The organism is Ilyomonas limi, from assembly GCF_005233845.1.
Taxonomy (GTDB): Bacteria; Bacteroidota; Bacteroidia; order Chitinophagales; family Chitinophagaceae; genus Ilyomonas; species Ilyomonas limi.
The window spans coordinates 1-57,671 of the sequence record NZ_SZQL01000011.1; the positions used below are offsets into that span (position 1 = coordinate 1).

Genomic DNA, 57,671 nt, shown 5'->3' on the forward strand with positions numbered 1-57,671 from the left:
TGTCTGCCGGCTGTCCTGATTACAATTCCTGCTGCATTGGATGGTTGCCTGCTCTCTGCCGGCTGTCGCCTGAGGCAAAACGTCCCGCAATCTATTACCCTGTTGCCAAAAATTACGCATAACACAAATATTACGCGAACTTTCAATTCCTCCAAAATATTTTACACTATTGATAATCAATTCGCTTCCATTCGCTTTTTTTATTTTCATGGTTCGGCAATGCCATTTACCAGTCCAGTTCTTCTTTTTCCCACAGATCATCCAGCGGGCTGATGATGTTTACCAGTTTCTCCTTTTTCACATGCAGATACCGCTCGGTAGTATGAATATTAAAATGTCCCAGAATATCTTTGATGTAGCGGATATCTATGCCCTTTTCCAGCAAATGGGTGGCAAAGGAGTGACGCAGGCTGTGAAATCCAACTTCTTTATGGATACCAGCATTCTCCTTAGCTATTTGAAATACCTTTTGCGCACTCCGCACCTGGTACCTGGTACCCTGTTGCTGTCCCTCAAATAAATAAATCACAGGCTTTGGCTGCACATCTTCATAGTACTTTTCAAGTATATCCAACAGCACCGGACTGAGACCCACATAACGGTCCTTTTTGCCCTTACTCCTCTCTATGAACAACTGCATACGGCTGCGGTCTATATGTTTTAACTGCAGGTTGATGACTTCGCTTACACGCAATCCCGCACTGTAGGCAGTAAACAGAATGGCTTTGTGCTTTTTGTAAGTGATGGCATTGAAAAGCCTGCGCAGTTCATCTTCTCCCAAAACTTTCGGCAGCACCAGTTGCTTTTTGGGGCGTGGTATTTCCCAAAAGAAACGTTCGCGTTTGAGCACCTGTTCATAATAAAACTTCAGGGCATTGATGCGGCTGTGCAGGGTATTTTCGCTCAGTCCTAAGGCTGTATAGCAGTATTGCAGGTAATCTTTGATGCGTTGGGTGGTAAATTCACTTGCTTTACACCCTTTTATCGTTTGCAAAAAAACGCTCATCTCCTTTAAGTATGTACTGATAGTACTTTGGCTGTATGCTTTTAACTCCAGCTGCTGGCGCATAGTAGTAAGTACCTGTGCATTGATGGGGTATATATTGCTTGTATGTAGCTTAACGCTACCGGCAGGTAAAATGATCTTACTCCTGCTGAGTGGTAAAGCATTAGTGTTTTTTAGCAATGTATGAGTGGTAGTGTTTGACTGCACAACTGCTGTAGTTGTGGTAGTAGATAACTGCTCACTGTTTTTGAAACATTGCTGCATGGCAGTGGTTCGCAGCTGGCAATGTGGGCGTAGCGCATAAAAAAGGATAGAATAGTTTTCTTTAGAAAGTGGTAAATACCAGCATTTATTTGTTCGGCTCCAGCGGGCACCATGGAGCTTTCTCACTATGGAAGCTACTTTCACATTTCGTTCAAATAGAACAGCTATCTGCATCATGCCACGGTGCTGCAGTGGTTGCAAGGTAACGTCGATCATTATGTAAACTAATGTAGGTTTAGGTTGATGGTTTTTTATTTCGTTGCTAAGCTTTGGTGCAGCAAAATACGTTTTTATTGTAAACAACACAATTATATAAGGCAGGTTGTGTTTCCCAATGTTGAAAACCGCGATTCACGGTGCCTATCTTCCACCCCACATTACCTCTTTGCGTTCGTTAACAAAGATTAAAAAGTGATACAATCAATAACAAATATTCATTATACAAAAACGATCGTATTTGTATAATAAGTTTGTTCCTCTCTTTTTTATCACTTTTACACCAGATTACTTTTCATGAAACTTATTTACAAAATCAGGTTATAATTTACTTGTAAATTATCGATCCTTGTTTAATGTCACCATGTAGGCCTGTAAGTGCCCAAATTTTGAGATAAAATCTAACTTTTGAGTTATCCGCATTGTAGTCAAAGGTAGGTTGTAATACTGACTGGGAAAGCCTTAGCAGCATTTTGCTTTAAAAGATGAATGTAAAAGCAACAGTAGATAATTTTCTACTTAAGAGTATCGGGTCCAATAAAAAGCCTCTTGGATGGACATAAATCCTCACAATGGTTAAAACAATACTTTCCCTTGTTTTACAAATTACATTACACATATTCCAAAATTATGGTACTGTCTTAATTTGAACTTTCATCATTTTACTTATAAATTTTTTAAACCCTTTTTCATAGAGTTGACCTTTTGATATACCTGTATCATCCACCACTTTTTGGTTATTGAGCTCTCTGATCCAAAACAATTTATTGTTCTGTGTTTTTATTTTGAGTAGCACTAAAACCAGACTACGAAGTTCTTGTCCTGATGCATGCTCAGGATAGCGTGTAAGCCACAGCAGGCACATTCTTTGGATATGTATCAGCATTCTTTGAACATTTACATCCGGTAAGGATCTTTTGATGACTTTGAGTATGCTTTTAAGTCCGTCGGCTGTGATACTTTCCAAATGCACGCCTAAGCGAATAAGATTATCCGGATCTTCTTTAATCTCCTTATGATGCTTTTCATCCGAAACCCTGATGAGTTGGGTGTGCCCGTCTAAACCATCCTGGTATGCCAGTAAACAGCTTTTACACTTAAATCTTTGCTTTCCCTGATGTTCTCCCCATCTCATTACTTCCAAATGATCACAAGCCCGGTATTGTTTTCTTTGAAGAATTCGTAAAAAGAAAAAATCTGATCAAACTCCTCTCATCAAACTTCCTTCAAATCCTTTACTGTATTATATCTCAACAAATTTTACCAACCATTCTCAGTAGTATGCCTGCATAGTTATTTTTTATATAAGAGCAACACGAAAATTTATATAATTTCTTTTATAAAACAACGCCGCGTAAATGCTTCTACCTCCTGTTCTCCGCGGTGAAAAAAACTAAAACAAACCGAACAACATTCCATCAACCTTACTAATTACTTCACCAAGGTCTTCGTCGTTTTCAGGAAATTTATTCTTATCCACATCTATCACCAGCAGCTTGCCTTCGTTATAACCTTCAATCCATTTCTCGTATAAAATGTTCAGCTTTTTCAAATAATCGAGGCGAATATTTTCCTCGTATTCGCGACCGCGCTTTTGTATTTGCCCTACAAGAGTTGGCACAGATGCTTTTAGATAAATGAGTAGATCGGGGGGTTGCACCATGCTTTTCAGTGTTTGAAAAAAGTGGTAATAATTATCAAAATCACGCTGACTCATTAAACCCATATCGTGGAGGTTGGGCGCAAAAATATTGGCATCTTCGTAGATGGTTCTGTCCTGAATTACTGTTTCGGTGCCGTTTTGTATTTCCAGCAATTGCTTCAAACGGCTATTTAAAAAATAAATCTGCAGGTTGAAGCTCCAACGTGGCATATCATCATAAAAATCCATGAGATATGGATTGTTGTCCACATCTTCAAACTGCGGAATCCAGCGATAATGCTTGCTCAACAATTCAGTAAGTGTTGTTTTGCCGGCACCAATATTTCCGGCAACTGCTATATGTTTTGGCTTTTGTTGTTTAGGCATGTGTCAATCATTGTTAGCCGGTGGCTTTTGGCTTCCGGTAATTAGTTGTATGTATAATTTCCGAATTAAAATATGATTCTTTTACGTACAGATTCCGCGCAATGCTGCCGCTAATTTGATTATGATTCTATCTGCCTATTGGCAGCTCTGCGGAATGACGGTAGTATTTTCTTATGCTGTTTATAAGAATGCTTGTAATTTATAAATGTATTTACTTATGAAACACTCCTGCAGGTATGTGAATGAAAATATTTTCTTACACATAATGTACACCTACTGCCTTGCGCACCAGTTGCAATGTTTCATTAGCACTTGTTCTTGCCTTATCTGCACCCTGGCGAATAATTGTTGATAAGTAATTATTATCGTTCTGTATGGCTTGTGCTTTTTCGCGGATAGGTTTCATAAAAACAGCCATGTCTTCGGCCAATTGCTTTTTCATATCGCCATAACGGATGTTGCAATTATTAAAGTCTGCTTCAAACTTTTCTACAACAGCAGGCTCGCTTACCAGTTGCATTAAAGTAAATAGGTTTTGAATATAATCGGGCTTTGCACTGTTTGGTTCGGTTGGTCCACTATCGGTTTTAGCCTTCATTATTTTCTTGCGAATGGCTTCATCTTCGTCGGCTAAATACAAGGTAGCATTAGCGTTTTCACTTTTGCTCATTTTGCCCATACCATCCAGTCCCATGATTTTCACTAGTTCATTACCAAAGTTAAATGCTTGAGGCAACACCAATACTTCGCCATAACGGTTGTTGAAACGGGTGGCAAAATTGCGCGCCATTTCCAGGTGTTGCTCCTGGTCTTTGCCTACAGGCACTTTTACAGCACGGTGTATTAAAATATCTGCTGCCATCAATACCGGATAAGTAAGCAAACCAGCGTTTACATTATCTGGCTGCATACGTACTTTATCTTTAAACGTGGGCGTTTTTTCCAGTTCACCTTTGTATGCCAGCATGTTTAAATAAAGATATAATTCTGCTATTTCGGGTACATCGCTTTGCACAAACAGGGCTACTTTATCGGGGTCCAATCCACAGGCAATGTTCTCTGCCAGCACACGATACACCGAAGCTTGCAGCCCGCTGGTATCCAAATGCGTAGTAAGGCTGTGCCAGTCGGCTACAAAAAAATAACAGTTGTATTGTTCCTGCATACGCACATAATTGCGCAGCGCACCAAAATAATTACCTAAATGTAAAAAACCGGTTGGACGAATGCCACTTACAACTATCTCTTTCATAAGGTGGCGAAGATAATAAATACGATGCGAAGGAACAGGCAAAAGAACCAATTAAGGTTATCTGTGAGAGTGGTTTATCAGGTTCAATTTACCCCCAAACCACTTCTTTAATTGCAGTATCTGCCTGCCAGTCTTTTATTAGTTGTACCAGTTCGGTTTTATTTATTTTTTTGAATTTGAAAGAAATCACAAATTCATCCTCTGTTTTATCCAGCAAAAAAGCAGTTATATCCGCATTATTAAGTCGAAAAATGCTGTTGACTATTTCCACCGATTTGTCTTTATTTACTGTTATAATTTTTATACTTTTTTGCTTGAAGCGGCTCGAAAATTTTCTTTCAATCGGTTGTAATATCCAAAGAATAATAATCGCCAGTATGGTTGTCATAGCTGCCGCAAAGTACAAGCCACCACCTGTTGCCAAACCAATAGCAGCAACCGTCCACAGCCCCGATGCAGTGGTTAAGCCGCGAATGGTTCCCTGCCGTAAAAATAATATGGTTCCTGCCCCAATAAAGCCGATGCCGCTAATTACCTGTGCTGCTACCCTGGATGGGTCGAGGCCAATACCTTCCTTTCCCAACACATCATTAAAACCATAAGTAGATACGATCATGGATAGGGCTGCACCCAAGCATACCATCATGTGTGTTCTTAAGCCGGCTGCCCAGTCTTTTCGTTCCCTTTCCAAACCTATAACAGCACCAAAGAATGCTGCCAACAACAAGCGAATTATTACTTCTTTCCAGTCAATCATTCATCAAAAATACTTCGCAACTTTGAATGAATGCATTGCCTTTTTGCTGCCGCATGACTTTGCCAATGCTTATCAATCAGCATGTTCTTTGCAGTAGAATGCTGCTGTATGGCTTTACCTTCTTCTTTGCGCGCATTAAGGTATTATAATTTCAGGCTGTATTTTGTGGGGCAGGCAGTATCGCTCATTGGCACCTGGATGCAGCGCCTTGCGGTAAGCTGGCTCGTTTATACTATTACCCACTCGGCATTCTGGCTGGGTGTAGTGGCGTTTGCAGGACAAATTCCAATCCTGTTGCTCTCACCATATGCCGGCGCGTATGTGGACCGGCATAGCCGTTACCGCACCCTGCTGAAAACACAGATCGCTTCAATGGTACAAGCGGGACTGCTGGCGCTTATTGTGTTTATAAATTTTTATAACATAGCAGCCATTATTTTCTTGAGTGTTGCACTGGGTATCATTAATGCATTTGACACACCGGCACGGCAGTCCATGATGATTGTGTTGGTAAGAGAAAAAACAGACTTGCCCAATGCCATTGCATTGAACTCTTCGATGGTAACACTGGCAAGACTTATTGGCCCCGCAGCAGGCGGTATATTGCTGAGCAGTTATGGTGAAGATGTATGTTTTTTTCTCAATTTTATAAGCTTTGTTGCGGTTATTGGTTCGCTGCTGATGATGAAAATAAAAGTGCCGGAGCGCACTAAACCCAAAGAGCACATTTGGCAAAATCTGCATGCAGGCTATCAATACCTGAAGCATCACAACGGACTGCGTTCGGCAATACTGCATATTGCACTAATCAGTTTGCTGGCAATGCCATATTCTACCTTGTTGCCGCTGTATGCAAAAACAGTGTTTAAAGGCGATGTAACTACGTTTAGCTGGCTCAATAGTATATCAGGATTGGGTGCATTACTTGGCGCGATATTCATGGCGAACCTGAAAACCGGCAGAAATTTATTGCGCATTATTATTTATGCAACACTGTTATTTTGCATATGCTTATCTATTTTTTCTTTTAATAAAGATTTTGATATAGCGCTCTTGTTTATTATGCTGGCAGAAGCCGGTATGCTGGCGATGATTGCAGCCACCAATACGTTTATCCAAACGAATGTGGATGAAAAGATGCGAGGGCGTGTAATTAGTTATTATGTAATGGCGTTTCAGGGTATGCAGCCGATTGGCAGCCTGCTCGTTGGTGCTTCGGCGCACTACTTCACCGGTCCGCATACAGTATTGATAGAAGGTATCGCGGGCACTGTTGTTACGTTGTGTTTTATTCCATATTTCAAACGTGCGAGAAAGGAACAGCCAAAACCAATTGTGGTGTTGGAGGAAAGATGAGCTGCAGGGAGATAATTAACTGTATTGAATACGAAAGCTAGAACATTTTGTTGAAATTATTTATACTTCTTCAGTAGAAAAATTACCCGGCCTTACTATAATCTCTTGCACCAAACAAAAGGCTTCCAATCCGTACCATAGTGCTACCTTCTTCCAACGCAATAATATAATCGCTGCTCATACCCATAGAAAGTATGGATAGCCGAAAATTGCTGGTTGACAGAGCAGCATATTTATCAAATAAACCTTTTAAATGGCGAAACTCAGCCCCTGTTTTATGCTCATCATCGGTGTTGGAGGCCATACCCATCAGGCCTTTGATGCAGATGTTGTTTAAAGCAGAAGGATTGCTTATTACTTCATTAATTATTTGTTTCAATTCTTCATCGCTTAAACCAAATTTTGTCTCTTCCTGTGCGATGTGTACCTGCAATAAACAATCAATAACACGTTTGTGTTTTGCAGCTTGTTTGTTGATTTCTCTCAAAAGTTTATAATCATCCACACCATGAATAAGGTGCACAAAAGGAGCAATGTATTTTACTTTATTGCTTTGCAAATGACCAATAAAATGCCAGCGAATATCGTTAGGTAATTGGGATTGTTTATCCGTTAATTCCTGTACATAATTTTCACCAAAGTCACGCTGGCCAAACGCATACAATGCCTGAATATCTTCGATAGGTTTGGTTTTGCTTACTGCAACCAGTGTAGCATCATAATTATTCAATTTATTTTTTATCTCCTTATACTGCTGCTCATTAATAGCCATGCGGTTTTGCTTTTATGCAAAAGTAATTTGATTAACCTTTTTAAACCGCAAAGGCGCAAAGACGTTAAGATTGATAAAATAAAAGATAAATAAAACTTCTTTATGCTGGCAGCTACGGGCAAAACAGCGTAAAAGGAGGAAAAGAAAACCGGGAATCTATACTTTACCCAGTACATACATTTCAGATACGGTAGGCGAAGATACACCACCGGCTTTTTCAAGCGTAATACCAAAAGCTTCGGCCTGGTTGAAAGTTTTCATTTGTTCAACCGTACCGGTCTTTTCGTCGAACAATCCGGCACTCACCGGCTTGCCGTTTACAAAAGCCCATAGTTGGTATTGCTTACCTTCAGGTGCTTTTGGCAGTGATATATTAGTAGCATAAACAGCCTTTGTCCGGGTATCCCAAAATACTTGTGCTAATATATCTTTAGGGCGGTTGGGCATAGGCTTCAGGTTAATCATTTTATAGCCCGTATCGCGGTAAAAGCGCATATCGCTGGCATACTGCGCAAGCTGCTGCTGCTGTGCAGCAGCATAATTTTGCAGGCTGTCCATCTGTTGCTGCATAGCCGCCATTTGCACGCGCTGCCGATTATTGTTTATAAATGTATAAGCGATTGATCCGATAGCTAATAATACTCCTATTACAGCAGCCGCAATCAAACCACTATTGCTACGATTAGGCTGGTACATAGGAATTATTTTAGCTGTTGTATGACCATCAGAAAGCGGTATCGCACCGGGTAATGAGGTAGTTGCATCGTTGCCTACAGGCAGGCTCTTCAACCTGTTGAAAAGCTGGTCTTTTACAGCAGCGGAGGGCGACTCTTCTACCTCGTTGGCTGCGTTAAGTAATGCATCTTCTATTGCATAAAGCTCGGCCTGCACCTCAGGAAACAGCTTTGCAAGCTGCTCTATCTTATAGGCATCTTCGCTTGAGAGCATTCCCAATACATACAACTCAAGGTCACCGGACGATATGATACAACTCAGATCCAATTAAACATTTGGTTTTATTAATTTTCTTAAACTGGCAATAGCCGATCGCATGCGGGTTTTAACCGTGCCAACCGGTATCACCAAAATTTTTGCTATTTCTTCCTGCGTATAACCTTTAAAATATGCCAAATCTATCAATCTTGCATTTTCTTCAGGTATAGAGTTTAATACTTTTTTTAATCCTACATCAGTTACACGGGATTCTTCGGTAGGGGCTGATGTATATACGTTTTCCTGCAATGCACCAGTTTTGCTTTGCTTGTTAAATTCTTTAGACCTTGTACGGTCAATGGAAAGATTACGCGCAATACTCAGCATCCAGGTATATAAACGGCCACGCGAACCATCATAGGTGTGAATGTTCTGCCAGACTTTTACAAATGTTTCCTGCAATATGTCTTCAGCTATTTCCTGCTGTGGTATGATTTGCTTTATTACTATAAATAAAGCTTTGGAATAATGATCGTACAAAAAGCGGTAAGCCTGCTCCTCATATAGCTTCAGGCGCCTTAACAGTTCGTCTTCATTATGGAGGAGGTCGGTCAAAAGTAGTTAGTGTATTGTATTAAAGGGTAAAATAAAGTGATTTTCATTACATAATCACATATTCCCCTTTTTTATTTACGGCAATAAAAGGGAGTTTTTTGTTTTCTTCAAAATAATCGTACACCTCTCTTAATTTCGATTCAAACTTTTGCAGTTCGCCGTCATCTTTGGTCACACGCTGCAAATAATCCATACTTTTTTGCCGGTTGAAGCGTACCGGAAAAATATGAACCGGTATAAAATCTTCGCCTTCACTTTTGGCAATTGCTGCCAGCAGATACACTTCTTCTATAGGTCCATCCATCAGCGGAATGCAACCTACGGTAATGCAACTGCCATGTATATAAATACCGCTGCCGGGACGAAGCGAATCGCTTAATACTTTGTCCGATTCATTAGGATAATTAATGCCTAATGCCAGGTGATAATTGCTGTTGGGGTTGAATTGATTGATATAATAAAAACCTTCCGGAACCTGGTAATCATCTTGCATACGCTTGGGGCCAATTGCACCTGCCATTGCACACACCTTATACGTTTTAAACAACTTAAACGCTTCGTTGCTGTTGTTGCGCACCCACACTTCCAACTGGCTGTCGTACTTAAAAGAGCGCAGGTAAATTTCTTTAGCTGGCCAGGTAAGTCCCTCGGCCGCAAACTGCTTGCGCAGCGTATCTTCATTTGCTCTTAAAGCATACGCCACACGCATAAAACTTTTTTGAAAATCTACGAAAGAACTTTGTGCAGTAGCTGCATTAAAAATAAAAATAGAAAAAATTGCAACAAGAAGTAACCGGCTCATAGTAGTCAAAAATATTTCAATACTTATAAAAATTGGCTTAAACAAGCGTTAAATGGAATACAAACTATTTAAATTTATTTGATGCTATAATCTATCAACTCCTGCGTTGCAGTTATACCATCGCCAGTGCCCAATACATCCGATATAGCAACTTTTGACCTTACAACGCCTATACCTTTAGCAAAATAAAAATCGTAGGTAGCAAAGTCGGTGTAAGTACCCAGAAAGTTGAAAGCCAGTACATATTGGGTATGTATTACCTCTGCATACGTTTTACCCTGCACGGTAAAAGTAGCAAGTTTTTCTACTGTTGTGCCGGTGCCCCTCGTGGGTACACCATTAATAGCACCCATATCATACTCCCAGCTACTACCCACACTTGCAGTATCGTTGAGTACCAGCATGGTTACCGGAATACTGTCTTCTTCAATACTGAAATAATACTTATGGTCTTTAATGGCATAATAGGCGTCATTATCCCCGATAGCACTTACGGTATGCACTTTTGTGAAAGTAATTGTATTAATAATAGTATCCTCGTCCAGTACGGTAGAAGTATCGTAAGCGTTGGAAAATCCGGAATCTTTATACACCCAATAAGTGCCCGCGGTGAGTGGCATATAACCTTCGCCCGCAGCCGTGGTATCTGTTACCGGTATATCTGTATGGGACTCAACTTCTTTTTGGCAGCTACACAAAATAGCGAGACAATATAACGCAGCTACAATTCCTAATGTCTTCATCATATAACAAACTTTTTCAGTTGCGAAATTAAGGGTAAAAGGGAATGATGAAAGGGCAATACTCCATTTTCAAGCGAATATTAAGAACAGAAGATGGAATGTTATAAAATGTTTTTATATCAAAATTTTATACTCATTCACCAGCAAGCTCTTTTGCAAAAGCTTCCACAGGCAAACCATCATAGTTGCCACTGCTCATCAGCAGTACGCAACTTTGTTCATATTGTTGTTGTTGCATCCATTGCCAAAGAGTATCTTTATCATTAAACACCAATAAGCCTTCCTTAGTAAAACCTTGCAGCACACTTTCGGGCGTCAGCGGCGGCATGCGTTTAAGCTCCAGCGCATGTCTCGAATAAAATACTACTGCCACATCGGCTTTATCCATCGCACCGGCATATTCCTGCATAAAAGCAGCATTCAAACTGCTGTAGGTATGCAACTCCAAAATAGCAAATAGCCTACGTTGCGGAAACTGTTCTTTTACTGCCCGGATGGTAGCTTTTACCTTGCTGGGCGCATGGGCAAAATCGCGATATACATTTATGGAATCACTGGCGGCAATCAATTGCAAACGCTTGGCAGCGCCGCTGAAAGTGGCTATCGCATGTAAGAAAGTATCGGTTGCAATGCGGTATTCTTTACATACATAATAAGCAGCATGCAGGTTTAATAAATTGTGGTTGCCAAATACTTGCAAGATGGCGGGTTGGTTATCAATCGTCACTGTTGTTTTTCCGTAAACGATAGCGTGCGCGGGAACGTTGTATGGCTGATAACGAATGTCGGCGCGCTTATTAGCTTCTACCAATTTTTTCAATACTTCATCCGTTTCATTATAAATCAATATACCGCCAGGCTCTATTTTATTAATGAAAATAATAAACTGCTCCAGATAAAAATCAAACGTTGGAAACACATTGATATGATCCCACGCGATGCCTGTAATAACTGCAATATGTGGATAGAGAAAATGAAACTTAGGGCGCCTCTCCAACGTGCTTGCCGGGTATTCATCGCCTTCGCAAATAATTACCGGCGCATCGGTTATGCTTACACTCTGGCTAAAGCCTTCGAGCTTGGCTCCTACCAGATAATCAAACGGTTTACCAGCCTCTTTAAACACGTGCATTACCATGCTGGTAGTCGTTGTTTTGCCATGGCTGCCACCAATCACAATACGGGTTTTATTGTAGCTTTCCTGGTAGATATATTCCGGAAAAGAATATATTTTTAAACCCAATTGCTGCGCCTTTGCCAGTTCAGGATTATCGGCTTTTGCGTGCATACCGAGTATTACCGCGTCTATATCTGGTGTAATATTTTCCTCGTTCCAGCCCATTTGTCTGGGCAATAGACCGGCTTGCTCCAGATTAGCTTTTGCAGGTTCAAATATTTCATCATCGCTGCCGGTTACCATATAGCCTTTTTGGTGCAACGCAATTGCCAACTGGTGCATTACACTGCCACCAATAGCAATTAAGTGAATCTTAAGTGGATTATAAGTTTTATTAAACTCCATACGAATATGAAATGAGTAATTTAGCTCTTTAATTATTTAGTACAACCCTTCATAAAACAAAGAAAATGTTTATGAAACAAATAGTGACTTCTTTATTGCTCATTATAGTGCTGGCAGCGTTTTTTAGCTCCTGCATAGCTTCCCGTAACAATTGGTCAGATTGTCCGTCGCATGACAAAAATTATTTTAAAGTCAGAAACAGCAGGTAAGGGCATACATTTTGTTTTTTTGTCGGTATGAAATGGATTCATTTGACAAATATAGACCAGCTCACGGAGATTGACCAGCAATCTTTCAACCGCCCGCAATTTATATTCAAGCACAGCACGCGCTGCAGCATTAGCAGCATGATATTAACCCGGCTTGAGCGCAGCAAGGTGCCCGAAGAAGTGGACTGTTATATCCTCGACTTAATAAGGCACCGCGATATATCCAACAAAATTGCGCAGGAATATGATGTGTACCACGAGTCGCCGCAAGTGTTGCTCATTAAAAATGGCGAATGTGTGTACGATGAAAGCCATTATGGCATTACAATGGATGCCATAATAGAGCAAGTGTAGATAGCTTTTGATTTCTTTCAATAAAGCAAAACGTAATAGTTTGAGGTAGCATTACACACTCAAACTATTACGTTTTTTATTTATGAATTTTTACATCGTACATCAAGTCATTTACAGATATTCTCCACTATACAATCGATATTAGCTTCATATTTGTTTATATTCATTCTAAAAACAAGCAAATATGAAGCTATTTACTGCCTGGCAAATGCAGCATTGGGATGCTTACACCATCAAGCATCAGCAAATATCTTCACTTGAACTGATGGAGCGGGCATCGCAGGCTTGCACCGACTGGATAATTCAACAAAATTTTGCTAACCGCAACATTAAAATATTTTGTGGCAAAGGCAATAATGGCGGTGATGGTCTGGCAATTGCAAGACAGCTATTAACCAACGGTACCGGCGCTGTTGTTTACATTGCAGCATTTGGTGCTACCGGCACACCCGATTTTCAACAAAATCTTGCCCGTTTACGATCGCTCACCACAGACATTCATTACCTGCAATCAGCAGAGCAGTTTCCTGCCATAAATGAAGAAGATATAGTTATTGATGCCTTATTTGGCTTTGGATTAAACCGGCCATTAACCGGCTTGTACCAGCAGTTGGTTGAGCATATAAATAACTATGCAAAACAAGTGATAGCTATTGATGTGCCCAGTGGTTTATTTACCGATGAAACATCCAACAATAACACGATTATCAAAGCAACTTATACCCTTACTTTTCAATCGTTGAAGTTGTGTTTTGTTGCTGCCGAAAATGCTGCATACTTTGGTGAAGTAATAGTGCTGCCTATTGGTTTAGAAAATAAATATGAAGACGATGAAACAGCCATTTATGAAATGGTGAGCGAAGAGATGATTGTCAACCTGTATAAGCCGCGCAAAGCTTTTTCGCACAAAGGCACGTATGGTCATGCCTTGTTGATAGCAGGTAATACAGGTAAAATGGGTGCAGCCGTGATGTGTGCAAAAGCCTGCCTGCGCAGTGGCGTGGGATTGCTTACCTGCGCTATACCCCGGGAGGAATTTGCAGTGCTGCAAACCACCACCGCCGAAGCAATGGTGATTAATAGAAAAGAAATACCGGATATAAGTAAATATGATGCAATTGGCATAGGTCCTGGCTTGGGAACTGCCGATGAAATGATTACGCTGTTACTAAATGTTGTAGAGCGATATAAACAACCGATGCTTTTAGATGCCGATGCTTTGAACATTATAGCCAGGCATACAGACTTACTTCAACTTCTTCCGAAACATGCAATTATTACACCACATCCCAAAGAGTTTGACCGCTTATTTGGTGAAAGCAGCAACGACTTTGAGCGCATGCAAAAAGCAATTGACGCATCTGTACAATACAATATCATTATTGTATTAAAAGGACATTATACATTAATAGCCAACGAAGGCAAAGGGTACTTTAATACCACTGGCAATGCAGGTATGGCTACCGGCGGTTCTGGCGATATCTTATCAGGTATCATTACTGCATTATTAGCACAACAGTATTCACCTTTTGGGGCTGCTATACTGGGTGTATATGTACACGGTTTAGCTGGTGATTGGTGCCTCGAAGAGCAATCGTATGAAAGTTTGCTGCCTACTGATATGGTTGAAAAATTAGGAAAAGCTTTTAAACAAATAAGCAACAAGAAAGAGGCTTGAAATTGGCCTGCGTAAGAAGCATAAATTCAATTCATTTATCATAATTTATACATAATTGCGGAGGATAGCCTTGTAGGCGATTGTAGGTTATTAAAGAAGCATATATTAAAACAAGCTAAGCTTTTACAGCATTTTACTTCATTCTCCAGCATGTTGATAGCATTAATTAAGATATATAACTGGTAACAGTCTGTGATGTTAAGATAATCTAGGCTCCTGTAAGAATATATGCTTTCGCAGTTGTTGTTTGCAGCCAAATGTTTTTGTAACTGTACATATAATTATTTACGCCAATTACAAAATAAAAAGGAGTTCAAGACTGAACCCCTTTGTACCCTTCATAAACAATCCATACCCCTATGGATAGTATTTTGAAATATGTTGAATAACTTTTTTCCTGATTGGTACTGCAAAGCTAAACGCTTATGCTTCCACTGACCTATTTTTTAGACAGAATGGATTTTTTTTTAGGTAAACAGGATTTAGCAGCTTATGTTTTTAAATAATTATATTCATTAACCCCTATTTTTGCTGCCCATAAATTTTATAATCTTCCTAACAAAATTTGCTTATGCAGAGTTTGCTTTTTTATGCAGTGCCCGTTTTTGGTATCATTGGGCTGTTGTACACCTTTGTTAAATTCAATTGGGTATCTAAGCAGGAGGCTGGTAATGAACGCATGCGTGAAATCAGCAACCATATTGCCGAAGGTGCCATGGCATTCTTACGTGCAGAATGGAGAATACTCACCTACTTTGTAATTATTGTTGCCATACTGCTGGGTGTAATGGCAATGAGCAACGAAAATTCTCACTGGTCTATAGCCATTGCCTTTATTATAGGTGCAGTAAGCAGTGCGGTGGCAGGTTTTATTGGTATGAAGGTAGCCACTAAAGCTAATGTGCGTACAGCCAACGCAGCCCGTACCAGTCTTGCAAAAGCATTAAATGTTTCTTTTACCGGCGGCTCGGTAATGGGGTTAGGTGTAGCTGGCTTAGCAGTATTGGGTTTAAGCAGTTTGTTTTTGGTGTTAAAGCACATTTTTGCACCCGAAGCAGATGCTAACTCGGCTGATATGGTACGTACGATAGAAGTACTCACCGGCTTTTCGCTGGGCGCAGAATCTATTGCCTTGTTTGCCCGCGTAGGTGGTGGTATTTATACCAAAGCAGCCGATGTAGGCGCCGATTTGGTAGGTAAAGTAGAAGCCGGAATTCCTGAAGATGACCCCCGCAACCCCGCTACCATTGCAGATAATGTAGGTGACAACGTGGGTGATGTGGCAGGCATGGGTGCCGACTTGTTTGGTTCTTATGTTGCAACGGTACTTGCTACTATGGTGCTTGGACAGGAAGCTGTATCGCACGACAATTTTGGCGGCTACGCTCCTATCCTGCTGCCAATGACGATTGCTGGTGTAGGTATTGTGTTTTCCATAATCGGTACTTTGTTTGTAAAAGTGAGTGATAATGCGGGCATCAATACCTCCAATGTGCAAAAAGCGTTAAATATGGGCAACTGGGGCTCTATTATTCTCACGGCCATTGCGAGTGCATTTTTAGTATATTATATTTTACCCGAAACACCCGTTTACCTGCAGCGCGATTTTGTAGCCGATAATCCTGCACAGGTAGTAACCGGTGCTATTGCTATTACCCGCGGAGGCGTGTTGGGCGCTATCATTGTTGGTCTTGCAGTAGGTACGCTAATGAGTATCATTACTGAATATTATACTGCTATGGGCAAACGTCCCGTAATGAGCATTATCCGCCAGTCGGGTACCGGTCATGCTACTAATGTGATTGGTGGTTTGGCAGTGGGTATGGAATCTACGTTATTACCTATTATCGTTTTGGCTGCCGGCATTTATGGTTCGTATGCCTGTGCCGGTTTGTATGGCGTGGCTATTGCCGCCGCCGGTATGATGGCAACCACGGCTATGCAATTGGCAATTGATGCCTTTGGACCAATCGCCGATAATGCAGGTGGTATTGCCGAAATGAGCGAGCTGCCAAAAGAAGTGCGCGAAAAAACAGACGTACTGGATGCGGTGGGTAATACTACGGCTGCTACTGGTAAAGGTTTTGCTATCGCTTCTGCCGCATTAACAGCGCTTGCTTTGTTTGCAGCGTATGTAGGCGTAGTCAATCACAATGGCTACGAAATGGCAGGTATTGATATTTATAAGGCGAAAGTACTGGCTTCCTTATTTGTTGGAGGAATGATACCGTTCATCTTTTCTTCGTTAGCTATCCGTGCGGTTGGTCAGGCCGCTATGGCAATGGTGGAAGAAGTACGCCGCCAGTTCCGTACTATTCCGGGTATAATGGAAGGTACAGGCAAGCCGGAATACGACAAGTGTGTAGCTATCTCTACCGAAGCTTCTATCAAAAAAATGATGCTGCCAGGTGCTATTGCTATCGTTTCTCCACTGCTGATTGGCTTCCTGTTAGGACCAGAAGCATTGGGCGGATTTTTAGCGGGTGCTACAGTGAGCGGGGTACTGATGGGTATGTTCCAGAATAATGCCGGTGGTGCCTGGGATAATGCCAAAAAAAGCTTTGAAAAAGGGGTAGAAATTAATGGTCAGATGTACTACAAAAAGTCTGAGCCGCATAAAGCATCTGTAACAGGTGATACGGTTGGTGATCCGTTCAAGGACACTTCCGGCCCATCTATGAACATTTTAATCAAGCTGATGTCTATTGTATCATTGGTAATTGCGCCAACGCTGGCCAGTTTATATGCCAATAATACAAACACGATTGATGCGCCGGGCGTTTCTAAAAATAAAACAGAAATCAAACAGGAAGTGCCTGCCATTAGTAAAACAACGGATCATAAAACAATCGTACTTAAATAATTGGTTTGTTTTTTATTGACAAAGCCCTTGTGCATTTGCACAAGGGCTTTTTGTTTTAATTACAACATGCGAGGCAGCATATTTATAGGATTGTTCCTCTTTCCTTCAATCTATTCTTTTAAGAAGGGCTGCTGATACATAAGGGTAAAAGCAACCTGAATTGTTATACAATAAACTCTTTAAAAAATGAAACAGTTAAAACACTTGTTTGTTATTGTGCTGGCGGCCACAATTTTTTCATCGTGCGATAAAGTAGTAGGCGAAGGACCTGTTACTACTACCGACAGAACAGTAGCCAATTTCTCGGCAATTGATGTAAGCGTGCCTGCCGAAGTATATTATTACACCGGTGCAGAATATACAGTACAGATACAGGCACAGCAAAACATTACCGATCTGATTGAAACCAATGTAAGCGGCAATACCTTGCAGATACGATTTGACCGTAATAATGTAAATATCAAGTCGAAAGGTGTACGCATTAATATTACAGCTCCCAACGTCAGCAGCATACGTATGAGTGGATCCGGCAGTATTTATGCACCGGTACGCATTGAGACTGATCATTTTCAGCTAAGCCTCAGTGGCTCATGCAATGCGACAATAGATACTTTGGTTGTCCATAGCTTTCGTAGTTCTATCAGTGGCAGCGGCAATATAATAGTGCAGCATGGCAGTGCCGAAGAGGTGCAGGTGGAAATAAGCGGCAGCGGCGATGTAGATATGCTTGGTGTAACCGCGGCGAATGTAACTACGCGCTCCAGCGGCTCGGGCACAATCAAAGTAACTGCAACCGAAACGCTGGATGCGCATATCTCGGGTAGTGGCAAGGTGTATTATAAAGGTTCGCCGGATGTTTCAACTGAAGTTTCAGGCTCTGGTGGAATAAATAAGATGGAGTAATGACTTTTGGATAATGATTGTACCGATGTGGTGCTGATAAGGCTGCTGTATCTTCCCCCTAAATAAAAACGCTGACAGAGTTCCGCGCCCTGTCAGCATTATACAAAAAACAGGCACTTTACACATTAAACCTGAAGTGCATTACATCGCCATCTTTTACAATATATTCTTTGCCTTCGATGCGCAGCTTACCGGCATCGCGGCAGGCTGCTTCGGAGCCATAGGTAATGTAATCTTCGTAACTGATGACTTCAGCCTTAATAAATCCCTTTTCAAAGTCGGTATGGATGACACCCGCAGCCTGTGGTGCTTTCCAGCCTTTGCCAATCGTCCATGCACGCACTTCCTGCACGCCGGCAGTAAAATACGTGTTTAAATTGAGTAAATGATACGCCATGCGGATGAGCCGGTTGAGTGCCGGTTCTGTCATGCCATATTCTTCCATAAACATCTGCTGGTCTTCTTTGTTTTCCATTTCGGCTATCTGCGCCTCTATGGAGTTGTTCATGATAATCACTTCTGCATTTTCACCAGTTACAGAAGCAACTAAAGCCTCCGAATATTTGTTGCCGGTGTGCATCGAAGCTTCATCCACATTGGCTACATAAAGTACAGGCTTTTCGGTTAATAAGAACAAATCAGCAATGGCATTGCGCTCTTCTTTGCTTAAATCCAGAGAGCGAATGCTTTTGCCCTGCTCCAGGTGTGTTTTGCAACGCAGCAACACTTCCAGCTCTGCTTTCATTTTCGGGTCAGCTTTTGCCATCTTTTCGGTGCGCTGCAATTTCTTTTCCACGCTTTCCAGGTCTTTCAACTGTAGTTCAGTATCAATAATCTCTTTATCGCTTACCGGGTTAATGGCGCCTTCTTCGCGCAATATATTTTCATCTTCAAAACAACGGATCACGTGTATAATGGCATCCACCTCGCGGATGTTGCCTAAAAACTTGTTGCCCAGCCCCTCTCCTTTGCTGGCACCGCGTACCAGTCCGGCAATATCCACAATTTCAATTTGGGTTGGCACTATCCGGTCTGGATGCACCAGTTCGGCCAGCTTCTGCAGACGCTCATCCGGCACATCCACCAAGCCTACATTCGGCTCGATAGTACAAAAACGGTAGTTGCTTGCCTGTGCTTTGGCGCTGCTGCTCACGGCATTAAACAAGGTGGATTTGCCTACGTTGGGCAATCCTACGATTCCAGCCTGTAAAGACATATTTATTTTTTATTTGTAATTATTCAATTGTTTTTATTATCTAATAAACTAAAGCTGTAAGGATGATTTTATAATTACTGTTTGTTACTTTTTCCTCCCGATATTATCGGGACAGGCATTGATGCAAAAAGTAACCAAAAAGATCAAGGACAACCCGATCCGCTCCGCGCGTTTGTCCGGCTAACGCCTCCACTTACTCTAAGATGGATTATAGTATTAAGTTTGCGGATTGGCTAATAAATTCCTATAGATGTCTATTTCAAGAACGCTCACCAAAGCTTTTTACTATGCGATATTTTACCGGCTAAAACTGAGTATTTTATTCTAAATATTTTTAGCCAGCACTCACTGTACTCTATTTTCCAACCGTTGCCTTTTTATGTGATTTTTCAATGGGCAATCCCATACACCTGCCACTAACGCTCCACCCAATTAATCAATTAATAATGCCCAATCATCAACATTTTACGGGCGCGCAAAAGTAGCAAACGAAATTTATTTGTTTAATTACAATTTTGGTTTTAAAGTTGTTTACGCTTATGAGAAAAACAATATTGATAATAGACGATGATACCCGCAACATCTTCGCACTATCGGCGGTATTGAGGGCTAAACACTTTGACTGTATCACTGCAACATCGGCACCCGAAGGCATTGCTCTATTGCGCAGCAACCAGCAGATAACAGCGGTGCTGATGGATATAATGATGCCGGACATGGATGGCTATGAAGCTATTAAGATTATCAAAAACGATGTAGCTATTGCTTCTGTTCCGGTAATTGCAGTAACAGCCAAGGCTATGCAGGGCGATGAGACAAAAATACTGGACGAAGGCGCCGATGCATATATCTCCAAGCCGGTAGATGTAGATAAGTTGCTAAAGGTATTGTCGCAATTTTAAAACGGAAGCGTGTGGAAGCAACGATGATAAGCGACGAGCAGATTGAATTATTGTTAAATGATGTGCTGGAGTTGTATGGATATGATTTTACCAATTACACCAAAGCTTCTATTAAACGACGCATCAACCGCATACTGGCGGTGGACCGTTTTCCGAGCTTTGCGGAGCTGCGCTACCGGCTGCGCAACGATAAAACCTACCTCAACCGTTTTGTGGAAGCGATTAGCGTAAACGTTACCGAAATGTTTCGGGACCCGCAGTTTTTCAGGATACTGAAGGAAAAGGTATTGCCGCATTTAGCCACCTATCCTTATATCCGCATCTGGCATGCCGGCTGCTCTACCGGTGAAGAAGTGTACTCTATGGCCATATTGCTTAAAGAAGCTAACCTGCTACATAAGTCGCTGCTGTATGCTACCGATATCAACCAGGAAGTACTGGAAAAAGCAAGACAGGGCGTATTCTCTCTGAGTAATATGAAGCAATATTCCGAAAACTATATTCTCAGCGGCGGCATAAAAGCTTTTTCCGATTATTACATCACTACCAACGGTCATGTAAAGTTTAATGAGGAACTGCGCCGCAAAATTATATTTGCCATGCACAACCTTGTATCTGACAGGTCATTCAATGAGTTTCAACTGATATTATGCCGCAATGTGCTTATTTATTTTGATAAACACCTGCAAGACCGGGCGATCGGTTTGTTTGATGAAAGCCTTGAAACACTGGGTTATTTAGCGTTGGGCGCCAAAGAAACACTACGGTTTGCACCGATAGAAAAGAATTATAAACAAATTGACGGGAAGGAAAAAATATGGCGCAAGATGAAATAAAAAAGGTGTTTGTTATAGGCGGCTCGTCGGGTAGTTTTGATGTACTGCTGTACCTGTTGGCACGCCTGCAACCACTGGATGCTGCAGCTATCGTCATTGTGCTGCACCGGAAAAGCGGGTACGATACAGCGCTCATAGAAGTATTTTCCTATCGTACGGGTATCACGGTAAAAGAAGTGGATGAAAAAGAACCGATGCTGCCTGGTTTCATTTATGTGGCGCCCGCCAATTATCATTTGCTGATAGAAAAAGATTATACATTTTCGCTCGATGTTTCGGAAAGAATCAATTACAGCCGACCGAGCATAGATGTGTGTTTTGAAACAGCCGCCGAAGCTTTTGGGCAAAAGTTATTTGGTATTTTATTATCAGGTTCCAATATTGATGGCACGCATGGACTGGAGACCATCCGGCAGTTTGGCGGAACTACCATTGTACAAAATCCACAAACGGCTGAGTCGCCTTTTATGCCGCAGCAAGCCATTAATAATGGCGCAGCAGATTACGTCCTGGAGCCGGAAGGGATTGCCAGGTTTATCAATGGTGAGTAGTGAATAATGTCTTTTCTGTTCACCGGGTGTGGAAAAGGAGTAAATGGAGGTTTCGCTGAGTTTAGTCTATCTCCGCGTAAACGCTGCGTTCTCTGCTCTCTGCACTGGAACAGCTCCGGATGAAATAACAATAGAATCATTTTATAAAATAATCCACCATGATGCGTTTAGTTATAGGTTGTATTCTCTCCTTTTTCTTTTTAGAAGCCAGTTCGCAAGGTCTGTATATGCCGCGTAATATCAAACAGGCTTACCTCCGTGAAACCAGATCAGTTACAGGCAGGCCGGGTGATAAATACTGGCAAAATTATGGACGGTACAATATCAGCATTACGGCGCAGCCACCCAGCCGTACTATCCGGGGCACAGAGCAGATTGTGTATTTCAACCGCAGCACCGATACACTGCAATATTTAGTGATACGCATTATCCCCAATATACACCGGCCGGGAGCAGTGCGGTATACCCCCGCCGATTCGAACTATCTTACTTCGGGCGTGCATATAGATTCGTTTGCCATTAATGGCGCACTGCAAACCTGGGAAGAAGATTATTACCATAATACCGTTTATCCGGTAAAGCTGCCCGCCGCATTGCATCCCGGCGACTCAGTACATCTGGATGTTGCCTGGCATTACGATGTATCGCTTAAAAGCGGCCGCGAAGGCATGCTGGATTCTACTACTTTTTATATTGCCTATTTCTATCCGCGCGTATCGGTGTATGATGATTATAACGGTTGGGATGATGTGGAATTTGTGGATTACCAGGAATTTTATAACGATTTTAATGATTATACCCTTAGTGTAACGGTGCCTAAAAACTACATCGTATGGGCTACAGGCACCTTGCAAAATGCCGATGCCGTACTGCAACCGCTTTATAACAAACGCCTGCAGGCATCCATGACCTCTGATTCTGTTATTCATATTGCCACACTGCAGGAGCTTCTCAGTAAAAAGGTGACTGCACAGAATAAGCTGAACACCTGGCGCTGGACTGCCGACAACATTACCGATGTAACCGTTGCCATCAGCGATCATTATGTGTGGGATGCTTCGAGCGTGGTGGTGGACGATGCCACCCACCGCCGTGCCAGTATGCAGGCTGCGTACAACGATACAGCGCAGGATTTTCGTCACATGGTGGAATTTGGCAAACATGCGCTTAGCTGGTTCTCGCACCACTGGCCGGGCGTGCCGTATCCTTATCCCAAAATGACTGCCGTGCAAGGCTATGCCGACATGGAATACCCGATGATGATTAACGACAGCCATACGCCTAACCCTGATTTTACTCGCTTTGTGGCAGAGCACGAGATTGCGCATACCTATTTTCCATTTTACATGGGCATCAACGAAACGCGGTACCCGTTTATGGATGAAGGCTGGGCAACCACTTTGGAGTATTTAATAGGCATAGCTGATGTGGGGAAAGACCGTGCAGATGACCTGTACAAAAACTTCCGTATTGTAAACTGGATATACGATCTTTCGGATGAGGAAGACCTGCCCATTATTACACCAGCTAATGTTTTGCGTGGCAGTGGTTATGGCAATAATGCTTATGGCAAGCCGTCGCTGGCTTATTTAGCTCTAAAAGATATGCTGGGCGATGATGTCTTCCGCAAATGCCTGCACGAATATATGGACCGCTGGCATGGCAAGCACCCTATCCCCTGGGATTTCTTTTTTACATTTAATGATGTATCGGGTAATAACTTAAACTGGTTTTGGAACAATTGGTTCTTTAGCAATGGCTATATTGATATTGCAGTGCAAAATGTAGTGCACAACGCAAACGATAATACCATTTTCGTACAAAATACCGGCGGCTTTCCCGTACCGTTTGATGTGCGGATCCGCTATACCGATGGTTCGACCGACAGCCTGCACCAGACTGCGACTACCTGGAGTGCCAACCAAAAAGCGGCTGCCGTTATCGTGCCTGGCAATAAAACCATCCAGGCCATCCGGCTGGACAACGGTATTTTTATGGATGCGGATGAACGGAATAATACCTGGAAGAGCAAATAGGAGAATGCCATCAGGTTCAGATAACGTTTTGCCTGCGTGCGGATTAACAGGCGTCTCAGGTGGTAATAGTCAGCCCTTTATAACAGCTTTAGCAATAAAATGGAAATGACCTGTTATTCCCGTACTTCTTTATAATGCATTATAATGCATTCATTCAAGTTATTATGGAGATGACAGATGGCCATTGACAGCAAGAGGAAGGGCTTACAGGAGTGTATAATCTGTATCTGTAATTTTACGGTATGTGCACTGTCTTGTAATGAACATCCACAGCTTAATAACCAGTTGGTATAAACTCTTGTTATAGCAAAAAGGTCTGGTAAGTACCAGACCTTTTTGGGTAACTACGCTACCTTTTCTTAAGCCATTGCTGCAGATAAAACGATATGATACAGCTTACCGCAGCACTGATTGCCGTGAGTAAAACCGTATGCAAGATACTGCTACCTGCATTCATAGCCTTGTAAAAACCGGTGAGCGTACCTGCGATTGCGGATATAAGCGTTATACTGCCTGGGCTTGCTTGTGTTTGCATGATATTGGATTTTATATTGAACCATGAACCGTTAAAACCGCCACTCTTAAGTACAAAACACCGGGCTGCACCAACCTGCCTGCCGGCAAACAGGAAATAACACAACCCTGGTGTTCCTTTCTTTTCCCGGCGATTTAGCTGTTTGTATCTTAATCCATTTACATATACTGCCAGCTAAAATGTTTACGCCCCGGCAGATGGTGCTTATGCACAATATCCGTTATACCAACCAGTGAGGCGCTACCGGGTTGGGCAGTAGTTTAACGATATTAGCTGACAGTGTACTAAACAGGCTCCTTACGGGGCTTAGCGCAGGCTGTTAAACCGGCGCATCTACTTTTATCAGGCTGCAGGCATTGTACGTACCGTTGTTAAGCGGATACATCTTGCCATTGACCTGTTGTAAAAATTCGATACCAAACACAAGGAATAAGGGATACGTGCTGTTGCCGGGCAATGCGCAAGTGAGCGACATATCAGCGATTGCCGTATTGCCATACACCATTTCTGCGGTTACGGCAGTATCCACTTCATAGCTTTCGTTTTCGAAATCAATTGCTGCCGCGCCCGAGAACAATCTGAAATGCGTAGTGCCAGTTGGAGCAGTTACCATATTGAGCGGGACAAAGCCGGGAACAGTGACCGTTGCCGCGCCCGAAGACCGCACTAATGATGCCGTGAAAGGTGCATACAGCGTTGCAGACAGGCGTGCGTTGCGGTTGAACTCAAATCCTTCGAGCAACAGCGCTTCGCCATCAATCACATTGCGCAGTCCACGATCGTTTACGTCATCTGCCTGCACTACTTTCAGCATTTGCGTTGTCAGCCGGCTAACAATCAATTGATCTTTTGATTTGATGAGTGCCGCACGAAAAGCGGTCCGGAGCAATTTCGCTCCTTTACCAGCCCTGGAAAACTCGGCCATGTTTTCGCGAGTCCGTTGAAAGGCAGGATCGGTAGCTATTTTGTCTGCCGCAATGCCACCTTTACTTCTTACCAGAAAGCCCTCTTTTGATTTGAAAAAAGTGAGGTTACCAATTGTTCCTTCGATGGGCAGTATGCCCGTTTGTTTTGCCATGATGATTCTTTTTTTGGATTTTAAAAATGTTTATTCCGTGTCGCTCACACGATCCACGCGTATGATGTGTGATTGACAGGACAAACTTAATAAGCGACAACAGGCAAGAACAGTTGCAGCGGTTACAGTACCCCTGCAACATGGTTGAAAGATAAGCTGTTATAATACATATTTGAATAAAATACAGTTGATATGGGTGTTGAATGACAATAACCCGCGGCTGCGTTTCGGGGACAGGTAGTCCAGATGGATCTGGCACTGTAAAGGCAATGTGTTAATAGTAAAATAGGGTTGGACGGATAGGTTGGTGTAGGTATTACAGCCGTATTGCAGGCGTGAGGCTGCTGCTAAGGAGCTTATCTTATTGGCAGAGTGAATAAAGTATTAAATTTATGGAATGTAGTATTATACACGTACTTAGTGTACACAATTAATTATATATGTTTATAATAAAATAAATCTATTTTGATGCTGAGACTGTAAGTTCTTTTGAGTATCATTTTTATAATAGTTCTCACTCTTACTTTTTTCTCTTGAAAGAAAAAAGTAACAAAAAAGTTCAAGGACAACCCGATTGCTCCGCGCGTTTGTCCCGCCTTCGCCTCCACTTACCCTAAAATGGGTTTCTGTTTTTGGGTGAATAGTTTGGACAGCAATGACCTTATGAACACCAATGTATTTTCTCTCCTAAGAATTGGAATTAATTTAAGTTAGGGCTACCTACAAATAATCCTCTAACAGGTCGTATCTTATCATCCAAATGCTGGGAATTTATACTACAGCTATTTGAGTAATGATGCATTAATCACAATCCAGTTAATATTTTTTGAGCTGGGTGAGCATTTGGAGGAGGTATTCTTTGACTATGGTGATGGCAGCCTGATCGGGGGAGTAATATTTAGCACGCAAGCTGTCGGGAGAAATGGTATCCACTTTGGCTGTTTTCAGGGAAACTGCAAACATTTTCAGTAATTCTGCCTGATTGCTGTGCTGAATAATTTTGCTGTCCACCAGTAAACGCGACATGACCGCCAGCTGATTGACGGATAATCCGGTTAATATTTTTCCTCTTGCAGCAGCAGCTACCGGCATGAACGGCGCTGTGTTATCGGGAACCTGCAGTTTTTTATTAATATCATTCAATTCGCCCCTTATTGCGCTACAAAGCCAAGCCTTTACCGGCGGCTGGTTGCTATGCATGGGATTACATACATCATACAACTGCTCATATTTCTTAAGATAAAAGGTCCATTGGTCTGCTTTTTCCTTCAGGCTCTCTTTAGCTGCGGTTTCCTGTACCAGGCTGTTCATCAGGTAATTCAGAAACTCCCAATCATTAAAATTTTGCTGCATCAAACAGGTGATGATTGCCTCCTGCGGGTGCGCCGTAGAATTTTTTGCCACTTCCTGCAGTGAAGCTACCAATGCCTGCAGATAAGCCGCCTGCCCATACGTAAAACCGGCGGGCGGGGAAAAATTGATGAAAGCCCTTACGGGTTTTAAGGCCATCGCCACCAGCACAGGGTCGGCTGCCGTTTGAAGGAGTGCGGTTTCCAGTACCGGTAACTGATTACCGAGATTAACCTGGTATTGCGATAGCATAATAGCCGGCAACCTGCACTGTGTACCAAAATACGCCGGATAATACTGCTGCAGGTATTCTAAAAATTCCAACAACATGTTATCCAACGCATCATACAACCGCTGAAGCATTGATCTTACAGCAGCATCGGGTACTATACTATCCAGCATACACCGGTGGCTAACAATTGTATTTAGCAAGCTAATACCGGCTACCTGCGTAGTTTGTACCGTTATTTTTAACGCTTTCGCATCCTTAGCAGCGGTGCACTGCTGCAGGAAATAGAAATGGAATGCTTTTGACTTGTGTTTGGCCTGCTGCAGCAGTTGCGAATAAGGACATGCTGCTGCGGAACAGGTAATAAACTGATCGGGATGCACACCATCAACAATAAACTGGTGCATTGCCTCTAATCGCCAGGGCATAGGGATACCGGATTTTAATAATAACTACTTTTACAAAGTAAGCGGGCTCATTTACGACTACCCCTGACCAGGCTTATCCCAGGCTTTGGGTAGGCTTTACCTACGCTTTACTATGCAGTAAAATTAAATCCAAAATGGAACACCAAATAATAAAATACGCATAAATTAAATTAATAATCCATTAATAAGCGCTACACCGGCCGGCCAAAAACCGGATTCTGCTACTTCCCAATTCGTAACAATTCCAAAGCAGCGCAGGCGACGATAGTACAACATGGTCCAACGCTTAAGCGTTAGATAAAAAATCCTATTTGACCGTAAAAAATATTGATATTTACTATTACCGGACAGTGTGGGTGTGGGCACCGGAAAATTGCAACGCCTGATGCAAGCTGTCTTTATGAACAAGGAAAACTCCCTCAAATAAGCTACAGTAGTAGCCGGACAAAAAAGAATTTTGCTGAATTGCAAGATAGCTACGATGTTACTATATTTTATTTTCCTGCATCATCGCTTTCAAGAAATGTAATCAATGCCTAAAATCATCATCTCTGACATCAACTGTTTTATCATTCTGGCAAATACTAGAGAACCGGAGCTTTTACATTAAGTGTAAGGGCAAATCACCAATAGCACCTTACATAGCAACGGAATATGGTGACTTATTGCCGGAATTGATTGAGATTGCGATTGTGCTGGACAAGAATAAACTGTGACTTCTGAAATACTAATTTACTATTTTTTTAATACTAAAACCGCTTCGCCGCATAACCTTGAAAATGATGGAAAGAACTTCAACAACTTGCTATCAACTGACCTCAAAACTCTTAATAAGAATTTATTACTAATATACTTTTTAAATATATATAGTAGTGAGAAGTTTTCTATAACAACTTCCTGGAAGTGTTTATTTAATTTTTCTGAGATTAATTTTTTGTGTAAGATTACCTCACCGCGTTCATCACTTTTATGACTTTTCAAGGCTGTCAACCTTCGTCCAATCTGATAAAAGATGTTATCATGCCCCCAGTTTTCTGCAAAAATGGCTTTCCCGTCTTTTTTTAAAATTCTGTTTATTTCTGCAGGTACATTTTGATATAATATTACGTGGTGCAATGCTTCAAATCCAATAACATAATCAAAAAAAGAATCGGGATAGGATAACTTCTCGGCATCCATAACTTTGAAGTCAATTTTTTGATTATTAACAGCAGCTTTAAAATTTGCAACTTCGATAGCATTTTTTGAAATATCAAATCCGTAAATTTCAGCTCCAAACTGAGATAAATAAACTGCTAAATCTCCTCTTCCGCAACAGTAATCCAGCACCTTTTTTCCCCTAATATCATTTTTTAAAAGCTTTGAAACAGCTTGGTTGAATAACACACCTCGACTATTTCCCCCCTTTTCCTTAGCTGTTAAGAACCTTGCTTCAAACAATGCCTTATCGGTCCTATGCGCAGCCTCGTTTAAAACTGTATTTCCGTATTTATTATTTTGAAACAGAATTTCATTCTCTTTCATATCATTTAATGCTAAACCTGTGCTTTTCATGACATTAATTTATTTATTAGCTTTAGTTAAGATGATAACAATTAAATTATAACTCTTAGTAAAAATAAATAGGGAAGTAATCTACAGTCATGATAAAGTGATTAGCCTTATCACTTTCTTAAGCAATCCGTTTAAACTTAATCACATGTCATTCCTATCTCTGGAAAATAAAAGCAATTTATAAAAAGCAAGTTAATACAAAAGATAATACATAGCAGTGGAAAATGACTAAGAAGGAAAAGATAAAACAATTTTATATTTAACACATTAATACAACACAACTTATTACAGATATAAAAGCTACTATATTAGGGTCTATTTAAATATATTTGCATATGTTATAATGTTATTACACAGTGCCGGTAGTTACCATCTTATTTTACCGCTCAGCTATAACTGCCAGGATGATCTGTGTTATATCATCTTCATTTAAGTGGATTAAGATATTGCTCCTGCAAACCAAAACATGCCATAGGAGCAATATAAATTTGTAAAATGCTGGTAAATATTTTATTTTCCGTACGAGACCACACCCAAACTATTGCAACTTATAATAAACAAGCTATCCAATACTGCTATAAGTAATTAACACCACAGGATCTTTTATACTTGATTCTAAATTCCTAGCCAATTGTAGGTAAGTATCATCTTTATAGTGCCTGCTTGCCTCTATAAGCATTTCATATATAGTTTCCGTATCATATTTAGCAATTTGCTTATATTCCCACTTTTTATTTCCTAACGCATAAGGCAACAACCAGTCAAACGCCTTTTTAAGACTTTTACCATCTGGGGTGGTATAATGCCATAAATCTATATCTAACTTATCTGCAAGCGTTGCTAATTTAAACCATGCTTCAAGATTGAAAGTACTATACGACAATGCCTTAGTACGTGTTAACTCAAAGTGTTGTTTTCCTTCATTATCAAATTGCTCTTCTATTCGCTTCAGTGACGTTTTTATGTAATCCTTAGCAAAATCGTCTTTATTAATAAATAGAGCATAAGAAACTATTTGAGCATCGTACCAAGTGCCGTGATTAGTTTTACTGTTGTGTTCTTCTTTACCATTAGTGCTGGTTTGCATCCAGTTCAGAAAATCTTCAAACCATTGTTTTAAAGCTTTATCGTCGGTTTCTGTCCATGAAGATGAATTTTCTATTAATGTAACAGCATCGAGCATGTCTATAAATGCAGAAGTTTCAATCAAACCTGCACCTCTGCCAGATTTCACTCCCGGAATAAACTGGGCATAATTAAGATTGGGATTCATTCGCGTAGCTGTATCTATAAACCAACCGCGCAATAATTCTGTAGCCTTGGTAGCGTACTTTTCATCGTTAGTAAAATAATATGCAAATCCAAGAAGCTTTACCGATCGTACTAACTTATTTTTTAATGTTTCATCTGAAATCTTTTTAATTTCAGGGTTAATTCTTCCATCTTTTCTTATGTAAGCACTGTTAGTACCAGGCTTTGTAGAATCGGGCCAGTAGTATGGAGCTAAACTTAAATAATCATGTCTATCACCACTGGGAGGTACAAAACCCTTGGAGGTTACAGATAGCACGTGCAAGTTCAGTACAATATTGGCCTGCTTTACTAAATTATCCAATATTGCCTTTGCATCGCTGTTTCCATCCTGCACTTTATTCTTGATATTTTCCAAACTTGTTTTATTCACAATTTGAAAAGATGAATTTTGAGCATCTACCGATTTAAGAAAAAGAAATATAGAAAATGCTAATAATGTAAATAATTGATGTTTTTTCATAGAAAGAAATATAAAGAGGATTCGATTAATCACTTTTACAATTGCCAGTAAACTACCTATACCAGAATGCAACTATTTTGCCACAGAAGTAGCATTCGGGTCTATTATCATATCATTATTGCTTATACTCAACAATTAGCAACCTTGAATTACAACCCACTCAGTTGTTATCTTCAGTTCTCAAAGCATTATTGACTTTTAATAGATATAAAGGTTAAATCGTATTGGAATTGTAAAGGAATATTAGCATTTCTATTACTCTACTGTTTGGCTTTAAGGAGATTTTGCCTTATATCTCCTGCCAGAGTTTTCATTCTCTTTACTATAGAGTTGTTATTGTTAAATTTGTTGCCATGCCCAATTATAGCACCTATATCGTTGATCAAACCTGTCATTTTTTCGAAAGTAGTTAAGGGTACTTGTTTAGTAGCTACTTGTACTTCATACGAAAAGAGCTTGAGTGTATTGAAAGCTATTTCTTCTATTCTTTTAACCTCCCGATTATTTAATTCATTCTTCCACTTATTAAAATTATTACTAATTATTCTCTCACCGTAGTTTATTTTCCCCTCAATACGTTCTTGAAGATGCAACTGGTAGTTTAACATATTTGATGACCATTCGATATTTAAAAACTCACATATCTTTTTTGAAAAGAATTCAACATCAGATACAAAATCTTCGTAGCGCAATATACTATATTGATCTTCAGGTAGTTTTTGTAGCATTTGGTAAGCTTTACTCATCCTTGCCTGCCACTTATGAGCACACAATAAATAATCCTTTCCCCATTTCCTTTTCCAGGATAAGGAGACATCTCGAATATCCCTTACAACAATTATAAGCTTACATTTCGGAAAAATTTTTAACAGATTATCAATATTTTCACTATTCTGAGGGGTCTTATTGCCCCAAATACTAACACCTTCTGATGTAAACCAGCTATGTAGAACATGTTGAATGCTAACAGGATATTGATAGGAGGAATAATTTATATTTTTTAAATTGTTCCATCTATCCATTTTTTTCATTAAATCTCGAAATACTTCAATACCATTCAGGTCATTAAATGTGGTATCTGCTGAATATCCATACTTGTATAAATAGTATATAAAAGGCATTTCACCTGAGATATCTATTTTGGGGTGAGCGTTTAGAATGTTTTTAGTTAAATCTGTACCGCCGCTCGGGAAACCACATACAAATAAGGGCGACTGTTCTACTGACATATTTTTGAATTAAAGCCGCTAATTAAAGCGAAATATTTTAAAAACGGGTTTTTAAGTGATATGATGATTCATCGTATTAATAAAATTGTGCTTGAGATTATATACTGAGATGTTGTAATAAATAAAATATTTATACTTGTTGGTATCAATATTGGCTGGTGCAAAGCATGAGTTTTATTATACAAGGAGGCTATTTAACTAATTTGCTTTTTAGCCGTAAGATTTACGTTTATTTTACAATTAAAGCAAAAATTTTGTAGCTGTTTGCCTCATACACCTACATTTTTATCTTGTTTTTTTCCAAGTAATTACTAAAATAATCAATTCTTTAGGCAAGCATTGAATTTTACGTTTTTCAAGACTATACATTTGCACAAATTTTCCCGGCATATCATGAGATATTTCCTTAATACAATATCATTAGTTTACCTATTTATTTTATTCTTGAGTTTAACTTCATGTAGTACTAACAAAAACGTTACTTATTTTAAAGATTTTGCTGATACTGCAAAAAAAACTTCTGTATTGCTTGCTAATTTCAATTACCCACGTATACAGACAGACGATATTCTGAATATTACCATACAAACAATAGATCCGACAACTAATACGTTATTAAATGCTCCCAATACTTTTACGCCTGCTGCAATTGCCGGAAGTATAAATAGTGGTGGTCAGCAATCGGCAGTTCCCGGATATTTGGTGGATCAGAATGGCGAAATCGAACTTCCTTTTACCGGAAAAGTAAAGGTGATTGGGTTGACAACCGTTGAGGCAAAGGAGTTAATAAGGCAAAAAATGGTTGCTTACGTAAAAGAACCTATTGTAAATGTAAAGTTTGCGAATTTTAAAGTCACTGTAATTGGTGAGGTAACCAGGCCAGGCACCTATATTATACCTAATGAAAAAGTAAGCATCTTAGATGCTCTTGGCCTTGCAGGTGATTTGACAATTTATGGCAAAAGAGAAAACATCTTATTGTTAAGAGATACCATCAATAACGTAAAAAACTTGGTGCATTTGGATCTAAACTCAAAAGATGTCATTAGTTCACCATACTACTATCTCCAGTCAAATGATGTAATTTATGTTGAGCCAAATAAGGCTAAAATAAATAACTCTGACGCTACGCGTAACAGAAACATTACACTTATTGCCTCGGGACTCTCTGTACTTATTGTTTTATTTTCCCGCGTAAAATTTTAAATATCCTTTTAAATAATGAATGTGGATACAAGGCTCGTAAAAGAAAAGGAAGAAAACTTAGATGTAAAAAAGATACTATTTAAGTATCTAAGTTATTGGAAGCTTTACTGCATATGTATTGTTTTAGCATTACTTGGAGCTTTTCTTTTTTTTAGATACGCAACAACGCTCTATAAAATTCATGCACAGGTATTAATAGCGCAAAACCAAGCTAATAGTACAACCTCAAGTTTTTTGCAATCCAGTATGATGGAAGATTTTAGTGGACTGTTTAATATGACAAACAGTGTGAATGACGAACTGGCAATATTACAAACCAGGGATTTACTTGAGAAAGTTGTTAAGGACTTAAACCTTAATGTTATTTACCAGCAAAGCGGTGTTATAAATACAAAAGAAATTTATCAAAGGTCTCCTTTTGAGGTAAGTTATATTCCAGACTCAGATTCTGTTTTAACAGCAATGTTTTCAATAACATTCCCAAAAGATGCAAATTATCAAACGTATGAAATTGAAAGTAAAATAAGTGATTCAGATTTTCACGCAAAATCTAAATTCAATGATACTTTGATTACACCAGTTGGTAAAATATGTATAACAAAAACCGGGAAGCCCTTTGAAAATCTTGATTATTCTTTTGTTATTGCTTCACCAGATGAAGTAATTGAAAACTTGATCAAAAATCTGTCCCTTGCTATTCCTGATAAAGAAACAGATGTAATTACTTTAGATTTTGTAACTAACATTCCGCTTAAAGGCGAAACAATACTAAGAAAGCTGATTGATGTATATTTAAACCGCAACCTGAACGAAAAATATAGTATATCTGACAGTGCTCTTAGTTTTATTAATTCCCGCATAACCCTAGTAGCAGAAGATTTGAACAATATAGAGGGAGATATTCAAAACTTTAAGCAATCCAACAATCTAACAGATATTTCAGAACAATCTAAGCAGTTAGTTGCCAGTTCCAGCAGCTATTTAGATAAACAGAATGAAGTTGAAGTGCAGTTGAACGTTGTTGAAACCATGCTTAAATACATTCAAGACGAAAAAAATAATCATCGTCCGGTTCCTGCCCTTTTAAACGCAGATCCTATTTTTTTAGCACTTGTAGATAAATACAATACGGCTTTAGTACAAAGAGATAGGCTTGTACTTACTATACAGGAAAACAATCCGATAATACAAAATGCGGATGAGCAGATAAGCAATTTAAGGTCAGATATTATCAAAAGTTTGCAGAGCCAGGAGAAAGTACTGCTTATGAGCAAAAAGCAGCTTTCCTACGAAAACTCACAGTTCAGCTCACTCATAAAAAGTGTACCGGCACAGGAAAGGCGCTATGTTAACCTTTCGCGCGAAAGAGATGTTAAGCAGGCACTTTATCTGTATTTATTGCAGAAAAAAGAAGAAATAGCCATTACAAAGGCTTCTAATATACCAAGTGCCAGTGTAATTGCTAAACCAAAGAGCGAGTATGAACCTTACTTTCCCAGTAAATTGCTTACGCTCGCAATTGCTTTACTCCTGGGGGTAGGTATCCCCACAGGCATAGTAATGGTAACACAACTTTTAAATACCAGAGTAGAAACAAGAGAAGATATTGAAGAAAATACAGCCACTCCTATAATAGCTGAAATAAGTCATAGTGATCAGCCGGAAGTGATGCTAACAGACAAAGAAAGTCGCTCCGTAGTTTCCGAGCAGTTCAGGCTTATAAGAACCAAAATGGAGTTTTTGGTACCTGCAAAGAAATGTCCGAAAATACTTATCACTTCATTTATGCCTTCCGAAGGAAAATCTTTTATAGCAGCTAATCTCGCTCATATATATGCATTAGCAGGTAAAAAAGTTTTATTAATGGAGCTTGATTTACGTAAACCTAAGCTGTCTAAAATATTAAAGATGCCTAATAATACAGGCTTTACGAAATATGTAGTTCATCAAAAAAATTCTCCTCTTGATTATATACAGCAGGTTGGTGATTCATCTGTATATCTGATGGGTTCTGGACCTATACCTCCGAATCCCGCAGAGCTATTAATTAATCCTATTGTAACTACATTATTTAGCGAGCTTGAGCAACATTTTGATCTTATAATAATGGATTCACCTCCGGTGAGTGCAGTAGCAGATGCACGTATCCTTATGAGGTTTAGCGATATTAACTTTTATATAGTAAGGCAGAAACATAGTTATAAGAACAGCCTTAAAGCGACTGATGAGCTTATAAAGACAGAAAATTTATCTAATTTATACATAGTGGTTAATGATGTAAGGAAAGGTACAGCGTATGGATATGGATATGGATATGGATATGGATATGGATATGGATATGGATATTCTAGTTCAAAATAATGTATGTAAATTCAACAGTATAAATGAATAAAAATCTTTTTTATAGAAAGGTACATAAGCTTAAGAAGTTTAGTGTAGATAGTACAATTACTTGTAAGTATAAGCAGTAGAAACTATATTTCTTTGATGTTAAACTGTTTACTAAGTGAAGTTGCAAAAGTTTTTGAAGAATTCGTGGTCTACAAATCTGAAGTCATATTGATTTAACAAATTGGAAGTCTTTACCAGGAAGGATTAAGAGATTCCTATACATTATGTCGTAGTGCCTCCCAAATCTCGTTTATGAAAAAACTTTTGCAACTTCACTTAGAATGTAAAGAATTTAAATTATTAGAATGTATCTTTTACCCAATTTGATTATTCCAGGTGCACCAAAGTCGGGTACAACCTCATTGTGTGAGTATCTAAAACAGCATGATGAAATATTTGTTCCTACCATTAAAGAACCAAGATTTTTTATTAATGAGATAGTTAAAAATGTTTCAGAAAAAGATCCTTTGTACGAGAATTTGATCAGGTTAAGTGCTTTTACAGAAGAAAATTATAAGGAAAGATTTAAAAAGGGGGAAACCGCAAAATTCAGGTGTGATGCAAGTGTACATTACATGTACTACCACGAACTTGTTATTCCAAAGCTAAAAACTACAGTCGCTGATCCACATATAATAATCATGTTAAGAAACCCTGTAACCAGAGCTTTTTCCAACTATGTATTCTTAGCTAATAAACAAAATAACACCTTTGAAGATGGATTAAAGCTTGAAAATACAAGAAAAGCAGATAACTGGTTTGCCTTCTGGTATTTTACAGAACAAGGATTTTACTATGAGGCCGTTAAGAAATACATGCAGTCCTTTTCTCATGTTAAAATCATATTGTTTGATGAATTTAATAAAGATACCAGTGCAGTTGTAAAAGATGTATTTGCTTTTCTGGATGTAAAGGAAGTACCTATTGACACGGGGCGTATTCACAATAAATCTGGTGTTCCAAAAAATAAATTTGTTAAATGGTTGCTGTTTAATGACAATGTTTTAAAGAGTACTTCCAAAAGGGTATTTTCAACTTTTTTTGGTGATGCAGACAGGTATCGTTTAGCTTCTAAAATACGTAACAATTTTAGGAAAAATCCCGAATTGCGTTTACTACCTGAAACCCATAATTTTCTTGTAGATCTATACAGGGATGATATTTTAAAGCTTGAGGAGCTATTAAAAACGGATTTGAGCCAATGGCTAAAAAAGAAGTAAATGTTACCCAAATAATATGTTGCAAAAAATTGTAGAAGGCAAAAAATTCATCAGTAATAAGAAACATGTACTTATAGAATCCGGCTTTGCTTTTGCCGTTAGGGTGCTTTCTGCTTTTGCTACGTTTATTTTAAACCTAGTTATAGCCAGGCAGTTTGGATCATTTAATTCTGGTTATTTTTTTCTATGCCTCACCATTACAACAGTGTTATCTACCATTTTGAGATTTGGAAGCGATAATCTTCTCATTAGATATGCAGGAATTTATAACAGTAATAAAACCTTGCACCAACTTACCTTTTTAGTAAAAAAATTCGGTAAGATTTTAATTATTTTCTCAGTTGGTCTAACTGTATTGCTTTTAACCTTTAATTCATTTATAGCAACTTATTTTTTTAAAAAAGAAGAACTTGGGCCTATTCTTTTTTGGATGCTTCTATCTGTCCCTTTTTTAACTGTAGCTTTTTTTCTTTCATATGTCTTACAAGGTTTAAGAAAGGTTACTTTATCAGTTTCAATTCAGGGCATTTTTGTTCAGGTTGGGCTAAGCATATTGATATTAATACTAAAACCAGTGAGTGCAGTTGAGCTTGCCAAATTATATTTAGCAGCTTGTATTGCTAATATGATTGTTGCATTATTTGCCTGCAGGAATTATCTGCCTGCTCTAAAAGATAACGAAGGACAACTACCTCCAAATATTTGGAATGCATCCTATACGTTATGGATTTTTAGTATCTTACTGTTAGGAATTCAGTGGGGAGGGCAATTCATAGGAGGTATTTATATCAAGCCTGATGAATTTGCACAGTTTGCTATTGCACAAAGAACATCCGCACTTATATCGTTTATATTAGTAGCTGTAAATATGATAAGTGCTCCCAGGTTTGCCAGTTTATACAACCAGAAAAAGTATGAAGAGTTGAAAAAATACGCTATTAACTCTACACGATTAATGGTGCTGTTTGCAACTCCATTGGTCATTTTTATTTTACTCTTTCCCACATTTATACTTCAAGTGTTTGGAAAAGATTTTATTAATGCAGCGCCAATGCTTCGTATACTTTGTTTAGGGCAATATGTAAATGTGCTAACCGGATCTGTAGGCTACCTGTTAATGATGAGTGGACATGAAAAAGATCTTAAGAATATAACTGCAATTTTTGGTTCATTAGCCTTATTGCTAAATTATATACTTATAAAAAATTACGGAGCTTTGGGCGGTTCCATTGCTATTGCTTTATCTATTGCGTTACAAAATATCGTAATGGCAGGTATGGTTAAGAAGCGATTGGGATTTAACACTTTAAATATATTTCCTGTTAAAGGTAGATTTAGTTAAAACTGTATTTCATCATTTTAAGATCACTCTTGATGAGGAAGAAGGGATAGGTTATAAAAGCACAAGTGTTGAACACCCTGGGTAAAAATTCATTTACTGTAACAACAAACGAACCGGTTTCGCATAAATTACTGCAATTAATGACATCTATAATTACTCCATATTGGAAGCTTAAAACTAAAATTTTATTTAAACTAAATCGGGTTAATTATTCTACTTTCAAAACCAAGGGCGTTCCTTACATAAAAATTCACAAAGCTGGCAAAATTATTATTGGTAAAAACTTTAGAATGAATAACGGCTTTTCGGGAAATGTTATTGGCAGACAACAAAGATGCATTTTCAATGTAAAAGGAAAGCTGGAAATAAAAAACAATGTTGGTGTAAGCTCGCTTGCTATTGTTTGCCACAAGTTAATTGAAATAGGCAATAATGTATTAATAGGTGGTAATGTAGCTATCTACGATACTGATTTTCACTCTTTGAATTTTGAAGAGAGAACTGCTATACCGGAAGTAAAAACCAATGTTATGAGTAAAGAAATTATTATAGAAGATAATGTTTTTATAGGTGCTCATTCTCTGATTTTAAAAGGCGTAGTCATCGGACGGAATTCTATTGTAGGCGCTGGTAGTGTAGTAACAAAACCAATTCCTCCAAACGAGATATGGGCTGGTAATCCAGCAAAAAAAATAAGAAGCCTTACATCATAGTATTTTAGCTAGTAACCGGCATAACGAAAGTATACTGAACATCAAATCAAATAACCAAATTCTTTAAAAGTTTATATCTGTTTATAAACTTTTATTTATAATGAATATTTATTACATCATAACTTTCTTTTTTGTACTTATTTCCTCAAAGGCGAATTTCCTTTTCATAAACGATATATACTGGATTGTTTTTGAACTGATACTACTTTTCTTATGCTTCGAACAAAAAAAAATAAAGCTCAGGGATGCCAGAGTATTGCTGCTGTTTACCGTAGGTTATCTTTTACTTATAATGGTACGCAACCTTTACAATAAGTTATCTTTCGATTACATAGAAAGTGATATTCTGTACCTGATTAAGTACATCTTAGTTACTTACCTTTTTTGTGCATACTTAAAAGGAAGAGCAATAAAATATCTTGTAAAAGTTATTACAGACCTGGCTATTATTTCTTTGCTCTTTTATGCAATACAAATTACTTTGGGCGGTAAGGCTATATTAACCATAGGCAAGGCAATTCAAGGCTTTTTACCACCTATTCCCAGGTCAGATGAGTACACTAACTTTTTATTTTATACTTACAATGAAAAACATTATTTCCGGAATTCCGGCTTTTCATGGGAACCTGGGGCGTACGGGTGTTTTCTGATCATAGGTATTTTATTGCATCTATTTAACGAGAATTTTAAAGTAGATAAAAAACTAAAAATCTTACTGATTGCACTTTTAACAACCTTATCTACAACAGCTTATGCAGCATTTTTTCTAATACTTTTTATGTTTTACCGGGTAAAGGGTGGCAAAGTCAATTTTGGTATTGTTGTGTTGCTAATTATAGTTCTGGTACTTATTTATCAGGTTCCATTTCTTGGTGATAAAATAACTGATATATATTCTTCAGATCTGGCTGATTATAACGAACTCGATAAACTAAACAAGTATTATATTAATGCAGAAAGGCAAATACCCCTTAATCGTTTTGCCAGTATTTTGTTTGTTTATTATACTTTTGGTCTTAAGATGATAATGGGAATAAGCAATGAATATAAAGATTTGTATGTCAGCAAATACAATGTTAATCTCTCAAATGGAATTATGGATTTTTGTGCAAAATTCGGGTTAGTTGGTTTTATTTATCTTTTAAACAGATTTGCCAAATTTTGTAAACTTTTTCTCCGGAAAGGAGAATATGTATTCTATTGCATATTAATCCTTGTAAGTATAAGCTTTGGAGAAACTATACTTATTTTGCCCTTCTTTATTATGTTCATTTTTTTATACCATTTTGAAAAAAATGATTTATATTATTATCCCGGTTCATGATCGGTTACAGTACACTATAAACTGTATAGAATCCTTAATATCACAAAAAGAAGAAAAAAGGATTATCGTTGTTGATGACGGATCTTCTGACGGAACCTCTGCATACTTAAAAACCAACTTTCCTGATGTAGCTGTTTTACAGGGAGATGGCAATCTATGGTGGACCGGCGCTATGAATAAGGGAGTTGAATTTGTACTAAAAAACGCTTCAACAGAAGATGACTTTATTTTGTCTCTGAATAATGATCTTGTAGTTCCAAATAACTATTTAGATGAATTGTGCAAAGCCAGCCAGCTAAAGCCCAATGCTTTAATTGGATCTGTGACAGTTGATGTTGAGGAAAAAACATTTGTTCATTACGCAGGTGTAAAATGGAATGCTTATACCGGTGCAGCAAAACACAATATAACATCCAAAACAACTTTAAGTGAGATACAGAGAAAAAGCAATTTATTAGAGACTTCTTATTTACCAGGAAGAGGTGTATTAATTCCAATAAAGGTATTTAAATCAATTGGTTTGTACGATGAGGTTAACTTCCCGCATTACAGAGCAGATCATGATTTTTCATTAAGAGCTAAAAAAGCCGGGTTTGATCTGTTTATTTCATCAAAAGCCGTGGTATATAGTCATACGCAAGAAACAGGCTTGAAAAGAAAAAACTATAAATCAATAATTGAATATTTAAAAATCTCATTAACTTCTATGAAGTCTCCGGTAAACTTAAATAACAGATGGAGATGGGCTAAAAAGCATGCTAAGAGTTTTCCTGTTTTTTATTTTACGTTGGATATGACAAGAGTTTTGAAATCATTGTTACAAAAATATCTTAGCGCCTAAATCACCTTTATATGTAATCTGAATTTAGGAATATACTAATAAATATTTTATTAACTCTGCTGGTAATCTATTACCTATATATTAATCAGAATTATTGGGCTAATCTATAATGGCAAACAAACTTTTTTTTATCTCACGAGACGCTAACTGGCAACTGTATAGAAATGAAGTACTTACTTACTTTGCAAAAAAATATAATTATGATGTAACAATTTTATCTACAGGAATGCTTAAAGATTACCTGAAAGAAAATGATCGTTTAAAATACAAGCTATTTAAAAATTTATTTTCGCACCAATCAAAGACAAGCTTTTTTCCAGGGGCAATTACCTACATCATTAAACACAAGCCATCCTGTGTATTAGCACTTAATAATGCTACACAAATAACAGAATACATAGCTTGCATACTATGCCGAATATTAGGAATAAAATTCGTATGGTGGACACATGCTTACGACCATAAACCTATATCCAACAAATTTAAACGGAATGTAAAAGACGCATACGTGAAGTTTTTCCTTAGCTTAGGTAAGGCTATTATTACGTTTTCTCCTAAAGGAAAGCAATATTTAATTGATGCCGGTATTAAGAAAGAAAAAATTTTTGTTGCCCCCAATACTTTAGATACGGAACGCTTACTAGTTATAAATCATCAGGTGAGTTCTCAGCTTGATAAGGTTCAGTTCTTATCAGAAATATCACCTTTAATAAATAAACAATCCAAAATTTTACTATTCTCCGGAAGGTTAAACATTTATAAAAAAGTACATAATGCACTATATGCCCTTGCCGAAATCTTGAAAAGGGACAAAAACGTTCATCTGATTATTATTGGCGATGGCGACCAAAAAAAATCATTAACTGAGATCACCGAGCAACTTGGCATTACTGGTAATGTTCACTTCAGAGGCTATATTTTTGAGGAATTTGAAGTTGGCAAGTATTTTAAAGTCAGCGACTTATTTATAATGCCGGGCTATGTAGGGCTTGCTATTGTTCATTCCTTTTGCTTTGGACTACCGATAATTACTGAGAATATCAATTTTCACAGTCCCGAAATTCAATTTCTTAAAGATGGAATTAACGGATACTTTGTTCAGGAAGATAATAAAGAAGAAATGGCCAACAAAATTCTTGATGTGCTGCATAACGAAAATCTATTATCATCTTTGAGCAAGAATGCCTACGAGACTGTTTTAAACGAAGCTAGTATTTTAAACATGAGTGCTCAAATGTATAAGGCTATAAACATTTAGTCCGTAAAATGAAAACAGACAAGATAAAGTGGTTTCGCAACAGATTAGCTACTATGAGCGGGCCGGAAATTATCTTCCGGCTCCGTGAGTTTTTACAAAAAAAAAATGAAAAGCGAATTTATAAGATACCAGTTTCAGAACTTATAAATGTAAATTCTGCCAATTTAAACATAGACTACAATTCTTTTCCAGACTTTGAATACGTATATCATTTTTTTACCTTTAAGATTGATCTATCCAATGCTCTTGATTTTCATTTAGACATCTCTACAGGTAAACATTTTCCTAAAAAGTTTGCAAAAGAGATTAATATCCGTTCCGATGAATTTGGAAGTGCGAAAGTAGTTTGGGAAATTAATCGTTTAGAATTTCTACTTCCATTGGTATTATCATATAAAAAAACATCAGACAAGAAATTAATACAACTTTTTTGTGATATTATAACAGACTGGAATTTACAAAATCCTTACTTAGTCGGTGTTAACTGGTACAGTAATATAGAAGTCAACATAAGATTAATAAATTGGTACTGGTGTTGGATAATTTTAGATTCCGATGAAATCTGGCATTCTGATGTTAAGTACAAAGACTTCCGGGAGAATATTTGGTTGCCACTTATCTATAAGCATTGCTACTACAGTTACAAAAATCCCTCTCGTTTTTCGTCAGCAAATAACCATTTGATTTCTGAGTATGCAGGATTATTTATTGCTTCCTGCTTATGGCAATTTCCCGAATCGGCAAAATGGCGAAACTATGCTATGAAAGGTTTGGAAAAAGAAATCCAGATACAACACAGCAAAAATGGTATAAACAAAGAAGAAGCAGCAGAATATATACAATTTATTACAGATTTTTTCCTGATTGCTTTTGTTGTAGCGGAACAGCATCATATAGCTTTCTCGCATAGCTATGTAGCAATGCTACAGAGAATTTGTGACTACATTTATAACTTTCTGGATATAAAAAATCGATTTCCTCAGTACGGCGATGAAGATGATGGCAAATTGCTATTGCTACACATAAATCAACATGATAATAATTTTTCATCCCTATTAAATACAGCTTCTATCCTATTTAATAATGTTGAATGGAAAAAAACGGAAGCCTTAGATTTAAAGTCAAAATTACTTACCGCACATAGAGCTAAAAATAGCTTACAAAAAGCACATGGTACAACAGATACACAAAAAAGCAAACTCTATCCGGAGGAAGGGCATTTTATTTTAAGAAAAGTAAAAGATCAGAATGAAATATATATTCACTTTGATGCGGCTTCCTTAGGCTTTCTTTCTATTGCAGCACACGGACATGCAGATGCACTTTCTTTTATTTTACACCTCAATGGAATACCAGTATTTATTGATTCCGGCACTTATACTTATCATACAGAGCCGGAGTGGCGAAAATATTTTATGGGTACCCTGGCTCATAATACCATAAGAATTAATAAGCAAAATCAGGCAACTATTGGCGGTCCAACTATGTGGCTACAACACTATAAAACAACAGTAATAAAAAGTGAAAGTAATGAAGTGCAGGATACTATTATTGCTTCTCATAATGGTTATAAGCAGACAGGAGCAGAGCACATTCGTTCCTTTATTTTTGACAAGATAAATAACGTAATAACAATAAAAGATATAATAAATATTAAGGGAACTGAAAGCAAATTAATTGAACAGCCCTTTCATATCCATCCTGCCTGGATTGTAAAAAAAGTAACAGACAATGAACTTGACATTTACTCTGAAACTAATTCCAACATCAAATTGATTATTGATTCAAAGTTAAAACCCACGTTAATAAATGGGCAAACCTCACCTGAAATAATAGGATGGTATTCTTCTTCGTTTTTACAAAAACAACCCTGTACTACTGTTTTAAGCTCTTACGAAACTACTCAAACAATTATTTTTGAAACAGTGATTAAAATAGCACAATGAACATTAGCATTTTTGGACTTGGATATGTTGGCTGCGTAAGCCTCGGATGTCTTGCACAAAACGGTCATACGGTAATAGGCGTAGATGTAAGCGAAACTAAAATACAGCAGATAAATAATGGGGAAGCTACCATTGTAGAGAAAGATATAGACGACATTATACACCAGCAACGAAAAGCAGGAAGGATAAGCGCTACCAAGGATTATAAGCAAGCCATATTGCATACAGAGATTTCTATTGTTGCAGTGGGTACGCCTTCGTCGCAAAAAGGACATCTCAACTTAGAATACATTTTTAACGTTGCAGAAAATATAGGCGAAGTACTGGCACAGAAAGATGAGTTCCATATAATAGCCTTACGCAGCACCATCTTTCCGGGCACCTGCGAGAAGTTTGCACGCATTATTGAAGATACATCGGGCAAAAAAAACAATATTGATTTTGCAGTTGTAGATAACCCCGAATTCCTGCGCGAAGGCACTGCAGTAGCTGATTATTATAATCCACCGCTTACCCTTATTGGCAGCGATTGCGAAAAGGCTACCGAAAAAATGAAAGCCTTATACGAGCAACTGCCGGCAGAAATAATTGTAACAGATGTAAAAGTTGCGGAGATCATGAAGTATGTTAATAACACCTATCATGCACTTAAAATCTCTTTTGCCAATGAAGTGGGCAATATTTGCAGCAGTCTGGGTATAGACGCTTATAAAGTGATGGAGATTTTTTGCAAAGACCAACAGTTAAACATTTCCCCCTATTATTTCAAACCAGGTTTTGCTTATGGCGGCTCCTGCCTGCCCAAAGATCTGAAGGGGCTACAAACGCTCGCCCATGATTTATACATAAAAACACCCGTCATAAACAGCATTGATAAAACCAACGACATACAGATACAACGTGCAGTAGGCCTATTGAGCAAATATTTTGGAAAAAAAATTGCTATACTGGGTATTAGCTTTAAAGCCGGTACAGATGACCTGCGCAACAGTCCTTTTGTGGAAGTGGTGGAAATATTGCTGGGCAGAGGGTTTGACCTACGTATTTACGACGAAAATATACAGGTAGCACGGCTGACCGGTAAAAACAAAGCGTATATCGAAAGCAGGATACCGCACCTGGCAAAGTTACTTTCGCATGATCTGGATAAGCTGATACGGGAAAGTGATGTACTGGTGGTAAGTAATAAAGAAAGGGGAATAGAAAATGCTCTGCAACAGGTAAGCGGTAAAATTATTATTGACATGGTGCGACTACCGTACCTGAAGGAGAAAAACACTTATACGGGTATTAACTGGTAAAACAAAAAAATATTTTTGGATAATACAACTAATTTTGGAACTTATAATGTATAAAGATATTTAACTCATATAATACTTTAGTACATTGTTTACATGATTATCTTTGGCAGCAGGCGACCATCCGGATGGAGAAACACCATCTGATTGCAGTTACCGACGGTTACCCCACCCGCCGAAAGCTGAATATAATTATGTAGCATATTATCATTATCATTATCGTATGGAATCCAAATAGCATCAACATCATGTCTTTAGAATTGAAAGGAAAACACATTCTTATCATCGTTGAAAACCTGCCGGTACCCTTTGACCGGCGCGTTTGGCAAGAAGCTAATACCTTGAAAGAAAAGGGTGCAAAAGTGTCAATTATCTGCCCCATCATGCGGGAATATACTACCCGGTACGAGGAAATAAACGGCATATCTATTTACCGGCACCCAATTGGAATAGAAGCCAGTGGCGCGCTTGGTTATTTGATTGAATATTCTACCGTATTGTTTTGGGAAATGCTGCTGGCCTGGAAAATCTTTCTTAAAAAGAAGTTCGATGTCCTGCAGGTTTGTAATCCGCCCGACCTTGGTTTTGTAATTGCTATTCCGTTTAAGCTGTTTGGCGTTAAATATGTTTTTGATCACCACGACATTAATCCCGAACTCTATATTGCAAAGTTTAATAAAAAAGGATTTTTTTATAAGCTGATGCTGTTGTTTGAGAGATGGAACTTTAAAACGGCTGATTATAGTATTGCCACCAATGAGTCTTATAAACAAATTGCCATACAAAGAGGCAACATGCCTACGGACAGCGTAGCAGTAGTACGCAGTGGTCCTAAGCTAGACAGGCTAAGGATAACAGCAGGCAACAGTAAATATAAAAAGGGTAAAAAATACCTGATTGGTTACATAGGTGTTATTGGCGACCAGGAAGGTATTGATCTATTGCTGGAAGCCTTTAAGCTGCTGCTTACAAAAAGGCAAGACGTACAATTAGCCATTATTGGCGGAGGTACCAGCCTGAAGAATATGCAGGAGCTGAGCCACAGCATGGGACTTTCGGACAATGTAGATTTTTATGGCAGGGTGTCGGATGAATTGATGGTTGATATTTTAAACACCGCCGATATTTGCGTAAACCCCGATAAGCCAACGTGTATGAATGACCTTTCTACCATGAATAAGATCATGGAATACATGGCGCTTAAAAAACCAATTATTCAGTTTGATCTTAAGGAAGGAAGATATTCGGCCCAGGATGCCTCCTTGTATGCCGACCATGTAGAAGATTTTGCAGATAAAATGAACTTACTGCTAGATAATGCCTTACTAAGAAAGAAAATGGGTGATTACGGCTATCACAGGGTAATTAATGAGCTTTCGTGGGAACATGAAAGTAAAAAACTACTTCAGTTTTATTCAACCATTTTGGGTGTTAAAATCCAACCAAAACCGAGTTATCAGGAAAACCGAGTGAAGGTGCTTGTTGAAAAATAACATTAATTCAGCAGTTTTAAGAAGTACTTTTTCATATTGCACTGTATTCAAAACTGGCTCTCTTTTAAAGGTAAGTAGTTTATATTGTACTCCTTAGCCGTTTGGATTATTTGAATATACTACTTTTAACTCTTCTGTTTTGTTTTTGGTATTACATATTGCTATTTGGAAAGGCTTACTATTTATTCTTAACTTGCTTTTAGCGGGTGTGAATACCAAAGCTTTAAAGATGTGATTGCTTACATATAGTTGTTGTTTGTCACTTTTTACTTGATCAAAAAGTAACCAAAAAGTATGAATGCATTAATGTTTTTTCAATGGTATTCATGAGAACGCGCTTCGCTTAGTTCAAGGACGGCATGATCGCTCCGCGCATCCGTCCGGGCCTGTGCCTCCACTTATTCTAAATTGCACCCTTATTTTTAGATTTATAGCTTAGCTGATGAATGCTTGCGGACAGTTTAGATATTTTATCTCCGACAAAATATTTTCCATTATACAGCTATCTGTTCTACATTCTTCCTTGCGATTAGCATTTTTAAATATTTCCACTTACCGCATTTCTCTTCTTTTATACAAATTAAAATATAACATTTGCAAACTGATAATGCTTGTCGTGGCTGTTTAGCAGGGAATTCAATTATTCTTTACATGGATAAACAAACTCTTAAATGAACATACTTATTACGGGTACGGCAGGGTTTATCGGGTTTCATGTAGCTAATGCCTTTATACAGGCAGGCAATACCGTTACGGGCATTGATAACCTGAATGACTATTATAGCGTGGCATTGAAACATGGCAGGCTACAGGCGGCAGGAATAGACACTGCCAGTCTTCTTTATAACACTGCTATACAAAGCAGCACGCACCCCGGCTATACTTTTTATGTGCTCGCCCTTGAAGACTACCAGGCGTTGCAGCAGTTGTTTAGCGAAAAGCAGTTTGATATTGTTATTCACCTTGCCGCACAGGCAGGCGTGCGCTACAGTGTAACCCATCCACATGCATATATCCACAGCAACATGCTGGGCTTTTTAAATATACTGGAGTGCTGCAAGCAGTTTAACATTAAGCACCTGGTATATGCCAGCAGCTCGAGCGTGTATGGCATGAATACGGAGGAAACATTTTCTACCGGCGATCCGGTGGATCATCCCATCTCGCTATATGCCGCTACCAAACGCAGCAACGAACTGATGGCGCATGTATATAGCAATATGTACAGGCTGCCGGTAACCGGACTGCGGTTTTTTACGGTATATGGACCCTGGGGCAGACCTGATATGGCGCTGTCGCTTTTTACAAAAGCTATCCTTGAAGATAAGCCAATAGATGTGTATAACAATGGTAATATGCTGCGCGATTTTACTTATATAGATGATATTGTAGAAGGCATTGTACGTGTGGCGCAACATCCGCCTACAGGTGATGCAGACCTGTTTGCCAAAGCACCTGATCCGTCGTTTTCGTCGGCACCTTTTAAAATATATAACATTGGCAACAACCAGCCGGTAAAGCTGATGGATTTCATTGAAATTATTGAGCAAACTGTTGGCAAAAAAGCCATCAAAAACTTTATGCCTTTACAACCGGGCGATGTGTACAAGACATACGCTGATGTTACCCCTATAATAGAAGAACTCGGCTACAAGCCCGATACACCTGTTGAATATGGAGTGCGGGAGTTTGTACAATGGTTCAGGGAATTTTATAAGATGTAACAAAGTACATTATTAGCTACATGTACTTTATTTTAATACCATTTTGAATAATATTTCGCCATCCGGTAGAAGTTTTAGGTGAGTGGAGACATTACAGGTGTTTAGGAATTGATTTTGGAATTATAATCCATATTTACTTTTTTCTCTTGAAAGAAAAAAGTAACAAAAAAGTTCAAGGACAACCCGATCGCTCCGCGCGTTTGTCCGGGCCTGCGCCTCCACTTATTCTAAATTGCACTTCTTATGTTACCTGCAATGTAGTTTGACTTACATACCTTTTACTTCTAATATATTATAAAACATACATTTGATTACCGGCAAATAATGTAAGAGCACGATATACAATAATACAGAAGAAACAAAAGTCCTTTGCGGCTTAGTGTCTTCGCGGTTAAAATCCTTATTCAAAAATACTATCCGGTAAGATGAGCGTCCACTGGTTGGGCGATTGTGCAATGTACTTTGTATCGAGCAGGCGGCTGTAGCGGATGCCTATGGTAATGCTTTGCTCGTTCCACCAGCGCGTATCTACATACAACTCCGCACCGGCAGTTTTGAAGTTGAAAGAAGGCCGGTACCGTTTTGCATTGTTGGTACGCAGTTGCGTATAGTCGAAGAACACATTAGCTCTTATCCGCCTGAAATACACAATATTGCCAAAGCCCCAATCGGGATAGCAGAGCGGAAAATGATAATTGACACCCAATTTATACATGTTGGGATATACGCGATCCTGGATAAAATTGTAACCACGCGAAAACGGGAAGCTGCTGCTGAAACGATAATTGGAAAGCGTATCGCTTGTTTGATAAGCCGCATTCAATACAAGACTGTGTGCTTTCAAAATACCGGGCAGGTACAAAGCGCCGGACAGTAATAATTGGTATGCCTTTTTGCTTTCGGCCAATGTGCGGTATTGTGCAGAAAAAGTTTGTGCCCAACGCGGAAAAATGTGCTGTACTGCCTGCTGCCGCTGGCCTATATAATTTAAGCTTGTTTGGATAATATTATAATAACCATTAGTCCATTTTTCCTTAGCAGCACCGGTAAATTGTATGCCTCTTACATTATAAGAGGCGGCAGTGGTTATATACCTGTTTTGCCTGCCACCGGATAGATTGAGCGGCAGCCGCAAGCCTGTGCCGGCGTTCCATTCGTTCCAGGTTTGCAATATATTGCTATCGCTGTAAGCCTTACGGTTAAACGTTTCTGAGAAATTGATAAATGGCTCTACATACCAGCCGCCATACAAAAAATCAGTGCCTGCCTGATGGTATTTTTCTACGGTATTGTATTGATAATACAACCGGGTTTGTACGGTGCTTAAGATATTTTCGCCATAGATAGTAAATGTAAACAAAGGATCGGCATAATCGGGTTGCCAGCTATGGAGGTTAAACGGATTGCTCCATTTGTGATAACCGGAGGTGGGATACTGTGCCGGTTCCACATTGGTAATGGTGCTATCAGCAGTTGGTATTGCCGGCAATGGCACATACAAACGGGTTAGTGTGTTATTTTTTGTAACAGGCTGCCATGCCGCCTGCCAGGCACCAAGGCGCTTTCCATCTGCCGTTTGCGTAGTACTGATTATTTTACCATCCTGCATCAGTGCAGCACCATATAAACCCGTAGGATAACCGGCCAGTTTGTATGCTCTTTGCTGCGATACAATATACGCATGTACTTCATCGCGGGCATTGCCGGTAATGCTATACAATAATGTGTCGCCCTGTACCGACGGAAAGCCGAGCATACGATTGGCAAACGGCAAAATAGTCCGCTTATCTTTTGTTTCGATATCCAACTGCTGCAAACTCATTTCGCCGGTAGGCTTGCGCAGCATTACAAAAATGGATCGATCATCTTGTGCAAACTTCGGGTATGAATAAACATAGTTGCTATCGTTGGTAAAAGCAAACAACTTATCGCCGTTTTTATCCAATATATCCAATGTGGATTGCTGATTGGGCAGCAAGGCAACGGCTGCTATTTTACTTCCGTCGTGCGCTATATCGGGCGAGAAATACCGGGTGCGCGTCGTAATTTTTTGTTCCTTTCCGGTAGCAACATTTACTGTTTTTATTACACTGTATTGCCGGTAACCCCAGCGCATATCGGGCTGATAAGCCGCATAAATAATGGTGTTGTGATTAAAAGAAAAATAATCATCGTTGGTAATGCTTTGCGCCGCTATTTTTTGCTCTCTTCCATCTGTATATATTTTGTAAAAAGCAGGCACTGTTTTATAGCTGTTTTTTAAAACCATTACTGCCCCATCGTCTGTTTTATAAGGATATTGATAATTAATCACATTGTTCTTTTGCAGCTTGGATACCCAATCAACAGCAGGTGTTTTTTCCGTTTTCCATTGCTGCCGGTAATAGGTAAATGCATCGCGTACAAACCGGCGGTACATAATGCCGGTGTGCCTTTTTACTGCACCTTGCCAGGGATAAATCAATGGTTTAAAACGCACTGCATCCTCGGTTATTTTTTTCCAAATATCCATACCATATTTCTCCCTTCCATACGCTACGAGCATATATCCAAGCGGATAATGATCGGGTACAAAATCTTTGAAAGAGCCGTTGCGCAACTTCATAAAAGTGTACTGTTTACCATCCATATACAACGCCTTATACCCATTATAGAAATAAGGCAGTGTGCCCCTGCCCTGCTTAGTTAGTTCCGTTTCGTTATATACTGCATCCCCCTCAAAAAACCAGTTGGGCACTGCTGCATTGTTGGCTAATGCCTGCCCGTTTTCTCCAAATAAAATATAGGCTGTTTTACTCAGTCCCTTCCTGAAATTACTGTATTGCTCTACGTGCCGGTATTCATGCACTGCCAGCAGACCGGCAGCACTTTGCGCGCCTAATTCAAAAGCATTTTGCTGTGGCAATAAATAATATTCGCTGCGGTATGGGCCTAAGCTTACATACCCATTGAAGTAGGTGAGTTTATTGCGCAACACGATGTTTATCTTGTGCACAGCATTGCCTAATGTGCCTGCATATTTTTGTTGTTCCAGGCGTGTGATGGCTGCGATGTGCTGTGCAATAGAATCCTGCCCGGCGGGATAAATAATCCGGAATGTATCGGTATTGATCTGCTTCCATTTGATACCGGAGGGTGTAGCGCCGAATTGCTGTGCAATGGCAGGAATAACGCTCAGTATAACAGCAAGAAAAAGGAAGATTTTTTTTAGAAGCATAAGTTTGAAATAAAGATATGGATTGCAGGAGTGATTTGGATTATTTAACTATGTAACCTTACAGGTTGTTTATCTCGTTGCTGCTAAAGAATGAAGCAACCTGCGGGTAGTAGTACAGTCAACATAAACTGCTGGTATTCATGCGTTAATAATGATAAGTACGCCGTTGGTATTAGGTGTAATTAATGTTCATTCACAAATTGCGTACTACTTCCCCCAATCATCGGGAAAGCCGCCGCTGATTTATTCTTTATAAAATTTTCTAATTGGCAGCGTTCACGGAATGACGGCTTCGGGATTATTCTATTTTAATTTTGACGATATACTTAAACTTTATTAATACCCGTTCAAAATAAGCCACTTATTTTAATTTACAGGTATAGCACAGATTGCTTCACACCGCCCGCAATGATGCGTTGGGTTATTTTATCTTAAAATACATACGTAGCTACTGCATTGCCGGTGAGGGTGGCTGTAAATGTTTTGCCCTGCAATACCACATTAAAAGTTTGCGCATCGGCGGTAGTGTTGGCAACAATCAGCACTATTTTACCTTCCGGTGTTTTAAAAGCAGCGTTGGGCAACTGGTCGTAACTATTGGAGGCAATACGCACCGAACCGGGACGTATAAATTTGGAAGCGTGTGCCACGGTATAATAAGCCACGTTGCGCCCTACCGAATCGCCGTCAATAGTAATAGCGCCCTGGCAAAACGGGCAGCCACCATTATCTGTATGCGGTTCGTTGTTCTTATCAGCAGCCAAATTCCACAGCAATACATTGCGGCTCCAGTTGCGCGTGGCACCGATTATCAGGCGGCTTACCGGCGATACAATATCAAACTCCTTTAAATCTATCACCATTTGCTCGGTGAAGTATAGATGCTTATCCGGGTGCGTATTATGCACGGCGCTCATGGATTCTATTTCGCCACCATACAAATGAAAGCCACTGCCATCTACATATTGCGCAGCATCCTTATCATTTAAAATAGCAATAGCATACTCGGGCACATCGCAGTTATGATCGTACAAAATAATCTTTGTTTTAATACCTTTTTGCCTGAATAACGGACCTACATCATTTTTTATAAAATCGCGCTGTTCATCTGCCTGCATTACCATGCTCGGCGTATTCTTTGGGTTCAGCGGCTCGTTTTGCAGGGTTACTGCATCTATGGTGATGCCCTGTGCTTTCATGGACTGTATGTATTTTACAAAATAGCGTGCATATACACCATAGTATTCCTTCTTCAGGCTGCCACCTTTTACATTGTTATTCGTCTTCATCCAGGCGGGCGCGGTCCACGGCGAGCCTAAAATTTTGATCGTTGGATTAATGGCTAAGATTTCTTTCAGCACCGGTATTACATCCTGTTTATCTTCTTTCAAATCGAAGTGCGTTAATGCGGTATCGGTTTGTCCGTCGGGCATATCATCGTAGGTAAACACATGATCGTTGAGGTCGCTGGCGCCAATACTTACCCGCAGGTAGCTAAAGCCAATATCGTTTTTACCTACACCAAACAACTCCTGCAAAACAGCGTGCCGTGCCGCCGATGACATGCGCACCAGATGCTGTGCGCTGCCACCCGTTAGTGCAAAGCCAAAACCATCTATCATCTGGTATTGTGTAGCAGCATCAATACCTATCACACGGCGCTCCTCCGCACCGTGCCATTGCTCCGGTGCAAACGTGCCGGTGCTTTGCGTAAACAGAGCCTGCTTATCGTTGGAAGTGGTAAAAATCTGTACTTCTTTATTTTGGCTGTAGCTATAATAACTGGTACAGCATAGCAGCAATACAATAAAGATGGATGTACGGGTAAACAGCATAACGTTTGTTTTTTGGATGATGTTGTAAAAGTAAGGCGGTGAGGCTATTTGAAGAAGTATGTTATAGTGTATTATACCTTTTTAAAATAAGTTAGCTGATAATAAGCTACAAGGCTGGGAACGGGGAAAATAAATGGGTGAACCGTAAAAGCGTGAAGGTTGCCGGATAAGAATAAGCGTTTGTTTAAAAGATTTGAACCACGGAGAGATGACCTTTCACAAAGAAGTATCAAGCATGATTCGTATAGCCTATGCCCCTTAAGTCTCTTTAATCCCCATCTGAAAATTGCAAACAGCTTCCAGCTTCAAAGTCAGTAGGGTGCTCTTCTGACACTTATTAATTATACCTGCCTACCTGTTGAAGCATTATGTTCATATCTCTTTTAAATTAACCGTTTCTTCTTTCATTTTGCTATCGTGCAGTAATCTTTTTATAGGTCTTGTCTGTTTAAGTTAAGCTTTATTTTGCTATTTTTGCTGCTGATTGCTAACCATTTCATTTAACCTCTGACAACATGAAAAACTACTGTTTCCATATATGTTCCAATATACCTATTAGTCGCTTACCCATTATCATGTTCATAAATAATTGAAATGCTATCAATAGCATATAGCTGGCAAAAACATATTGCTAAGTCTGCACTGCATATTTCTATATTTTCATAAACCTATAAAAGTTGCCTTATGAAGCACCTCTATGTAAACATTATAAAGCAAAAAAAATTTGCTTTCTTAAGCCTCTTGCTATTGCTTTTTTTTATGCCTGCCTGGGCGCAGGAGAAAACAGTTACCGGCAGAACCACAGATGCGAGTCTTAACCCCTTGGCCAATGTATCGGTACAGGTAAAGGGAAGCAACAGTGGTACTGTTACAGATGCTGCAGGACAATATTCCATCACCGTGCCATCGTCCTCTTCTATTCTTGTCTTTTCGTACACTGGTATGCAAACGCAGGAAATACAGGTAAACGACCGCACCACCATTGATGTACAAATGACCGTAGCTGCCGATTCGCTGGGCGAAGTGGTGGTGATTGGTTATGGTACTGCCAAGAAGTCTGACCTTACTGGTGCTGTAGCCACTGTAAAAGCCGAAAAACTGCTCGACAGACCGGTAACAGACGTATCGCAGGCACTACAGGGCAGGGTAGCCGGTGTAGATGTAAGCATTAACACCAGTGCACCAGGCGAGCCTGCTAAGGTGCGCATTCGTGGCAACAGTTCTATTAACTCCAGCCTTGAGCCTCTATACGTGGTGGATGGCGTAATTGGCGTAGATGCTACAAGCCTCAACCCCAACGATATTGCCTCCCTTGAAGTGTTGAAAGACGCCTCATCTACTGCCATCTATGGTGCAAGAGGTGCTAATGGCGTAATTATTATTACTACCAAGCGTGGTATTAAGGGCAGAACCCGCATTTCCTATGATGGATATGTATCTCAGAATAGCTTACAGCGCCATTTAGAAGCATTAGACGCAAACGAGTTTATGCAGGTATATAAGCTGGCTTATGCAAATACTGCAAAATATGATTCCATTGGCTATGCCGAAGGAAAATACGTTCCGGTAGATCCTGCCTCATTGCCAAACCTTTTCGATGCAAACGGCAATCCGCTGTATAACACCAACTGGGAAAGCGAAGTGTACAAGACCTCTTACAGCCAAAGCCATCAGCTTACATTGCAGGGAGGAAGCGATAAATCGGTTTATAGTGCCTCGCTGGGTGTTTTAGATCAGAACGGCTTGATGATAGAATCCTGGTTCAACAGATACAGTGCCCGTTTTACCATGGATAATGATGTAAAAAAATGGCTTAAGATAGGCGGTAGCCTTTCGCTGGTACAAAGCAAAGAAAGAATGGTATCGGATGCAAACGGGGGGCTGAATGTATCCAGAATGGTAATAGAAGCATTGCCTATTTTACCTGTAAAATATCCGGATGGCACATGGGCCGGCAACAGCGATTTTCCGGGTATGGAAGGGGGCAGCAATCCTGTAAACATTGCTAAAAACCGTTATACACTTATCAACAAGCAACATTCATTGGGTAATGTATATGCATTGTTTCACATTACCAGAGATCTTGATTTCCGGTCTGATTTCGGATTTGATTTAAACAGCCAGAAAAATAATTTCTACTCAGGCAGAGAATTATCCTCTTTATCAGCCAACCAAAGGGGTGTTGCCAGTATAAACAACTGGCAGAGGGCCTACTGGCAGAGCGAAAATTATTTGACATGGAACAAGCAGATCAACAGCAATCAACGTTTAACTGCATTGGTAGGTCTTTCCTGGCAGAAGTATAGCGAGGAATACAGCGGCGCAAGCACTTCCGATTTTATTGATGACTATTGGGCCTGGCACAATTTAGGTGCCGGTACAGGGCAGCCTGGCGTAGGTTCTTCGGACTATCAATGGACAATGAATTCTTATTTTGCACGGCTTACCTACAACATCGGCGGTAAATATCTGTTTACAGCCACAGGCAGATATGACGGATCTTCCAAGTTTGGAGAAAATAACAAATATGCGTTCTTTCCGTCTGTAGGCGCTGCCTGGAATATTTCCGAAGAAAACTTTTTGAAGGACAACCCGACCATTAGTTTGCTGAAGGTACGCGCCAGCTACGGCTCCACCGGCAACCAGGAGATAGGTACTTATAATTCTATTCAGCTATTGGCATCCGGTACTACCATTTTCGATGGTACACGGCAGCCAACGGTGTACCGCGCAAGCTTTGGTAATCCTGATTTAAAGTGGGAACGTAATAACCAGTTTGATGCAGGTTTGGAGCTGGGATTATTTAAAAACCGCATCAATCTGACAGTTGATTATTACCGTAAGGTAACAAAGGATATGCTGCTGGCAGCACCTATAGCATGGACCTCCGGTTTAGAAAGTGTATTCCAAAACATAGGTTCCGTAGAGAATAAAGGGTTTGAGTTTTCTTTAAATACTGTAAACGTCAATACCAAAGACTTCGGATGGACTACCAGTATCATTGCCTCTACGAACAAGAGTAAAATACTCCAGTTGGGTAAAAACAATGATGACATTTATCCGGGTCCCTGGTTTTTGGGACAAACCAATATACTGCGTGTAGGCTGGCCGATAGGTACCTTCTGGGGATATGAAAGAGAAGGCGTATGGGGCACAAAAGATGCCGCAGAAGCAGCAAAATATAACCTGCAGCCTGGGGATCTGAAATGGAAAGACCAGAACAATGATGGCAAAATTGATGATGCAGATAATGTACGTCTCGGTCAGGCTTTCCCTAAATGGACAGGCGATATTGTGAATACATTGAACTATAAAAACTTTGATTTTACTTTCGACATCCGTTTTGTACTGGGTGTAAATACCGTAGCCAACTTCAAACACTCCACACAAGACAGGCAGGCAATTGCCAACAGCTTAGCCAGCGTATTAGATGCATGGACACCAGAGAACCAGGATAGTAAGATTGCCGAAGTCCGCTATTATGGAGCTTTTTATCAAACGCACATTGATAGCTGGTGGGTAGAGAACGGTGCTTTTGTAAGAGGTCAGAATTTTGTATTGGGCTACACACTGCCAAGTGCGCTCACAGACAGGTGGAAAATAGACCGTCTGCGCTTTTATGCCAGCGCTCAGAATCTGTTCCTCATTACAAAATATTCCGGCTACGACCCCGAGGTAACCACCTTTGGCGGAAACCTGACTCAAAACCAGGACTTCTTTCCTTATCCACATCCGCGTGTAATAAACCTTGGCGTAAATCTTAGTTTTTAATTGTAGAATTATTAATCTGTAAGTAATGAAAAATACAAAACACATCCCGCATATATTATTGTTCATGCTCTTATTTGGCCTTGGCTCCTGTACGAAGTTT

At 39.4% G+C, this 57,671-nt stretch carries 44 protein-coding genes (1 of these 44 running past the window's edge); 23 read left to right on the forward strand and 21 right to left on the reverse strand.

Annotated features, from left to right (window positions below):
• From FC093_RS24065 to FC093_RS13850, 6 genes are all read right to left on the reverse strand, one after another.
• On the reverse strand, positions 1 to 210 hold a 210-nt coding region (locus tag FC093_RS24065; RefSeq protein WP_206106574.1), incomplete at its 3' end, for a hypothetical protein.
• Positions 211 to 226: 16 nt separating this feature from the next.
• Positions 227 to 1,486, reverse strand: coding sequence for a tyrosine-type recombinase/integrase (locus tag FC093_RS13830; protein ID WP_240743303.1), 1,260 nt, complete (start codon positions 1,484 to 1,486; stop codon positions 227 to 229).
• A gap of 628 nt (positions 1,487 to 2,114) precedes the next feature.
• Positions 2,115 to 2,666, reverse strand: a complete 552-nt coding sequence (locus FC093_RS13835) for a transposase-like zinc-binding domain-containing protein (protein WP_449404368.1) — start codon at positions 2,664 to 2,666, stop codon at positions 2,115 to 2,117.
• A gap of 213 nt (positions 2,667 to 2,879) precedes the next feature.
• A complete protein-coding gene (locus FC093_RS13840; protein WP_137262394.1) occupies positions 2,880 to 3,515 on the reverse strand; it encodes a deoxynucleoside kinase in 636 nt (211 codons plus the stop codon).
• A 256-nt stretch (positions 3,516 to 3,771) separates the two neighbouring features.
• Complete coding sequence (gene trpS, locus FC093_RS13845) at positions 3,772 to 4,767, reverse strand: tryptophan--tRNA ligase (protein WP_137262395.1); 996 nt, start codon at positions 4,765 to 4,767, stop codon at positions 3,772 to 3,774.
• Between the two features lie 88 nt (positions 4,768 to 4,855).
• Positions 4,856 to 5,524 (reverse strand): MgtC/SapB family protein, encoded by a 669-nt coding sequence (locus tag FC093_RS13850; protein WP_137262396.1) that lies wholly within the window; start codon positions 5,522 to 5,524, stop codon positions 4,856 to 4,858.
• 108 nt (positions 5,525 to 5,632) lie between these two features.
• On the opposite strand from FC093_RS13850, the gene FC093_RS13855 reads away from it, so the two are divergent.
• Positions 5,633 to 6,880 carry an MFS transporter gene (locus tag FC093_RS13855; RefSeq protein WP_137262397.1) on the forward strand — a complete coding sequence of 416 codons (1,248 nt, stop codon included), beginning with the start codon at positions 5,633 to 5,635 and terminating at the stop codon, positions 6,878 to 6,880.
• An 82-nt stretch (positions 6,881 to 6,962) separates the two neighbouring features.
• On the opposite strand, the gene FC093_RS13860 is transcribed toward FC093_RS13855, so the two are convergent.
• The 6 genes from FC093_RS13860 to FC093_RS13885 all read right to left on the reverse strand — a co-directional run bounded on the left by FC093_RS13860 (position 6,963) and on the right by FC093_RS13885 (position 12,267).
• Positions 6,963 to 7,652, reverse strand: coding sequence for a YggS family pyridoxal phosphate-dependent enzyme (locus FC093_RS13860; protein ID WP_137262398.1), 690 nt, complete (start codon positions 7,650 to 7,652; stop codon positions 6,963 to 6,965).
• A 156-nt stretch (positions 7,653 to 7,808) separates the two neighbouring features.
• Positions 7,809 to 8,654, reverse strand: a complete 846-nt coding sequence (locus FC093_RS13865; RefSeq protein WP_137262399.1) for an anti-sigma factor — start codon at positions 8,652 to 8,654, stop codon at positions 7,809 to 7,811.
• Entirely contained in the window at positions 8,655 to 9,200 is a 546-nt protein-coding gene (locus FC093_RS13870; RefSeq protein ID WP_240743304.1) for an RNA polymerase sigma factor, read from the reverse strand.
• Positions 9,201 to 9,246: 46 nt separating this feature from the next.
• Positions 9,247 to 10,002: a L,D-transpeptidase family protein gene (locus tag FC093_RS13875; protein WP_240743306.1), complete on the reverse strand. Its 756-nt coding sequence runs from the start codon at positions 10,000 to 10,002 to the stop codon at positions 9,247 to 9,249.
• Between the two features lie 74 nt (positions 10,003 to 10,076).
• Complete coding sequence (locus FC093_RS13880) at positions 10,077 to 10,748, reverse strand: hypothetical protein (protein ID WP_137262400.1); 672 nt, start codon at positions 10,746 to 10,748, stop codon at positions 10,077 to 10,079.
• Positions 10,749 to 10,878: 130 nt separating this feature from the next.
• On the reverse strand, positions 10,879 to 12,267 hold the full coding sequence (locus FC093_RS13885) for a UDP-N-acetylmuramate--L-alanine ligase (protein WP_137262401.1): 1,389 nt from the start codon (positions 12,265 to 12,267) through the stop codon (positions 10,879 to 10,881).
• A gap of 236 nt (positions 12,268 to 12,503) precedes the next feature.
• Here FC093_RS13885 and ytxJ point away from each other — a divergent pair, with 236 nt between their 5' ends.
• The 4 genes from ytxJ to FC093_RS13905 all read left to right on the forward strand — a co-directional run bounded on the left by ytxJ (position 12,504) and on the right by FC093_RS13905 (position 18,274).
• On the forward strand, positions 12,504 to 12,830 hold the full coding sequence (ytxJ, locus tag FC093_RS13890) for a bacillithiol system redox-active protein YtxJ (RefSeq protein WP_137262402.1): 327 nt from the start codon (positions 12,504 to 12,506) through the stop codon (positions 12,828 to 12,830).
• Between the two features lie 184 nt (positions 12,831 to 13,014).
• Positions 13,015 to 14,508, forward strand: coding sequence for an NAD(P)H-hydrate dehydratase (locus FC093_RS13895; protein WP_137262403.1), 1,494 nt, complete (start codon positions 13,015 to 13,017; stop codon positions 14,506 to 14,508).
• 571 nt (positions 14,509 to 15,079) lie between these two features.
• Positions 15,080 to 17,371 carry a sodium-translocating pyrophosphatase gene (locus FC093_RS13900; protein ID WP_137262404.1) on the forward strand — a complete coding sequence of 764 codons (2,292 nt, stop codon included), beginning with the start codon at positions 15,080 to 15,082 and terminating at the stop codon, positions 17,369 to 17,371.
• A 186-nt stretch (positions 17,372 to 17,557) separates the two neighbouring features.
• Positions 17,558 to 18,274: a head GIN domain-containing protein gene (locus FC093_RS13905; RefSeq protein WP_137262405.1), complete on the forward strand. Its 717-nt coding sequence runs from the start codon at positions 17,558 to 17,560 to the stop codon at positions 18,272 to 18,274.
• A 118-nt stretch (positions 18,275 to 18,392) separates the two neighbouring features.
• On the opposite strand, the gene ychF is transcribed toward FC093_RS13905, so the two are convergent.
• Positions 18,393 to 19,490, reverse strand: a complete 1,098-nt coding sequence (gene ychF / locus FC093_RS13910; protein WP_137262406.1) for a redox-regulated ATPase YchF — start codon at positions 19,488 to 19,490, stop codon at positions 18,393 to 18,395.
• A gap of 539 nt (positions 19,491 to 20,029) precedes the next feature.
• Here ychF and FC093_RS13915 point away from each other — a divergent pair.
• From FC093_RS13915 to FC093_RS13930, 4 genes are all read left to right on the forward strand, one after another.
• On the forward strand, positions 20,030 to 20,392 hold the full coding sequence (locus tag FC093_RS13915; RefSeq protein ID WP_137262407.1) for a response regulator: 363 nt from the start codon (positions 20,030 to 20,032) through the stop codon (positions 20,390 to 20,392).
• Between the two features lie 11 nt (positions 20,393 to 20,403).
• A complete protein-coding gene (locus FC093_RS13920; RefSeq protein ID WP_240743307.1) occupies positions 20,404 to 21,228 on the forward strand; it encodes a CheR family methyltransferase in 825 nt (274 codons plus the stop codon).
• Positions 21,210 to 21,779 carry a chemotaxis protein CheB gene (locus FC093_RS13925; RefSeq protein ID WP_137262408.1) on the forward strand — a complete coding sequence of 190 codons (570 nt, stop codon included), beginning with the start codon at positions 21,210 to 21,212 and terminating at the stop codon, positions 21,777 to 21,779. Before FC093_RS13920 ends, FC093_RS13925 begins: the two co-directional genes overlap by 19 nt.
• A 158-nt stretch (positions 21,780 to 21,937) precedes the next feature.
• Entirely contained in the window at positions 21,938 to 23,815 is a 1,878-nt protein-coding gene (locus tag FC093_RS13930; protein ID WP_137262409.1) for a M1 family metallopeptidase, read from the forward strand.
• A 349-nt stretch (positions 23,816 to 24,164) separates the two neighbouring features.
• On the opposite strand, the gene FC093_RS13935 is transcribed toward FC093_RS13930, so the two are convergent.
• The 6 genes from FC093_RS13935 to FC093_RS13960 all read right to left on the reverse strand — a co-directional run bounded on the left by FC093_RS13935 (position 24,165) and on the right by FC093_RS13960 (position 31,992).
• On the reverse strand, positions 24,165 to 24,350 hold the full coding sequence (locus tag FC093_RS13935) for a hypothetical protein (RefSeq protein ID WP_137262410.1): 186 nt from the start codon (positions 24,348 to 24,350) through the stop codon (positions 24,165 to 24,167).
• A 319-nt stretch (positions 24,351 to 24,669) separates the two neighbouring features.
• Positions 24,670 to 25,428 carry a hypothetical protein gene (locus FC093_RS13940; RefSeq protein WP_137262411.1) on the reverse strand — a complete coding sequence of 253 codons (759 nt, stop codon included), beginning with the start codon at positions 25,426 to 25,428 and terminating at the stop codon, positions 24,670 to 24,672.
• Positions 25,429 to 26,244: 816 nt separating this feature from the next.
• Complete coding sequence (locus FC093_RS13945) at positions 26,245 to 27,435, reverse strand: hypothetical protein (protein ID WP_137262412.1); 1,191 nt, start codon at positions 27,433 to 27,435, stop codon at positions 26,245 to 26,247.
• Between the two features lie 735 nt (positions 27,436 to 28,170).
• Positions 28,171 to 28,989, reverse strand: coding sequence for a class I SAM-dependent methyltransferase (locus tag FC093_RS13950; protein ID WP_137262413.1), 819 nt, complete (start codon positions 28,987 to 28,989; stop codon positions 28,171 to 28,173).
• 562 nt (positions 28,990 to 29,551) lie between these two features.
• The gene (locus FC093_RS13955) at positions 29,552 to 30,763 is read right to left on the reverse strand and encodes an alginate lyase family protein (RefSeq protein WP_137262414.1); all 1,212 of its coding nucleotides are present in this window, start codon (positions 30,761 to 30,763) and stop codon (positions 29,552 to 29,554) included.
• Positions 30,764 to 31,023: 260 nt separating this feature from the next.
• Positions 31,024 to 31,992, reverse strand: a complete 969-nt coding sequence (locus FC093_RS13960; protein WP_137262415.1) for a sulfotransferase family protein — start codon at positions 31,990 to 31,992, stop codon at positions 31,024 to 31,026.
• Between the two features lie 393 nt (positions 31,993 to 32,385).
• Between FC093_RS13960 and FC093_RS13965 the strand changes: the two genes are divergently transcribed.
• The 12 genes from FC093_RS13965 (at position 32,386) to FC093_RS14020 (ending at position 48,748) form a co-directional block, all read left to right on the forward strand.
• Positions 32,386 to 33,198: a polysaccharide biosynthesis/export family protein gene (locus FC093_RS13965; protein WP_137262416.1), complete on the forward strand. Its 813-nt coding sequence runs from the start codon at positions 32,386 to 32,388 to the stop codon at positions 33,196 to 33,198.
• 15 nt (positions 33,199 to 33,213) lie between these two features.
• Positions 33,214 to 35,559: a GumC family protein gene (locus FC093_RS13970; RefSeq protein WP_137262417.1), complete on the forward strand. Its 2,346-nt coding sequence runs from the start codon at positions 33,214 to 33,216 to the stop codon at positions 35,557 to 35,559.
• A gap of 335 nt (positions 35,560 to 35,894) precedes the next feature.
• Positions 35,895 to 36,809 (forward strand): sulfotransferase family protein, encoded by a 915-nt coding sequence (locus FC093_RS13975; protein ID WP_137262418.1) that lies wholly within the window; start codon positions 35,895 to 35,897, stop codon positions 36,807 to 36,809.
• A gap of 16 nt (positions 36,810 to 36,825) precedes the next feature.
• A complete protein-coding gene (locus FC093_RS13980) occupies positions 36,826 to 38,151 on the forward strand; it encodes an MATE family efflux transporter (RefSeq protein WP_137262419.1) in 1,326 nt (441 codons plus the stop codon).
• A 65-nt stretch (positions 38,152 to 38,216) separates the two neighbouring features.
• Complete coding sequence (locus FC093_RS13985; RefSeq protein WP_206106575.1) at positions 38,217 to 38,864, forward strand: acyltransferase; 648 nt, start codon at positions 38,217 to 38,219, stop codon at positions 38,862 to 38,864.
• Positions 38,865 to 39,156: 292 nt separating this feature from the next.
• Positions 39,157 to 40,188 (forward strand): hypothetical protein, encoded by a 1,032-nt coding sequence (locus FC093_RS13990; RefSeq protein WP_137262420.1) that lies wholly within the window; start codon positions 39,157 to 39,159, stop codon positions 40,186 to 40,188.
• On the forward strand, positions 40,160 to 41,029 hold the full coding sequence (locus FC093_RS13995; RefSeq protein WP_170971089.1) for a glycosyltransferase family 2 protein: 870 nt from the start codon (positions 40,160 to 40,162) through the stop codon (positions 41,027 to 41,029). Before FC093_RS13990 ends, FC093_RS13995 begins: the two co-directional genes overlap by 29 nt.
• A gap of 109 nt (positions 41,030 to 41,138) precedes the next feature.
• Positions 41,139 to 42,287: a glycosyltransferase family 4 protein gene (locus FC093_RS14000; protein WP_137262422.1), complete on the forward strand. Its 1,149-nt coding sequence runs from the start codon at positions 41,139 to 41,141 to the stop codon at positions 42,285 to 42,287.
• 8 nt (positions 42,288 to 42,295) lie between these two features.
• The gene (locus tag FC093_RS14005; RefSeq protein ID WP_137262423.1) at positions 42,296 to 44,233 is read left to right on the forward strand and encodes an alginate lyase family protein; all 1,938 of its coding nucleotides are present in this window, start codon (positions 42,296 to 42,298) and stop codon (positions 44,231 to 44,233) included.
• A complete protein-coding gene (locus FC093_RS14010; protein ID WP_137262424.1) occupies positions 44,230 to 45,534 on the forward strand; it encodes a nucleotide sugar dehydrogenase in 1,305 nt (434 codons plus the stop codon). The genes FC093_RS14005 and FC093_RS14010 overlap by 4 nt, the downstream gene beginning before the upstream one ends.
• Positions 45,535 to 45,779: 245 nt before the next feature.
• Complete coding sequence (locus FC093_RS14015; RefSeq protein ID WP_137262425.1) at positions 45,780 to 47,024, forward strand: glycosyltransferase family 4 protein; 1,245 nt, start codon at positions 45,780 to 45,782, stop codon at positions 47,022 to 47,024.
• Between the two features lie 671 nt (positions 47,025 to 47,695).
• Complete coding sequence (locus tag FC093_RS14020; RefSeq protein ID WP_137262426.1) at positions 47,696 to 48,748, forward strand: NAD-dependent epimerase; 1,053 nt, start codon at positions 47,696 to 47,698, stop codon at positions 48,746 to 48,748.
• A gap of 400 nt (positions 48,749 to 49,148) precedes the next feature.
• On the opposite strand, the gene FC093_RS14025 is transcribed toward FC093_RS14020, so the two are convergent.
• On the reverse strand, positions 49,149 to 51,965 hold the full coding sequence (locus tag FC093_RS14025) for a TolB-like translocation protein (RefSeq protein WP_137262427.1): 2,817 nt from the start codon (positions 51,963 to 51,965) through the stop codon (positions 49,149 to 49,151).
• A 431-nt stretch (positions 51,966 to 52,396) separates the two neighbouring features.
• Positions 52,397 to 53,800, reverse strand: a complete 1,404-nt coding sequence (locus FC093_RS14030) for a glycoside hydrolase family 30 protein (protein ID WP_137262428.1) — start codon at positions 53,798 to 53,800, stop codon at positions 52,397 to 52,399.
• Between the two features lie 684 nt (positions 53,801 to 54,484).
• On the opposite strand from FC093_RS14030, the gene FC093_RS14035 reads away from it, so the two are divergent.
• On the forward strand, positions 54,485 to 57,571 hold the full coding sequence (locus tag FC093_RS14035) for a SusC/RagA family TonB-linked outer membrane protein (protein ID WP_137262429.1): 3,087 nt from the start codon (positions 54,485 to 54,487) through the stop codon (positions 57,569 to 57,571).
• A gap of 25 nt (positions 57,572 to 57,596) precedes the next feature.
• On the forward strand, positions 57,597 to 57,671 hold the start of the coding sequence (locus FC093_RS14040; protein ID WP_137262430.1) for a RagB/SusD family nutrient uptake outer membrane protein. It continues 1,428 nt past the right edge of the window; the window shows 75 of its 1,503 coding nt (coding positions 1-75); its start codon is at positions 57,597 to 57,599; its stop codon lies off the right edge, out of view.

Coding starts and splice junctions, on each gene's coding strand:
- FC093_RS13830 (WP_240743303.1), bottom strand. CDS start 1,486: ATGATCGACGTTACCTTGCAACCACTGCAGCACCGTGGCATGATGCAG.
- FC093_RS13925 (WP_137262408.1), top strand. CDS start 21,210: ATGGCGCAAGATGAAATAAAAAAGGTGTTTGTTATAGGCGGCTCGTCG.
- FC093_RS14010 (WP_137262424.1), top strand. CDS start 44,230: ATGAACATTAGCATTTTTGGACTTGGATATGTTGGCTGCGTAAGCCTC.
- FC093_RS13995 (WP_170971089.1), top strand. CDS start 40,160: ATGATTTATATTATTATCCCGGTTCATGATCGGTTACAGTACACTATA.
- FC093_RS13915 (WP_137262407.1), top strand. CDS start 20,030: ATGAGAAAAACAATATTGATAATAGACGATGATACCCGCAACATCTTC.
- FC093_RS14030 (WP_137262428.1), bottom strand. CDS start 53,800: ATGCTGTTTACCCGTACATCCATCTTTATTGTATTGCTGCTATGCTGT.
- FC093_RS13980 (WP_137262419.1), top strand. CDS start 36,826: ATGTTGCAAAAAATTGTAGAAGGCAAAAAATTCATCAGTAATAAGAAA.
- FC093_RS13855 (WP_137262397.1), top strand. CDS start 5,633: ATGGCTTTACCTTCTTCTTTGCGCGCATTAAGGTATTATAATTTCAGG.
- FC093_RS13945 (WP_137262412.1), bottom strand. CDS start 27,435: ATGCCCTGGCGATTAGAGGCAATGCACCAGTTTATTGTTGATGGTGTG.
- FC093_RS13950 (WP_137262413.1), bottom strand. CDS start 28,989: ATGAAAAGCACAGGTTTAGCATTAAATGATATGAAAGAGAATGAAATT.
- FC093_RS13840 (WP_137262394.1), bottom strand. CDS start 3,515: ATGCCTAAACAACAAAAGCCAAAACATATAGCAGTTGCCGGAAATATT.
- FC093_RS14035 (WP_137262429.1), top strand. CDS start 54,485: ATGAAGCACCTCTATGTAAACATTATAAAGCAAAAAAAATTTGCTTTC.
- FC093_RS13970 (WP_137262417.1), top strand. CDS start 33,214: ATGAATGTGGATACAAGGCTCGTAAAAGAAAAGGAAGAAAACTTAGAT.
- FC093_RS13880 (WP_137262400.1), bottom strand. CDS start 10,748: ATGATGAAGACATTAGGAATTGTAGCTGCGTTATATTGTCTCGCTATT.
- FC093_RS14020 (WP_137262426.1), top strand. CDS start 47,696: ATGAACATACTTATTACGGGTACGGCAGGGTTTATCGGGTTTCATGTA.
- ytxJ (WP_137262402.1), top strand. CDS start 12,504: ATGAAATGGATTCATTTGACAAATATAGACCAGCTCACGGAGATTGAC.
- FC093_RS13955 (WP_137262414.1), bottom strand. CDS start 30,763: ATGAAAAAACATCAATTATTTACATTATTAGCATTTTCTATATTTCTT.
- trpS (WP_137262395.1), bottom strand. CDS start 4,767: ATGAAAGAGATAGTTGTAAGTGGCATTCGTCCAACCGGTTTTTTACAT.
- FC093_RS13965 (WP_137262416.1), top strand. CDS start 32,386: ATGAGATATTTCCTTAATACAATATCATTAGTTTACCTATTTATTTTA.
- FC093_RS13850 (WP_137262396.1), bottom strand. CDS start 5,524: ATGATTGACTGGAAAGAAGTAATAATTCGCTTGTTGTTGGCAGCATTC.
- FC093_RS14005 (WP_137262423.1), top strand. CDS start 42,296: ATGAAAACAGACAAGATAAAGTGGTTTCGCAACAGATTAGCTACTATG.
- FC093_RS13900 (WP_137262404.1), top strand. CDS start 15,080: ATGCAGAGTTTGCTTTTTTATGCAGTGCCCGTTTTTGGTATCATTGGG.
- FC093_RS14025 (WP_137262427.1), bottom strand. CDS start 51,965: ATGCTTCTAAAAAAAATCTTCCTTTTTCTTGCTGTTATACTGAGCGTT.
- FC093_RS13905 (WP_137262405.1), top strand. CDS start 17,558: ATGAAACAGTTAAAACACTTGTTTGTTATTGTGCTGGCGGCCACAATT.
- FC093_RS13895 (WP_137262403.1), top strand. CDS start 13,015: ATGAAGCTATTTACTGCCTGGCAAATGCAGCATTGGGATGCTTACACC.
- FC093_RS13935 (WP_137262410.1), bottom strand. CDS start 24,350: ATGCAAACACAAGCAAGCCCAGGCAGTATAACGCTTATATCCGCAATC.
- FC093_RS14000 (WP_137262422.1), top strand. CDS start 41,139: ATGGCAAACAAACTTTTTTTTATCTCACGAGACGCTAACTGGCAACTG.
- FC093_RS13860 (WP_137262398.1), bottom strand. CDS start 7,652: ATGGCTATTAATGAGCAGCAGTATAAGGAGATAAAAAATAAATTGAAT.
- FC093_RS13875 (WP_240743306.1), bottom strand. CDS start 10,002: ATGAGCCGGTTACTTCTTGTTGCAATTTTTTCTATTTTTATTTTTAAT.
- FC093_RS13960 (WP_137262415.1), bottom strand. CDS start 31,992: ATGTCAGTAGAACAGTCGCCCTTATTTGTATGTGGTTTCCCGAGCGGC.
- FC093_RS13975 (WP_137262418.1), top strand. CDS start 35,895: ATGTATCTTTTACCCAATTTGATTATTCCAGGTGCACCAAAGTCGGGT.
- FC093_RS13930 (WP_137262409.1), top strand. CDS start 21,938: ATGATGCGTTTAGTTATAGGTTGTATTCTCTCCTTTTTCTTTTTAGAA.
- FC093_RS13940 (WP_137262411.1), bottom strand. CDS start 25,428: ATGGCAAAACAAACGGGCATACTGCCCATCGAAGGAACAATTGGTAAC.
- FC093_RS13885 (WP_137262401.1), bottom strand. CDS start 12,267: ATGGAGTTTAATAAAACTTATAATCCACTTAAGATTCACTTAATTGCT.
- FC093_RS13990 (WP_137262420.1), top strand. CDS start 39,157: ATGGTACGCAACCTTTACAATAAGTTATCTTTCGATTACATAGAAAGT.
- ychF (WP_137262406.1), bottom strand. CDS start 19,490: ATGTCTTTACAGGCTGGAATCGTAGGATTGCCCAACGTAGGCAAATCC.
- FC093_RS14015 (WP_137262425.1), top strand. CDS start 45,780: ATGTCTTTAGAATTGAAAGGAAAACACATTCTTATCATCGTTGAAAAC.